Annotated in this window: 57 protein-coding genes (1 of these 57 cut by a window edge); 39 read left to right on the top strand and 18 right to left on the bottom strand. The window is 64.0% G+C overall.

Features of this window, described 5'->3' with window-relative positions; translation table 11 throughout:
• A protein-coding gene (locus SKA58_RS13060) for a hydantoinase B/oxoprolinase family protein (protein ID WP_009822920.1) crosses the window boundary here: on the top strand, window positions 1-1137 show its end. The gene continues 2442 nt to the left of window position 1, outside the view; only the last 1137 of its 3579 coding nucleotides appear in the window; the start codon falls outside the window, past its left edge; its stop codon occupies window positions 1135-1137.
• Between the two features lie 14 nt (window positions 1138-1151).
• Here SKA58_RS13060 and SKA58_RS13055 read toward each other — a convergent pair whose 3' ends face one another.
• Window positions 1152-1910 (bottom strand): class II aldolase/adducin family protein, encoded by a 759-nt coding sequence (locus SKA58_RS13055; RefSeq protein ID WP_009822919.1) that lies wholly within the window; start codon window positions 1908-1910, stop codon window positions 1152-1154.
• A gap of 225 nt (window positions 1911-2135) precedes the next feature.
• Here SKA58_RS13055 and rpsU point away from each other — a divergent pair, with 225 nt between their 5' ends.
• Window positions 2136-2342, top strand: a complete 207-nt coding sequence (gene rpsU, locus SKA58_RS13050; RefSeq protein ID WP_009822918.1) for a 30S ribosomal protein S21 — start codon at window positions 2136-2138, stop codon at window positions 2340-2342.
• A 79-nt stretch (window positions 2343-2421) separates the two neighbouring features.
• Complete coding sequence (locus tag SKA58_RS13045) at window positions 2422-2982, top strand: FKBP-type peptidyl-prolyl cis-trans isomerase (RefSeq protein ID WP_009822917.1); 561 nt, start codon at window positions 2422-2424, stop codon at window positions 2980-2982.
• A gap of 62 nt (window positions 2983-3044) precedes the next feature.
• On the opposite strand, the gene SKA58_RS13040 is transcribed toward SKA58_RS13045, so the two are convergent.
• The 6 genes from SKA58_RS13040 to pyrE form a co-directional block, all read right to left on the bottom strand.
• Window positions 3045-3374, bottom strand: a complete 330-nt coding sequence (locus tag SKA58_RS13040; RefSeq protein WP_009822916.1) for a hypothetical protein — start codon at window positions 3372-3374, stop codon at window positions 3045-3047.
• An 85-nt stretch (window positions 3375-3459) separates the two neighbouring features.
• A complete protein-coding gene (locus SKA58_RS13035) occupies window positions 3460-4542 on the bottom strand; it encodes an AI-2E family transporter (protein ID WP_009822915.1) in 1083 nt (360 codons plus the stop codon).
• 21 nt (window positions 4543-4563) lie between these two features.
• On the bottom strand, window positions 4564-5436 hold the full coding sequence (lepB, locus tag SKA58_RS13030) for a signal peptidase I (RefSeq protein ID WP_009822914.1): 873 nt from the start codon (window positions 5434-5436) through the stop codon (window positions 4564-4566).
• 35 nt (window positions 5437-5471) lie between these two features.
• The gene (acpS, locus tag SKA58_RS13025; protein WP_009822913.1) at window positions 5472-5873 is read right to left on the bottom strand and encodes a holo-ACP synthase; all 402 of its coding nucleotides are present in this window, start codon (window positions 5871-5873) and stop codon (window positions 5472-5474) included.
• Window positions 5874-5982: 109 nt separating this feature from the next.
• Window positions 5983-6711 (bottom strand): pyridoxine 5'-phosphate synthase, encoded by a 729-nt coding sequence (locus SKA58_RS13020; protein WP_009822912.1) that lies wholly within the window; start codon window positions 6709-6711, stop codon window positions 5983-5985.
• A gap of 4 nt (window positions 6712-6715) precedes the next feature.
• The gene (gene pyrE / locus SKA58_RS13015; RefSeq protein ID WP_009822911.1) at window positions 6716-7297 is read right to left on the bottom strand and encodes an orotate phosphoribosyltransferase; all 582 of its coding nucleotides are present in this window, start codon (window positions 7295-7297) and stop codon (window positions 6716-6718) included.
• 283 nt (window positions 7298-7580) lie between these two features.
• Here pyrE and coxB point away from each other — a divergent pair, with 283 nt between their 5' ends.
• The 11 genes from coxB (at window position 7581) to SKA58_RS12965 (ending at window position 18003) form a co-directional block, all read left to right on the top strand.
• Window positions 7581-8648: a cytochrome c oxidase subunit II gene (coxB, locus tag SKA58_RS13010; RefSeq protein ID WP_009822910.1), complete on the top strand. Its 1068-nt coding sequence runs from the start codon at window positions 7581-7583 to the stop codon at window positions 8646-8648.
• Between the two features lie 13 nt (window positions 8649-8661).
• On the top strand, window positions 8662-10332 hold the full coding sequence (ctaD, locus tag SKA58_RS13005; RefSeq protein ID WP_009822909.1) for a cytochrome c oxidase subunit I: 1671 nt from the start codon (window positions 8662-8664) through the stop codon (window positions 10330-10332).
• A gap of 99 nt (window positions 10333-10431) precedes the next feature.
• Complete coding sequence (locus SKA58_RS13000; RefSeq protein ID WP_009822908.1) at window positions 10432-11352, top strand: heme o synthase; 921 nt, start codon at window positions 10432-10434, stop codon at window positions 11350-11352.
• Window positions 11349-11486 (top strand): hypothetical protein, encoded by a 138-nt coding sequence (locus SKA58_RS20085; RefSeq protein ID WP_009822907.1) that lies wholly within the window; start codon window positions 11349-11351, stop codon window positions 11484-11486. The genes SKA58_RS13000 and SKA58_RS20085 overlap by 4 nt, the downstream gene beginning before the upstream one ends.
• Window positions 11486-12061 carry a cytochrome c oxidase assembly protein gene (locus tag SKA58_RS12995; RefSeq protein ID WP_009822906.1) on the top strand — a complete coding sequence of 192 codons (576 nt, stop codon included), beginning with the start codon at window positions 11486-11488 and terminating at the stop codon, window positions 12059-12061. Before SKA58_RS20085 ends, SKA58_RS12995 begins: the two co-directional genes overlap by 1 nt.
• Window positions 12062-12096: 35 nt before the next feature.
• A complete protein-coding gene (locus SKA58_RS12990; protein ID WP_009822905.1) occupies window positions 12097-12927 on the top strand; it encodes a cytochrome c oxidase subunit 3 in 831 nt (276 codons plus the stop codon).
• A gap of 94 nt (window positions 12928-13021) precedes the next feature.
• Window positions 13022-13675 (top strand): SURF1 family protein, encoded by a 654-nt coding sequence (locus SKA58_RS12985; RefSeq protein ID WP_009822904.1) that lies wholly within the window; start codon window positions 13022-13024, stop codon window positions 13673-13675.
• Window positions 13676-13719: 44 nt separating this feature from the next.
• Window positions 13720-15135: a threonine synthase gene (gene thrC, locus SKA58_RS12980; protein WP_009822903.1), complete on the top strand. Its 1416-nt coding sequence runs from the start codon at window positions 13720-13722 to the stop codon at window positions 15133-15135.
• Window positions 15132-16001, top strand: coding sequence for a class I SAM-dependent methyltransferase (locus tag SKA58_RS12975; RefSeq protein WP_009822902.1), 870 nt, complete (start codon window positions 15132-15134; stop codon window positions 15999-16001). The genes thrC and SKA58_RS12975 overlap by 4 nt, the downstream gene beginning before the upstream one ends.
• A gap of 47 nt (window positions 16002-16048) precedes the next feature.
• A complete protein-coding gene (locus tag SKA58_RS12970) occupies window positions 16049-16654 on the top strand; it encodes a hypothetical protein (protein WP_232209423.1) in 606 nt (201 codons plus the stop codon).
• 509 nt (window positions 16655-17163) lie between these two features.
• On the top strand, window positions 17164-18003 hold the full coding sequence (locus SKA58_RS12965) for a hypothetical protein (RefSeq protein ID WP_009822900.1): 840 nt from the start codon (window positions 17164-17166) through the stop codon (window positions 18001-18003).
• Between the two features lie 40 nt (window positions 18004-18043).
• Here SKA58_RS12965 and SKA58_RS12960 read toward each other — a convergent pair whose 3' ends face one another.
• From SKA58_RS12960 to SKA58_RS12950, 3 genes are all read right to left on the bottom strand, one after another.
• Window positions 18044-18310: a 3TM-type holin gene (locus SKA58_RS12960; RefSeq protein WP_037543571.1), complete on the bottom strand. Its 267-nt coding sequence runs from the start codon at window positions 18308-18310 to the stop codon at window positions 18044-18046.
• Window positions 18307-18861, bottom strand: a complete 555-nt coding sequence (locus SKA58_RS12955; RefSeq protein ID WP_037543568.1) for a glycoside hydrolase family 108 protein — start codon at window positions 18859-18861, stop codon at window positions 18307-18309. Before SKA58_RS12955 ends, SKA58_RS12960 begins: the two co-directional genes overlap by 4 nt.
• Before the next feature lie 98 nt (window positions 18862-18959).
• The gene (locus SKA58_RS12950) at window positions 18960-19460 is read right to left on the bottom strand and encodes a MarR family winged helix-turn-helix transcriptional regulator (protein WP_156784201.1); all 501 of its coding nucleotides are present in this window, start codon (window positions 19458-19460) and stop codon (window positions 18960-18962) included.
• Between the two features lie 272 nt (window positions 19461-19732).
• Between SKA58_RS12950 and ectA the strand changes: the two genes are divergently transcribed.
• The 11 genes from ectA to SKA58_RS12895 all read left to right on the top strand — a co-directional run bounded on the left by ectA (window position 19733) and on the right by SKA58_RS12895 (window position 31885).
• Complete coding sequence (gene ectA / locus SKA58_RS12945) at window positions 19733-20236, top strand: diaminobutyrate acetyltransferase (RefSeq protein ID WP_009822896.1); 504 nt, start codon at window positions 19733-19735, stop codon at window positions 20234-20236.
• Window positions 20237-20239: 3 nt separating this feature from the next.
• Entirely contained in the window at window positions 20240-21550 is a 1311-nt protein-coding gene (gene ectB, locus SKA58_RS12940; protein ID WP_009822895.1) for a diaminobutyrate--2-oxoglutarate transaminase, read from the top strand.
• A gap of 14 nt (window positions 21551-21564) precedes the next feature.
• Entirely contained in the window at window positions 21565-21978 is a 414-nt protein-coding gene (locus tag SKA58_RS12935) for an ectoine synthase (protein ID WP_009822894.1), read from the top strand.
• Window positions 21979-22069: 91 nt separating this feature from the next.
• The gene (gene thpD / locus SKA58_RS12930; RefSeq protein WP_009822893.1) at window positions 22070-22990 is read left to right on the top strand and encodes an ectoine hydroxylase; all 921 of its coding nucleotides are present in this window, start codon (window positions 22070-22072) and stop codon (window positions 22988-22990) included.
• On the top strand, window positions 22987-24435 hold the full coding sequence (locus SKA58_RS12925; RefSeq protein WP_009822892.1) for an aspartate kinase: 1449 nt from the start codon (window positions 22987-22989) through the stop codon (window positions 24433-24435). The genes thpD and SKA58_RS12925 overlap by 4 nt, the downstream gene beginning before the upstream one ends.
• A 26-nt stretch (window positions 24436-24461) precedes the next feature.
• A complete protein-coding gene (locus SKA58_RS12920; RefSeq protein ID WP_009822891.1) occupies window positions 24462-25709 on the top strand; it encodes an MFS transporter in 1248 nt (415 codons plus the stop codon).
• On the top strand, window positions 25706-27037 hold the full coding sequence (locus SKA58_RS12915; protein ID WP_009822890.1) for an MFS transporter: 1332 nt from the start codon (window positions 25706-25708) through the stop codon (window positions 27035-27037). Before SKA58_RS12920 ends, SKA58_RS12915 begins: the two co-directional genes overlap by 4 nt.
• Before the next feature lie 68 nt (window positions 27038-27105).
• Window positions 27106-29277, top strand: a complete 2172-nt coding sequence (locus tag SKA58_RS12910; RefSeq protein ID WP_009822889.1) for a penicillin acylase family protein — start codon at window positions 27106-27108, stop codon at window positions 29275-29277.
• 9 nt (window positions 29278-29286) lie between these two features.
• A complete protein-coding gene (locus SKA58_RS12905) occupies window positions 29287-29964 on the top strand; it encodes a DUF969 domain-containing protein (protein WP_009822888.1) in 678 nt (225 codons plus the stop codon).
• Entirely contained in the window at window positions 29961-30899 is a 939-nt protein-coding gene (locus SKA58_RS12900; protein ID WP_009822887.1) for a DUF979 domain-containing protein, read from the top strand. Before SKA58_RS12905 ends, SKA58_RS12900 begins: the two co-directional genes overlap by 4 nt.
• Entirely contained in the window at window positions 30896-31885 is a 990-nt protein-coding gene (locus SKA58_RS12895) for a DUF2891 domain-containing protein (RefSeq protein ID WP_009822886.1), read from the top strand. Before SKA58_RS12900 ends, SKA58_RS12895 begins: the two co-directional genes overlap by 4 nt.
• A 41-nt stretch (window positions 31886-31926) precedes the next feature.
• Here the strand turns inward: SKA58_RS12895 and dapD are convergent, their stop codons facing one another.
• From dapD to SKA58_RS12875, 4 genes are all read right to left on the bottom strand, one after another.
• Window positions 31927-32766 carry a 2,3,4,5-tetrahydropyridine-2,6-dicarboxylate N-succinyltransferase gene (dapD, locus tag SKA58_RS12890; RefSeq protein WP_037543161.1) on the bottom strand — a complete coding sequence of 280 codons (840 nt, stop codon included), beginning with the start codon at window positions 32764-32766 and terminating at the stop codon, window positions 31927-31929.
• Window positions 32767-32768: 2 nt separating this feature from the next.
• Window positions 32769-33434 carry a pyrimidine 5'-nucleotidase gene (locus SKA58_RS12885; protein WP_009822884.1) on the bottom strand — a complete coding sequence of 222 codons (666 nt, stop codon included), beginning with the start codon at window positions 33432-33434 and terminating at the stop codon, window positions 32769-32771.
• Window positions 33435-33600: 166 nt separating this feature from the next.
• On the bottom strand, window positions 33601-34476 hold the full coding sequence (locus SKA58_RS12880) for a TIGR00730 family Rossman fold protein (protein WP_037543158.1): 876 nt from the start codon (window positions 34474-34476) through the stop codon (window positions 33601-33603).
• Between the two features lie 90 nt (window positions 34477-34566).
• Window positions 34567-35268 (bottom strand): extensin-like domain-containing protein, encoded by a 702-nt coding sequence (locus SKA58_RS12875; protein ID WP_009822882.1) that lies wholly within the window; start codon window positions 35266-35268, stop codon window positions 34567-34569.
• Window positions 35269-35429: 161 nt separating this feature from the next.
• Here SKA58_RS12875 and SKA58_RS12870 point away from each other — a divergent pair, with 161 nt between their 5' ends.
• The 3 genes from SKA58_RS12870 to SKA58_RS12860 all read left to right on the top strand — a co-directional run bounded on the left by SKA58_RS12870 (window position 35430) and on the right by SKA58_RS12860 (window position 39576).
• On the top strand, window positions 35430-36620 hold the full coding sequence (locus tag SKA58_RS12870) for a phosphoserine transaminase (protein ID WP_009822881.1): 1191 nt from the start codon (window positions 35430-35432) through the stop codon (window positions 36618-36620).
• A 112-nt stretch (window positions 36621-36732) separates the two neighbouring features.
• The gene (serA, locus tag SKA58_RS12865) at window positions 36733-38313 is read left to right on the top strand and encodes a phosphoglycerate dehydrogenase (protein WP_037543156.1); all 1581 of its coding nucleotides are present in this window, start codon (window positions 36733-36735) and stop codon (window positions 38311-38313) included.
• A gap of 132 nt (window positions 38314-38445) precedes the next feature.
• On the top strand, window positions 38446-39576 hold the full coding sequence (locus SKA58_RS12860) for an ATP phosphoribosyltransferase regulatory subunit (RefSeq protein ID WP_009822879.1): 1131 nt from the start codon (window positions 38446-38448) through the stop codon (window positions 39574-39576).
• A 731-nt stretch (window positions 39577-40307) separates the two neighbouring features.
• Here the strand turns inward: SKA58_RS12860 and SKA58_RS12850 are convergent.
• Complete coding sequence (locus SKA58_RS12850) at window positions 40308-40781, bottom strand: hypothetical protein (RefSeq protein WP_009822877.1); 474 nt, start codon at window positions 40779-40781, stop codon at window positions 40308-40310.
• Window positions 40782-41478: 697 nt separating this feature from the next.
• On the opposite strand from SKA58_RS12850, the gene SKA58_RS12845 reads away from it, so the two are divergent.
• The 3 genes from SKA58_RS12845 to SKA58_RS12835 all read left to right on the top strand — a co-directional run bounded on the left by SKA58_RS12845 (window position 41479) and on the right by SKA58_RS12835 (window position 43933).
• Window positions 41479-42768, top strand: a complete 1290-nt coding sequence (locus SKA58_RS12845; protein WP_009822876.1) for an adenylosuccinate synthase — start codon at window positions 41479-41481, stop codon at window positions 42766-42768.
• A gap of 5 nt (window positions 42769-42773) precedes the next feature.
• The gene (locus SKA58_RS12840; RefSeq protein ID WP_037543566.1) at window positions 42774-42956 is read left to right on the top strand and encodes a hypothetical protein; all 183 of its coding nucleotides are present in this window, start codon (window positions 42774-42776) and stop codon (window positions 42954-42956) included.
• Window positions 42957-43048: 92 nt separating this feature from the next.
• The gene (locus tag SKA58_RS12835) at window positions 43049-43933 is read left to right on the top strand and encodes a bestrophin family protein (RefSeq protein WP_009822874.1); all 885 of its coding nucleotides are present in this window, start codon (window positions 43049-43051) and stop codon (window positions 43931-43933) included.
• 21 nt (window positions 43934-43954) lie between these two features.
• On the opposite strand, the gene SKA58_RS12830 is transcribed toward SKA58_RS12835, so the two are convergent.
• Together SKA58_RS12830 and pdxH are read right to left on the bottom strand one after the other, a co-directional pair.
• A complete protein-coding gene (locus SKA58_RS12830) occupies window positions 43955-45286 on the bottom strand; it encodes a dicarboxylate/amino acid:cation symporter (protein WP_009822873.1) in 1332 nt (443 codons plus the stop codon).
• Between the two features lie 182 nt (window positions 45287-45468).
• Entirely contained in the window at window positions 45469-46044 is a 576-nt protein-coding gene (gene pdxH, locus SKA58_RS12825; protein WP_009822872.1) for a pyridoxamine 5'-phosphate oxidase, read from the bottom strand.
• A gap of 139 nt (window positions 46045-46183) precedes the next feature.
• Between pdxH and SKA58_RS12820 the strand changes: the two genes are divergently transcribed.
• The 6 genes from SKA58_RS12820 (at window position 46184) to SKA58_RS12795 (ending at window position 52944) form a co-directional block, all read left to right on the top strand.
• Window positions 46184-47122 carry a DnaJ C-terminal domain-containing protein gene (locus SKA58_RS12820; protein ID WP_009822871.1) on the top strand — a complete coding sequence of 313 codons (939 nt, stop codon included), beginning with the start codon at window positions 46184-46186 and terminating at the stop codon, window positions 47120-47122.
• 17 nt (window positions 47123-47139) lie between these two features.
• Window positions 47140-48105, top strand: a complete 966-nt coding sequence (locus tag SKA58_RS12815; protein ID WP_009822870.1) for a YihY/virulence factor BrkB family protein — start codon at window positions 47140-47142, stop codon at window positions 48103-48105.
• Entirely contained in the window at window positions 48102-48908 is an 807-nt protein-coding gene (gene fabI / locus SKA58_RS12810; RefSeq protein WP_037543152.1) for an enoyl-ACP reductase FabI, read from the top strand. Before SKA58_RS12815 ends, fabI begins: the two co-directional genes overlap by 4 nt.
• 12 nt (window positions 48909-48920) lie before the next feature.
• Window positions 48921-50000 (top strand): chorismate synthase, encoded by a 1080-nt coding sequence (gene aroC, locus SKA58_RS12805; RefSeq protein WP_009822868.1) that lies wholly within the window; start codon window positions 48921-48923, stop codon window positions 49998-50000.
• Between the two features lie 298 nt (window positions 50001-50298).
• Window positions 50299-52080 (top strand): SLC13 family permease, encoded by a 1782-nt coding sequence (locus SKA58_RS12800; protein WP_009822867.1) that lies wholly within the window; start codon window positions 50299-50301, stop codon window positions 52078-52080.
• Window positions 52081-52158: 78 nt separating this feature from the next.
• Window positions 52159-52944 carry a PhzF family phenazine biosynthesis protein gene (locus tag SKA58_RS12795; protein ID WP_009822866.1) on the top strand — a complete coding sequence of 262 codons (786 nt, stop codon included), beginning with the start codon at window positions 52159-52161 and terminating at the stop codon, window positions 52942-52944.
• Here the strand turns inward: SKA58_RS12795 and SKA58_RS12790 are convergent.
• The gene (locus tag SKA58_RS12790; protein WP_009822865.1) at window positions 52941-54065 is read right to left on the bottom strand and encodes a serine hydrolase domain-containing protein; all 1125 of its coding nucleotides are present in this window, start codon (window positions 54063-54065) and stop codon (window positions 52941-52943) included. The genes SKA58_RS12795 and SKA58_RS12790 overlap by 4 nt on opposite strands.
• A 37-nt stretch (window positions 54066-54102) precedes the next feature.
• On the opposite strand from SKA58_RS12790, the gene SKA58_RS12785 reads away from it, so the two are divergent.
• Both SKA58_RS12785 and SKA58_RS12780 read left to right on the top strand, forming a co-directional pair.
• Window positions 54103-54423 carry a hypothetical protein gene (locus tag SKA58_RS12785; protein ID WP_009822864.1) on the top strand — a complete coding sequence of 107 codons (321 nt, stop codon included), beginning with the start codon at window positions 54103-54105 and terminating at the stop codon, window positions 54421-54423.
• Window positions 54424-54586: 163 nt separating this feature from the next.
• Entirely contained in the window at window positions 54587-55438 is an 852-nt protein-coding gene (locus tag SKA58_RS12780) for a D-amino-acid transaminase (RefSeq protein ID WP_037543149.1), read from the top strand.
• Window positions 55439-55561: the final 123 nt, after the last annotated feature.

Below are 55561 nucleotides of genomic sequence, written 5' to 3'. Positions count from 1 at the left end.
CCCGGGTCGATGCCGCCGGGCAGTCAGTCGGTGGAGGAAGAAGGCGTCATCCTCGACAATCTGCTGGTCGTCGATCGCGGCGATTTTCGCGAAGTGGCGATTCGCGACCTGCTTGGCTCAGGGCCTTATCCCGCCCGCAATATCGACCAGAATATCGCCGACCTGTCCGCCCAGATCGCCGCCTGCGCCAAGGGTGCATCTGAATTGATACGGATAAGTAACGAATATGGGGTCGAGACCGTTGCAGCCTATATGGCCCATGTTCAGGATCAAGCCGAATCGGCCGTCCGCCGGCTGATCGGGCGCCTTGCCGACGGCTGCTTCACCTATGCCATGGACAATGGCGCATATGTCAAAGTCGCCGTCGCCATTGATGCCGACGCGCGCGCCGCCACCATCGACTTTACCGGATCGTCGGACCAGCTGCCCGGCAATTTCAACGCGCCCCTGTCGGTCGTGCGCGCTGCCGTGCTTTATGTCGTGCGCACGCTGATTGACGAGGCTGTGCCGATGAATGACGGCTGCCTTAAACCCATCACCATTATCGTGCCCGAAGGGTCGATGCTGCGGCCGCGTCACCCCGCTGCCGTGGTCGCGGGCAATGTCGAAACCAGCCAGGTCGTCACGGACGCGATCTTCGGCGCGCTGGGCGTCATGGCCGGGGCGCAGGGCACGATGAACAATTTCACCTTCGGCAATGACCGGCACCAATATTATGAGACGATCGCTGGCGGATCGGGCGCGGGACCGGATTTCGACGGCGCTTCGGTGGTCCAGACACATATGACCAACAGCCGGCTGACCGATCCCGAAATATTGGAAACCCGATTCCCGGTATTGCTGGAGGAATTTTCCATCCGGTCCGGTTCCGGCGGGGCAGGGCGGCATCGGGGCGGCGATGGCGCGGTGCGCCGCATTCGCTTCCTAGAGGATATGACGGCCGGCATCCTGGCCAACCGACGGACGGTGCCGCCCTTCGGCCTGAACGGCGGCGCGGACGGCGCGCCGGGGCGCAACTGGGTGGAGCGCGCCAACGGCACCGTCGAACCGCTTGGCAGCACCGCCACGGTCGATCTTTGCGCCGGCGACGCCTTCATCATCGAAACGCCCGGTGGCGGCGGGTTCGGCAAGGCCTGACCCGCGGCCCCGGCTTACTGCCTCCAGCTTGAATCGATCCGGTCGATTACCCGCACCATCGCCTGGAAATCGGAAACGCCCGGCCCGACCGGCAATTGCACGCCGGCCAGGTCTCGCTGATGCACGGCGATCACGTCGGCCGGGATGTCGACCGGCGTGCCCGCCGCGCTGGCCGCAACCTGGATCTCGCAGGCGCGCTGCAAGGACCAGTGTTTCAAAAAGGCTTCCGGCAGGCTCGCCGCCATGACCAGCGTGCCATGATTGCGCAGCATCATCACCCGCTTGCTGCCCAGATTGGCGATCAGCCTGTCGCCTTCCTCGGGCCGGATCGTGACGCCTTCAAAATCATGATAGGCGATCTGCCCTGCAAAGGCGGCGGCGTAGAAGCTGATCGGCCGCAATCCTTCAGCGCAGGCGCTCACCGCCATCCCTGCGGTCGTGTGGGTGTGGACGATGCAATGAGCGTCGGGCAGGTGGCGGTGAAAGACGCTATGCTGGGTAAACCCTGCGCGGTTCACTGGATAGGGGCTGCCGTCCAGCACCTGGCCGTCAATGTCGATCTTGACCAGATTGGATGCCGTCACCTCCTGATAGCCAAGGCCGAACGGGTTGATCAGGAAGGCGCTCTCCTCGCCCGGCACGCGCAGCGTGATATGGTTGTAGATCAGTTCCGACCATCCCATATGGTCGAATATGCGGTAGCAGGCGGCGAGTTGCTGGCGCGCCTCCCATTCCTGCGGCGTCATGTCGGCTTTGTATGCGGCGCTGGCCATTGGCGATCCTCCTGTCTATTATCGGGCCACTATCCGCCCGCCCGGCGCAAAAGTCGAGATCATGGCCTTTAGGCTTGAGTTTGCGCGACTCTGCTGGTAGGGCGCCGCCCACATGGCGCAGGGCGACCTGCGACGACTCACTGGCTTTGCTATTCGGTCGAGCCGTCGGGAAGGACAGAAACGTCCCGGCGACCCGCCCGTTTTTGATTGGAGATTGACGGACTTATGCAGATCATCGTTCGCGACAATAATGTCGACCAGGCTCTTCGCGCGCTCAAGAAGAAGCTGCAGCGCGAGGGCGTGTATCGCGAAATGAAGCTGCGCCGTCACTATGAGAAGCCGTCGGAAAAGCGCGCTCGTGAAAAGGCGGCCGCGGTTCGTCGCACGCGCAAGATGGAACGCAAGCGCGCCGAGCGCGACGGCGTTCGTTAAGACGCCCGATCCCGGACGAGGGCGGCGCCGCCCCCGTCCGCTGACGACTTTCCTGCCCTGATTTTAGCGAGCATCGCCCATGTCCACGACGGCTGTTCCCCTTCGTCCCATCGCTAAGGGGTCGCTGACCCGGCTCTGGATCGGCGTTGCCATCGTCGCGCTGGCAGCGGGCGGCCTCGCCTGGGCGGGGCAGCAGGGCGTCGCGCCGTCGCCGGCTGCCTTCCTGGCTCAGAATGCCCATGAAACGGGCGTGGTTACGACCGAATCGGGCCTCCAGTACAAGGTGCTGGAAGAGGGCAGCGGCCCCAGCCCGACGAGCAGCGATGTCGCGCTTGTCGGCTATAAGGGGGCGCTGCTGGACGGCACGGTGTTCGATGAAAATCCGCAGGCGCCGATGCCCGTCGATGGCGTCGTGCCCGGCTTTTCCGAAGGCCTGCAAAAGATGAAGAAGGGCGGCAAGTACCGGCTCTGGATTCCGTCGGAACTGGGTTACGGTGCTGAAGACAATGGCCCGATCCCCGGTGGCTCGGTGCTGGTCTTCGATGTGACCCTGCATGACTTCAAGTCCAAGGCGGAATTGATGCAGTTGCAGCAGCAGATGATGCAGCAGCAGAGCGCGGCGCCGCAGCCGGGGCAATAAGTAAGCCGTGCAGCCAGTCGAGTGAGAGGAAGGGGCCGCCTGTCGGCCCCTTTTCTTTTGCCTTACTGGTTGTCACTGCAGATGGTTTCCGGCGTCTCGCCAAAGGCAAGTGCCCCTGCATCGCCGACCTTGGCCTGTCCGGCAAACAGCTTGTCGAGCCGCTCGCGCACATCGCGGCGATATTCGGGGCAGGCGACTGACCGGGGCGCGGACACCTCGATATCGCAGGCGATCGCATTCTTGATCCTGTCGATCGCCGGTTCGTCCAGAATACCCGAATCGCGCAGTTCAAGGCACAGCTGAAGCAATCCAGCCGCCGTCGCCTGCGCGCGCAATCCCACATTCGTGAGATCGAAATGCAATTTCTTCTGCTTGTCGAGGTCCATCATCATGATCCGCTCCTTTCAGTTTTTTCTATCTTACGCTGAAAGCAAGCGACGGAAAGCCCGTATGTTCCCTATGATATTTGACCCTGGATCAACCGTCGGCGGGCTGTAGCAGCGCCTTGTCCCTGTCGGACCTGGATGCTTTCGACCGTTCCTCCAGATAGACTTTGATCATCGCGACGATCGGGTCAGCCAGGAACAGGCCGATGATGCCGAACAGTGCGCCAAACAGGATCTGCGCCGCCAGCACCAGCGCAGGGGCCAAATCGACCGCGCGCTTGGCCACCATCGGCACGATCAGATAGCCGTCGACGATCTGCACGACCAGATAAACCCCCACGGCGTAGAGACCCGTGTCCATGCCCCCGGAAAAGCCCACCAGGACAATGAGCACGCCCGATATGATCGCCCCGATATTGGGCAGAAAGGCGAGGAGGCCGGTGAGGATGCCCAGCAACCCGGCCATCGGCACGCCGAACACCCACAGCAGCAGCCAGGTGCCCACGCCTTCGACCGACATGCCGATGATTCTCCCGAACATCAGCCGGCGGAGCGTCCAGCCCATCTTGTCGGCAATGGTGTAGAATTGCGCGCGCTTGTCCATCGGCAGCATCCAGGCGACCCCGCGCTCGTAGAGTTTGGGTTCGGTCGCCAGGAAGATGGCCAGTACCAGCATCATCGCGCCGCCGGTGATCGCACCCATTGCCGTGCCGAGCGCCGCCGTCACGCGCCCCATGGAACTCATTGCCTGCTGGGCCAGGCCTTTCAAATCGCTGGGCGTGGCCGTGATGCCGAGTTGCTGCATCCAGCCGCCAATCCGCGTGACCTGCGCCTCGACGATGGTGCGCATCGCCTGCGCCTGCGCAGCCAGGCTCGATCCAGTAAGGTAGAATGTCCACACCAGAAAAGCGACCGCGCTCAACAGGACAATCGTCAGCCGCCAGCCCCTGCCGATCGGCAGGATACGCCCCAGCAACCGCGATCCGCCGTCCATCATCGTGGCTAGCACCATCGCCCCTAGGATCAGCATCAGCGGCTGCGCCAGCAGCGCCGTCAGCGCGATGGCGATCGCCAGCCCGAACCAGACGCCGGCGCGCTTCAGTTCCTGCTGGACCAGGGGGCTGCGCACTTCGCTGGGGCCGGGTTCCTCGACATGCTTGTGTGTCTCGCTCAAAACCCCGTGCCCCTCTGATCGTCAATCAGGGGCAGCAACGCTCCGTGGACGCAGGCTGTTCCCGGCTCGACCGCTGCGGAAGGCGTGGATCCAGCTGAGCGGATTCCAGCTGGCGTCGCCGTCCAGGCTGAAGGTGATGAATTCGGCCCGGCCGCCGATCGCCTCCCACGGCACCGGCCCGCCAAGGCCGTTTTCCGCCAGCGGCGCGCGGCTGTCGGCGCTGTTGTCGCGATTGTCCCCCATCAGGAAGACATGGTCGGCCGGCACGCGCACCGGGCCGTACCAGTCTAGCGCGCTTGGTCCCATGTCGATGGTGAGGTAGGTCTTGCCATTGGGCAGGATTTCCTGCCGCACCGGCAGTTCGCAATAGTCGCGACCGTCCGCGCCGTGCACGCGCGCGCCGGGAAACTGATCGGGCGAGCAGGGGGCGTTGCCATCGACCGGCAGGCGCAGCGGCTTCATCGCCTTCTGCTTGACCGCGGTGCCATTGAGGATCACCTGGCCGCCCCGCACTTCGATGATGTCGCCGGGCAGGCCGATCACCCGCTTGATATAATCCTCCCGCCGGTTGTGGGGGGACACGATGACGATGTCCCCGCGCTGGGGCAGGCGCCCGAGCACGCGCCCTTTGAGGAAGGGCAGGGGGTGGAAGCTGGGCGAGACATAGGACCAGCCATAGGGGAATTTGCTCACCACCAGCCGGTCGCCGGTCAGCAGCACCGGCATCATCGATTCGGACGGAATGTAGAAAGGCTTGGCGACGAAGCTGTGGAACGCCAGCACCGCCAGGATCAGCAGCGTGATGCTGCGCAGTTCATGCCACCAGTTGACGCCGTCCTTTTCCTGCTCCCCGGCTTGCGCGGCGCTGTCCTGGGGCGTGTCGATGGCCGGCATGGGCGAAGTCTCTTGGCGTTCGGCGGGGGGCAGGGTCACGAAGGCAGCGCCTCGATGATGACGAAGGCTTGCGCCCATGGATGATCGTCCGTGAGCGTCAGGTGAATGACCGGCCTATAACCCACCGGCACCATCGACTCCAGCCGCGTCAGCGCGCCGCCGGTCAACGCGAGCGTCGGTGCGCCGGACGGCGCATTGACGACGCCGATATCCTTCATGAACACGCCTGCCCTGAACCCCGTGCCCACCGCCTTGGAAAAAGCCTCCTTGGCGGCGAAGCGCTTGGCCAGCGTGCCCGCGCGGGTCAGCGGACGTCGCGCCGCCTTGGCCTGCTCGACCGGCGTGAAGACCCGCTGGATGAAGCGGTCGCCGAAGCGATCGAGCGAATTCTGGATACGCTCGATATTGCAGAGGTCGGATCCAAGTCCGATGATCATGACGGCCGTCCAAGGCCGTCACCCCAGCGAAGGCGGGGGTCTTGGGCCTCCAGATTGAACCCTTGACGCCTGCGATCCAAGCCTCTGCCGGGATACCTGCTTGGGAGCATCACCGCGCCAGATCCATCTGCCGCCGCATCTCGCGAATGCTGCCTTCCAGCCCGCCGAAAATCGCCTCGCCAATCAGGAAATGGCCGATATTGAGTTCGGCGATCTGCGGGATGGCGGCGACCGGTCCGACATTGTCGAAGGTCAGGCCATGGCCGGCATGCGGCTCGATCCCGTTCTTGGCTGCCAGCGCGGCGGCATCGGCGATTCGGCGCAGTTCGCCCGCGCGCGCCGCTCCGTCGAGATGGGCATAGGCGCCGGTGTGAAATTCGACCACGGGCGCGCCGAGCCGGATGGCTGCGTCGATCTGCGCGGCGTCCGCCTCGATGAACAGGCTCACGCGGATGCCGGCCTCGTCCAGCTTCTCGACGATCGGTGCCAGCGCCTCATACTGCCCCGCTGCGTCCAGCCCGCCTTCTGTCGTGCGCTCCTCGCGCTTTTCGGGCACGATGCAGGCGGCGTGCGGTTTGTGGCGCAGCGCGATCTCCAGCATTTCCTGCGTCGCCGCCATCTCCAGATTGAGCGGCACGTCCAGCGCTGCCATCAGCATCGCGATATCCTCGTCGCGGATATGGCGGCGATCCTCGCGCAGATGGGCGGTGATGCCGTCCGCGCCCGCCTTAACGGCCAGCAACGCGGCCTTCACCGGATCGGGATGCGCGCCGCCCCGCGCGTTGCGGATGGTCGCGACATGGTCGATATTGACCCCGAGGCGCAGCGGCGTGGGCATGGGGCTATTGCTTCCGGCTGCCGGGCTTGGTCGCGGGAATGGCCTCCAGTTCCGGTGGCAGCGCGTCCGCGTCATAGACCGGGAAATTGATCGACACGAGCGGATAGAAGGGCACGCCCAGATCGACCTCGCCCGCCGACCGGTCGACCAGCGCCACTTCCCCGATCACGATGCCGCCCTCGGCCTCCACCGCCTCGATCGCCTGGCGTGACGACAGGCCGGTGGTCACGACATCCTCGACCATCAGTATCTTTTGTCCCGGCGTGATGGCAAAGCCCCGGCGCAATTCGAACGTCCCTTCCGGCCGCTCCAGAAAAATCGCGTCCCGGTCCAGCGCGCGGCCGACTTCATGCCCGATGATGAGGCCACCCATCGCCGGCGACACCACCAGATCAATGTCCTGGCGCACTTCGCGGGGCAGTTTCTGCACCATCGCGCGCGCCAGCTTGCCGGCGCGCTCGGCATTCATCAGCACCCGTGCGCATTGCAGATAATTGCCGCTGCGACGACCCGACGACAGAATGAAATGCCCCTCCAGCAGCGCGCCCGCCGCTCGGAATTCCGCCAATACGTCCTCGTCAGTCATGTCGCATTCACATCCCGTCGCGCGGCCGGCACCCTGTCGGTGGCCGGGCCGCCTTCACCCCATGGCCGCGCGCAGACACGCCGCCATGCCGCGCCCCTGTGCGCGAAGCAGCGAGATAGGCGGGCCGGGGATGCGTTGCAACAGCGAAGAAAATCTGCTCCATCTGTGCTTGAGGCAGCGGGAAAGCATCCCTATAAGCCGCCGCAGACCGAACGGGCGAGGACGGCAAAATGGATGCGTTTTCGTTGCAGCGGCGCCAAGGGGTTAGGGGTACGAAGACGCTATGATGAAGGTGAAATCGTTCATTCTCGCTGGTCTGCTGGCTTTTGCGCCGGCGATGGCGATGAATGGCCAGGCGCTTGCGCAGAATGAAGCGGCCGCACCCGTTGCCGCCACGCCGGTCGATGCCGATCCCAAATCCTCCGATCCTGGTGCGCCTGCCGATTCGGCCGATGCCAATGTCGCGAATGTCAGTGAAGCGGCACCTGCGGCCAAGGTTGCGCCGCCGCCGCGCATGAAGCCGACCGAAGGCATCGGCATGCCGCGTCCGGGCGAAATCACGTTGCAGGAACAGTTTACCGAAACCGGCAGGACCGCCCGCTGGCTGCACGATGTCATGCTGGTGCCGATCATCACCATCATCTCGATCTTCGTCCTGGTTTTGATGCTCTATGTGATGTGGCGCTATCGCCGCGCCGCCAACCCGGTGCCGTCCAAAACCTCGCACAATACCGTGATCGAAGTCGTCTGGACGGTGGTTCCGGTGCTGATTCTGCTGGCGATCGCGGTGCCTTCGATCGGACTGCTCGCCGACCAGTATCGCCCCGCGCCCAAGGATGCGCTGACCGTCAAGGTCACGGGCTATCAATGGTATTGGGGCTATGAATATCCCGACGCCGGCATTCCTGAATTTGTGTCGAACATGCTGACGGAGGATCAGGCGAAGGCCAATGGCGAGCCCTATCTGCTGGCACCCGACAATCGTCTGGTGCTGCCGGTCGGTCGCCCGATCAAGTTGATCATCACCGGCGCCGACGTGATCCACAGCTTTGCCGTGCCCTCGCTCTGGGTGAAGATGGACGCCGTCCCCGGCCGCCTCAATGAAAAGAGCTTCACCATCGACAAGCCCGGCGTCTATTACGGGCAATGTTCCGAACTGTGTGGCGCGCGCCACGGCTTCATGCCGATCGCGATCGAGGCGCTGCCGCCGGCTCAGTTCGACCAGTGGGTCCTTTCGCAGGGCGGCACGTTGAAGGGCGGCACCGCCGCCCCGGCCGGCCAGATGGGACCGCAACAGGGCAGCGCACTGCCCGGACCGCCGGCCAGCGACGCCGGTTCGACGACGCTTTGAGAGGGGCAAGGCCATGACCACCATTACCGCAGATCATCATGGCGATCACGCCCATGGGCATGATCATGACGCCGATCACAAGCCAGCCTTCTTCCAGCGCTGGTTCATGTCCACCAACCACAAGGACATCGGCACCCTCTATCTGATCTTCGCGATCATCGCCGGCATCATCGGCGGCGCGATTTCGGGCTTGATGCGCGCCGAACTGGCGGAACCGGGCATCCAGTATCTCCAGACCTGGGCACGCTTCAGCGACGGCCCTTCGGCGACTCTGGATCAGGCCTATCACCTCTGGAACGTGCTCATCACCGCGCATGGTCTCATCATGGTCTTCTTCATGGTGATGCCTGCGATGATCGGCGGTTTTGGCAACTGGTTCGTGCCAATCATGATCGGCGCGCCGGACATGGCCTTCCCGCGCATGAACAATATCAGCTTCTGGCTACTCATCCCTGCCTTCGCGCTGCTTCTGGGTTCGACCTTCGTCCCCGGCGGCACCGGCAATGGCGCGGGGACCGGCTGGACCGTCTATGCGCCGCTTTCGACCAGCGGGTCGGCCGGACCTGCCGTCGACATGGCGATCCTGTCGCTGCACATCGCCGGCGCGTCCTCGATCCTGGGCGCGATCAACTTCATCACCACCATCCTCAACATGCGCGCGCCGGGCATGACCCTGCACAAGATGCCGCTGTTCGTCTGGTCGGTGCTGGTCACGGCGTTCCTGCTGCTGCTCGCCCTGCCGGTGCTGGCCGCCGCGATCACCATGCTGCTGACCGATCGCAATTTCGGCACGACCTTCTACGATGCGGCAGGCGGCGGCGATCCCGAACTCTACCAGCATCTCTTCTGGTTCTTCGGCCACCCCGAAGTCTACATCATGATCCTGCCGGGCTTCGGCATCATCAGCCAGATCGTCTCGACCTTTAGCCGCAAACCCGTCTTTGGCTATCTCGGCATGGCCTATGCCATGGTCGCGATCGGCGTGGTCGGCTTCGTCGTCTGGGCGCACCATATGTTCACCACCGGCATGTCGGTGAACGTGAAGATGTATTTCACCGCTGCGACCATGGTCATCGCGGTGCCGACCGGCATCAAGATCTTCTCGTGGATCGCGACGATCTGGGGCGGCTCGATCAGCTTCAAGACGCCGATGGTCTGGGCGCTGGGCTTCATCTTCCTCTTCACCGTGGGTGGCGTCACCGGTGTGGTGCTTGCCAATGGCGGCGTCGACGATGTGCTGCACGACACTTATTATGTCGTGGCGCACTTCCACTATGTGCTCTCGCTGGGCGCGGTGTTCGGCCTGTTCGCCGGCTTCTACTACTGGTTCCCGAAAATGTCGGGCAAAATGTATAACGAGTTCCTCGGCCAGCTCCATTTCTGGGTCTTCTTCGCCGGCGTGAACCTGTTGTTCTTCCCCATGCACTTCCTGGGCCTGTCGGGCATGCCGCGTCGCTACCCCGATTATCCCGAAGCCTTTGCCTATTGGAACGGCATTGCCAGCCATGGCTATGAAATCATGGCAGCGGGCATGCTGATTTTCTTCGTCAACCTGATCTGGTCGCTGGCGGCCGGCAAGAAGGCGGAAGGCAATCCGTGGGGCGAAGGCGCGACGACGCTGGAATGGACGCTGACCAGCCCGCCGCCCTTCCACCAGTTTGAAACGCTGCCCGTCGTCGACTGACAAACGGGGACGCACATGGGCGGACGGCTTGGACCTTCCGCCCATTTGCGCGACATCGGTGCGCGGGTGTAGGATGCGCGCTGATCGCATGAGGAGATTATGGCCAGTTCGCCCTTCCTGACCGGGGTTCACACGCCCGTCCTGCCGGCCCATTGGCGCGACTTCGTCGCGCTGACGAAGCCGCGCGTGATGACGCTGGTCGTGTTCACCGGCCTGTGCGGCCTCCTCGCCGCGCCCGGCCATATCCACCCGGTCCTCGCCTTCACCGCCATTCTCTGCATTGCGCTTGGCGCGGGCGCCGCCGCCTCGCTCAACCAATGGTGGGAAGCGGATATCGATGCAAAGATGAAGCGCACCGCCTCCCGCCCGCTGCCGGCCGGCCGCATGGACCGGCAAGCCGCGCTGCACTTTGGCGTCGGCCTCTCCTTCTTCTCGGTCATCCTGATGGGCATGGCGACCAACTGGCTGGCGAGCGCCGTGCTCGCCGTCTCGATCCTCTTCTATGTCTTCGTCTACACCATCTGGCTCAAGCCCCGCACGGCGCAGAATATCGTCATCGGCGGCGCAGCCGGCGCTTTCCCGCCAGTGATCGGCTGGGCGGCCGTGACCGGCGATGTCAGCGCGCTGCCCATTGCCCTTTTCATGCTGATCTTCTTCTGGACGCCGCCCCATTTCTGGGCGCTCGCCCTGTTCGTGAAGACCGATTATGCCGCCGCCGGCATCCCCATGCTACCCGTCGTGTCGGGCGAGGTCGCGACCCGGCGGCAAATCTGGTTCTACACCGCCATCATGGCGGTCGCGGCGCTCGCGCCCGTTCTGCTGAATCTCACCGGTGTCATCTACGGCACGACTGCGCTGCTGGGTACGGCGCTGTTCGCGCTGTTCGCCTTTCAGGTCTATCGCCGGCGCGAAAGCGATCCTGCGCGCATGAAGCCGGAAAAGCGCCTGTTCAAATATTCGATCCTCTACCTCTTCCTCTTGTTTGGGGCGGTGGTCGTTGACCGCTGGCTGCTGGCATGACGCCCGAAGAACAGGATCTGGTGCGCGCCCGGCAAAAGTCGCGGTCCATCGTGACCGGCCTGCTGCTCGGCTTTCTCGTCATATTATTCTTTGCCATCACGCTGGCGAAGATCGGCGCGAGCGACGCGATCTGATGGCCACGCTTCCGCCCTCGCCCTTTGATCGCGCGCGGCGCAACCGGCGCACCTTCCTCGCCATGATCGGCGTCGGCCTCGCCATGCTGGGGCTCGGCTTCGCCTCGGTGCCACTCTATCGTATCTTCTGCCAGCAAACAGGCTTTAACGGCACGACGCAGCGCGCCGATGCTGGCGTGGATGTGCAGCAGGCGACCGGGCACATGCTGTCGATCCGGTTCGATTCGAATGTTCAGCCCGGCATGCCCTGGCAATTCCATCCCGAACGCCCGACGCAGACCGTGACCGTGGGCGCCAAGTCGATGGCCATTTTCGTCGCCAAAAATATGTCGGATCGGCCCGTCACCGGCACCGCCAGCTTCAACGTCACTCCGACTCAGGCCGGCGCTTATTTCACCAAGATCGAATGTTTCTGCTTCACCCAGCAGACGTTGCAGCCGGGGCAGGAAGTGCGGATGCCGGTGCTCTATTATGTCGATCCCAAGATATTGGCCGATCCCGACAATAAGGATACGCAAGAGATTACGCTGAGCTACACTTTCTACCCTGTTGAGCAGGGGCAGAAGGCGGGCTAAGGTCCGGCACAGAACAGGAAACGGGGAAGATACGCATGGCAGGCGCCAAGAATCACGATTACCATATTCTTCCGCCCAGCATCTGGCCGTTTTTCGGCTCGATGTCGGCGCTGGTGATGGCGCTGGGCGCGATCATGTGGATGCATCCCGACGCCATGGGGCCGGGCGGCGGCTGGGTCTTCCTGATTGGGCTGGCCGGCGTGCTGTTCACCATGTTCAGCTGGTGGGGCAATGTCATCAGCGAAGCGCATGCGGGCGATCATACGCCGGTGGTGCAACTCCATCTGCGCTATGGCATGATCCTGTTCATCGCGTCCGAAGTCATGTTCTTCGTCGGCTGGTTCTGGGCCTTTTTCGACTTTGCGCTCTTCCCCAGCCTGCTGCCGCCGATCGACGGCCTCTTTCCGTCCAAGGATATCGAGGTGATGAATGCGTTTGAGCTGCCTTTGCTCAACACGCTCATCTTGCTGTGTTCGGGCACGACCGTCACCTGGGCGCATCACAGTCTGATCCATGGCGACCGCGACGGCCTGATCAAAGGGTTGTGGTGCACCATCATCCTGGGCGCGTTGTTCAGCAGCATCCAGGCCTATGAATATATGCACGCGCCTTTCGGCTTCGGTGGCAATCCCTACAGCTCGGCCTTTTATATGGCGACCGGCTTCCATGGCTTCCACGTCCTGGTCGGCACGATCTTCCTGATCGTCAATCTGGTCCGCGCCTATCAGGGGCATTTCACCCCGCGCCAGCATTTCGGCTTCGAAGCCGCGGCCTGGTACTGGCATTTCGTCGACGTCGTCTGGCTGTTCCTCTTCGTCGCCATCTATGTCTGGGGCGGCTGGAGCGCGCCGGTCCACGGCGGTTGAGCCGGCGCACGGACGATATTGCAATCAGGATCGACGGCCGGCGCTTCACACGCCGGCCGTTTCTCTATCGGCAGCTATTGGGTAAGCATCCCGCATGACCGGACCGTCTCACCCTTCTACACGCATCCCGACCCTGCCCACGCTGCTGGTCACCCTCGCCGTCCTCACGATGATCGGCCTTGGCATCTGGCAATTGGAGCGCCGCGCCGAAAAACGTGACGCCATCGCCCTGGCTGCGGCAAATCCCCAGCGTCCCCCCGTCGCCTTTCCCATGCTGCCGCCGATTGCGCCCGACCTGCTGTTCCGCCGATCGTCCGTGCATTGCCTGCGCGTGGTCGACTGGCGCGTGGAGGCCGGGCGGGCGGCCGATGGCAGCACCGGCTATCGCCATATCGCGCAGTGCGCCACCGGCGCGGAAGGGCCGGGCGTGCTGGTCGCAGTCGGCGTCGGGCAAAAGCCCGATCAGGTGCCCAGCTGGACCGGCGGCCAGATTGCCGGCTGGATCAGCCAGGAACCCGACCATCGCCCGCTGCTCTCTCGCGTCGGCGGTGCAGCTCCGCCACTCCGACCCATGCTGATCGCCCGATCCGCCCCACCCGGCCTCAAGCCGCTGGCACCACCCAGCGTCGCCGATCTTCCCAACAATCACCTGGCCTATGCCGTCCAATGGTTCCTCTTCGCGGCGGTGGCGGTGGTGATCTACATATTGGCCCTGCGCCGGCGAGGCGGCAGCGGCAAGCCCGCCTAAACGCTTGCTCCCCGCGCTCGCTGCCGCTACCGCGCTTAGCCATCATGCAATATCAGAGCACCAGGGGGAGCGCGCCGGCGCTCGGGTTTGAGGATGTGACGCTGGCGGGGCTGGCGTCGGATGGCGGCCTTTACCTGCCCACGCAATGGCCGGCCTTCACCGCTGACCAGATTCGCGCGATGGCCGGCCTCTCCTATGTCGAAACCGCCGTTCGGGTCATGACTCCGTTCGTTGCCGGATCGCTCAGTGAAGACGAATTGCGCGACTTGTGCGCGGCCGCCTATTCCCGGTTCAGCCATCAGGCCGTGACGCCGCTGGTCCAGCTGGACCATCAGCAGTGGATGCTCGAACTCTTCCATGGCCCCACGCTCGCCTTCAAGGACGTGGCGCTGCAACTGCTCGGCCATTTGTTTGAACGCTTCCTGTCGCGCCGGGACGATCATCTGACCATTGTCGGCGCTACGTCGGGCGATACCGGATCGGCGGCGATCGATGCGGTGGCGGGACGTGCGAAGATCGACATCTTCATGCTGCACCCCGAAGGCCGCGTGTCCGACGTCCAGCGTCGTCAGATGACCACGGTGCGCGCGCCCAACATCCATAATATCGCCATCTCCGGCAGCTTCGACGATGCGCAGGCGCTGGTGAAGGCCATGTTCAACGATGCGGATTTCAAGAGCCGCTTCAACCTGTCCGCCGTCAACAGCATCAACTGGGCGCGCCTGATGGCGCAGATCGTCTATTATTTCTACGCTGCCGTGCGCCTGGGCGCGCCGGAACGGGCCGTGGCCTTTTCCGTCCCGACCGGCAATTTCGGCGACGTCTTTGCCGGCTATGTCGCCGCACGGATGGGCCTGCCGGTGGCAAAGCTGATCGTCGCGACCAATGTGAACGATATTCTCCACCGCGCGCTGGGGGAGGGCGATTATAGCCAGGGGCAGGTCGTGCCTACCGCCACGCCTAGCATGGACATTCAAGTCAGCTCCAATTTCGAGCGGCTGTTGTTCGACGCGGGCGGCCGCGATGGCGCGGCGCTTGCCGACCAGATGCGGGGTTTCGAATCGAGCCGTGCGATGCGCCTCACCAATGCGCAGCGCGACGGCGCGGCGGGCCTGCTGTCATCGGCGCGCATCGACGCCGATGCCATGACCATGGCGATGCGCTGGGCCTATGACGCAGCGGGGCACGTGATCGATCCGCACAGTGCCATCGGCCTTGCCGCCGCACGCGCCGCTGACGTTGGCGCCGACGTGCCCGTTGTCACGCTGGCGACCGCCCATGCCGCCAAATTTCCCGATGCGGTGGAGCGGGCGACCGGCCTGCGTCCGCCGCTGCCGGCGCGGGTGGGCGACCTGTTCGCGCGCGAAGAGCATTATGACCGTCTGCCCGCCACGTTCGAGGCAATCACCACCTATGTCGCTGAGCGCGCGACGCCGCGGCACGGAGCCGGTCCGGCTTGAACCTCACGACCCTCATCGGCGAACCCTGGTCGGACTATGGCCTGATCGATTCGGGCAACGGGCGCAAGCTGGAACGCTATGGCCGTTTCCGCTTCATCCGCCCCGAACCGCAGGCGATGTGGCAGCCCGCGAGTGACGATTGGCGCGCGGACGGCGAATTCATTCCCGGATCGGACGAGGATGGCGGCGGCCGCTGGTATTATGAGCAGCCGGTGCCGGTCGAGGGCTGGCCGCTCCATTGGAAAGAGGTGACGTTCCAGTCGAGCTGCACGCCCTTTCGCCATCTGGGCTTCTTTCCCGACATGGCGCCGGTGTGGGACGATTTGCGCGGTTCCATCGCCGACAAGCCCGATGCGGAGGTAATGAACCTGTTCGGCTATACGGGCGTCGGCACACTGGCCCTGTCGGCCGGCGGCGCGCGGATGGTCCATGTCGATGCGTCGAAGAAATCGGTGGCGCAGGCGCGCGCCAATGCGGCGCTGTCGGGTATGGAGGACCGGCCGGTCCGCTGGATCGTCGAGGATGCCGCCAAATTCGTTGCCCGCGAAGTTCGGCGCGGGCGCCGCTATGACGGCATCCTGCTCGATCCGCCGAAATATGGCCGTGGCCCTGATGGCGAGGTGTGGCGGTTGGAGGAGGATTTGCCGGGCCTGATCGCCAATTGCCGCGCCTTGCTCGACGCCGACAGCCATTTTCTGTTCCTGACCGTTTACGCCGTGCGCATGTCGGCGCTGGCGATCGGGGAATTGCTGCGTCAGGCGTTCGCCGACCTGCCCGGCACGGTGGAAGCAGGCGAACTGGCGGTGCGGGAGGAACGGCGCGGGCTGCTGCTGCCGACCGCCATTTGGGCGCGCTGGCGGCGCTGATCGCACCATCGGTCCTTTTCGGGTTGAGCCGTTCGGCGCGGTCCGGCATGACGGGGACCATGCGCTTTTCCTCGACCTTTGCTACCGCTTCGTCCCTCCTGGTGCTGTTGGCCTCGTGCGTCGGCCCTCCCGGCAATGCGCCAGCGCCCACGCGGCCGGCCCGTGCCCGCCCGGCGCCCGCGCCCCGGCCTGCGCCGGCCCCTTCGCCTGCGCCTGCGCCTGCACCTGCTCCGGCCCCCGCGCCCGCAACCCCGGTCGCTTCCTCAGTCGCCTGGGCCGATCGCCCGTTGACGCCAGGTAATTGGAGCTACAGCGCCGAACAGCGGGGCAGCATTGCTCGGTTCGGCCCGCCGGCGCAGCCGCTGCTGACGCTGCGCTGCGACCTGGCGAGCCGCCGCGTCATCCTGACGCGCTATGGCGCAGGGCAGGGCGCGATCGTGATCCGCACCAGCTATGGCGCGGTCAGCTGGCCCGCCACCGCCCAGGGTGGCGCGCAGCCGGCCCTGGTCGCCGCGCGGGCGGCGAGCGACGGCGTGCTGGACCAGATGGCCTATAGCCGTGGCAAGATCGGCGTCGATGCATCCGGCATCGCGCCTCTGGTCGTGCCGGTCTGGGCGGAAATCGCGCGGGTGGTGGAGGATTGTCGCGCCTGATCGGGAACGCGATGCCGGCGCGACGCAGACGTACAAGTATGATTCCAAAAAAGAATAAAACAAGGCTTGAAGATCGCCTTCGTCTGATTCACATTTCGCTCTGTGGACGGATGCGGATTTGCTCTCGCGGCGGCCACACGGGCTCAACATAGCGAAAGGAGGTGATCCGATGTCTCATGGTTCAGCAATGGGGTCGGTCAAGTCCATTCGGGGAATGCGCCGCTGATCGACGCGCAAGCGTCGAGAATGTCAGGGTGATTCCGGAGCCTTGCGAAGGCCGACATACAGGCCCGCTCCTCCCCTGATAGAGCGCGATTCACCATTTCCCACTGGGCGGCGCTTCTGGCCGCTGACCATGTCAATGATGGGCCGTCGGGGGTATTTCCGCCCGGCGGCCCCTCTCATGTCTTGGCAAACCGGAAAAATCCCGGCGATCTGGCGCAGGCACGCCGCTGGAACTTCGCCTGCAGTTGGGATATATATTGATCCTGAACTGCCGTGAGGCTGTCATGATTGCTTCGCGCTATCTGCTTTTCCTTTTCACCATCGCGGCTATTCCGGCCGCGGCCCAGACCCCGTCTGATGTCGCCGACCTCGTAGGCGCGCGGGGCGCCGGCGGGGAAACCCAGCTTCAGGCGCGGGGCTACCGCTTCGTGCGTACCGAAACCGGGGATGACCGAAAGTGGAGCTATTGGTGGCATCCCGAGCGGCATCTTTGCCTCAGCGTGGTCACCATGGATGGTCGTTATCAGGCCATTACGGACAGCCCTGCGCCCGATTGTGGTCAGGATCACGCTGCCGGCCGGACTGACGAAGCATATCGCCGGCACGATCGCACGGATGCGCCGCCTGCGGCATATGCGCCGGCGCGACGCGAATCGCCCAGCTATGCCGCATCGGAAGAAAGGCCGATGATCGACGGGCAGTCGGTGGAGATCGGCCTCGTCTGCTTCGGGGATGGTCAGCGCCCCGGCCTTGAGAACCGCTATGGCTGGACCTGGGATCATGATCGCAAACGCTATATCTATGGTAACCGCGTCGACATGACGGCGCAGCAGTTCGACGCATCCGTCATGCTGCAATTCTGGGCGGGTGGCGGCCGGATCAAGCTGCCTGCCAAGTTGATCCCGCCAATCCATTCTCGCGGGACGAACGATGGCTGGTGGGACGTCTACGCCGTTTCCATCCAGCCCGATCATGTCAGTGGAGAATATCGGCTTAACGGCCTCAACAAGCCGCGCATTCAGATCAATCGGATGAGCGGTCAGATCAGTATCAAGGGCACGGGCGATTACGCCTTTCGCGGCACCTGTGACACCGTGGATGCTGCCGCGCATCGGCGATTTTGATTAGGGTGTAGGCGGTGCATCCAGCACCGCCCCCTTTGCATCATCGCTCTCTGCCCTTCGCCTTCCCCCACACGCGCGCGGCGGTATAGCCCAGATACCCCGTGCCAAAGAGCGCGTAGAGCGGCTCGGGCAGCGCGTTGAGATAGGCGTGCATGCCCGCCGTGATGGCGGCGGCCATGTCTGGGTCGATACCGGCGATCAGCCCCATCGGGATGGACCAGAGCAGCAGCGCATAGATGACATAGAGAAAGGCCGGGCGCGCGCGCCGCGTCCAGATGTCCGGCTCGGTCTCTCCCGCATCGCTCATGACCGCGCGCCCGAACCGATCCGGTTGGCCAGCCATCCATAAAGGAAGGCCTCGTTGGCGGGGCGGCTTTCGGCCAGCGCGATATAGCGCTCGCCTTGCAGCGCCTCCATCGCCTTCAAAAGCACTATGTCCCCCGACGGGCCGCGCAGCGCGCGAAACGCGCGCAGCGCTCCGAGCGTGCGCCCGCCCAGAAGGCGATCGACCTTGATGTCGGGATAGTCCTTCTGATTGCGATTAAGCGCGTTGAGCGCGCGCTGCAAAAATCCCGTCGCGGTCGGCGGGCCCATGTTGACCGCGGTGTCGAACAATTCCGCCGCCAGTGACCAGGACAGTTCCGCTACAAAGGCATAGCCGGGCTGCTCCCAGTAAAGGCGGCGATAGAGCGATTCCGCCGTGGCGCGCGGCAGCGCCTGCATCGCGCCGAAATAGCCATTGGCGCGCGCGACCGCATGCGTGATGCCCATATTGGTGGCGCCACCCCGGTCCGCAGGATGATCGCTATAGCCGCCTTCGCGCGCGATCACCTCGTCAATCAAATCCTGCACGTCCATGGCTGCCTCCTGCTTCGATATGAGGCAGAGCATTTATCCCATATGGTTATCTGTAGGACAGCGGAAGTTGCGAGGGTGTATCGCGTTACTGATCGCGCTTAGTCGACCTGCCATACCGGTTCTGACCGGTCGATCAGTCCGCTGTCCAGCAGCGGCGCGGCGTCGATATCCTGCGCGCCCATCAGGGATGACAGGCGCTCGACCGACGCCAGGATCATCGCCTGTTCCCAGGGCTCCAGTTTGCCGAACCCGTCGGTGAACTTCGTCTGCAAGGGATCGGGCGCATCCGCCAACGCGGCCACGCCGTCCGGCAGGATTCGCAGATGCGACTGGCGCTTGTCGCGTTCGCTGCGCTGACGCTGGACATAGTTGAGCGCGACCAGCCGATCGACGATCGTGGTAATCGTTGCCTGGCTGAAATGCAGCGCATGGGCGATGGCCCCGGGCGTTGCTGCATCGCGCGAATCGATCTCGCGCAGCACCAGCAATTGCGAAGGCGTCAGGCCGGTGGCCGCCGCCAGCTGGCGGCTGCCAATCTCGGTGGCGCGCATGATCCGGCGGAGCGCGCGCAGGGTCTGGGTGGCGATATTAGCATGCATATTTGGCTCCATAGCGGAACCAAAGCATGGCCACCAACATTGTCTTCGCTCCTTTTTCCGCCAGCCAAAATACTTCGCACTGCAAAATAAAATTTCAAGGCTGGGGTTGAAAAATTCGTCAAAAATGGCATATTCCAGCCCGTATCGAGAAGGCATTGAGTCCTTCGCCTAGAAAATAATTCGGGAGATGAACAATCTTCGACACTCAAGCTACAGCGGCTGTGCCGCCACGGGCTTCTGCGCGTCCTGATCCGGATACGGAGCAGGACATCATGTTTCGCAAGCCTGTCGGCACTGACGGGCCGGCCATTACGGCGTTGATCGCGGCATGCCCGCCGCTCGATCCCAATTCGGCCTATTGTAACCTGCTGCAATGCACCGATTTCGCCGACAGCTGCATCGTTGCGACCCGCGACGGCGCGGTGGTCGGATGGGTATCGGGCTATCGTTCGCCCGTCGCTCGGGAAAATTTCTTCGTCTGGCAGGTCGCGGTGTCATCCGCGGCGCGTGGCCAGCGCCTCGCGAGCCGCATGATCGATGCCTTGCTTGGCCGGCCGGAACAGGATGGCGTCACGCATCTGACGACGACCATCACTGATGACAATGACGCGTCCTGGGCGCTGTTTCAGGGGCTGGCCCGCAATTGGGGCGCGCCGCTGGAAAAGACCGCCCGTTTCGAACGCGAAGCCCATTTCGCCGGTGCCCATGCCACAGAATGGCAGGCGCGCATCGGTCCGCTGACCCCAAAGGGGCGGCACCAACAGGAGGACATTTGAGCCATGACCACGACCCTTCTTCCCAAACCGACCTCGTCCATTCCCGACCGCGCTATTTACGAACGCCGTGAATCGGGCGTACGCAGCTATGCCCGCTCGATGCCGCGCCAGTTCAACAAGGCGCAGGATGTGTGGATGCACGATACGCAGGGCGGTCGCTATCTCGACTTCCTGTCGGGCTGCTCGACGCTGAACTATGGCCATAATCATCCGGTGCTCAAGACCGCGCTGATGGATTATATCGCCAATGACGGCGTGACTCACGGCCTTGACCTTCACACCGACGCCAAGGAAGATTTCCTGACGACGTTGGAAGACGTCATTCTCACGCCGCGTGGCCTGGATTATCGCGCCATGTTCACCGGACCGACCGGCACCAACGCGGTCGAGGCGGCGATCAAGCTGGCGCGCAAGATCACTGGGCGCGAACTGGTGATCGCCTTCACCAACGGTTTCCACGGCATGACGCTGGGGGCGCTCGCCTGCACCGGCAACGCCGCCAAGCGCGGTGGCGCGGGCGTGCCGCTCAACCATGTCAGTCATGAACCTTATGACGGCTATCATGGCCCCGACGTGGATACGGCCGAGCTGCTGGAGCGCCGCCTGTCCGATCCATCGAGCGGCCTGGATGCCCCCGCTGCCATTCTGGTCGAAACCGTGCAGGGCGAAGGCGGTCTCAATGCCGCGTCGCCCGAATGGCTGCGTAAGATCGCCGAAATCGCCAAGCGCCATGGCGCGCTGATGATCGTCGATGACATTCAGGCAGGCGTTGGTCGCACCGGCAATTTCTTCAGCTTCGAAGGCATGGGCTTCACCCCCGACATCGTCACGCTGGCGAAGTCGCTGTCGGGCATGGGCCTGCCCTTTGCCCTCACCCTGTTCCGCCCGGAACTCGACCAGTGGTCGCCGGGCGAACATAACGGCACCTTCCGTGGCAACAACCACGCCTTCGTTACCGCCACGGCTGCGCTGCGCCATTTCTGGAGCAACGACGCCTTTCAGCAGGACGTCGCCCGTCGCGGCGCGCTGCTGGAGCGGCGGCTCGACGCGATGGCCGCCGAACATGGCCTCTCGACTCGCGGTCGCGGCATGATGCGCGGCATTGACGTGGGGTCGGGCGAGGTCGCCGGAACCATCACCGCCGCCTGCTTTGCGCAGGGGCTCATCATCGAAACCAGCGGCGCGCATGACGAAATCGTCAAGGTGCTGGCGCCCCTCGTGATCGACGACGCCGTCCTTTCGGCGGGTCTCGACATTCTTGAGGAAGCCGTCCGTTCCGCGCTGACCGTCACCTATGGCGTCGCCGCAGAATAAAGGAGAAGACAGACATGTTCATCCGCAAGCTTCAGGACATCCGCAAGTCCGACCGCAACATCAAGTCCAAGGGCTGGGAAAGCGCCCGCCTTCAGCTGAAGGACGACAATATGGGCTTTTCCTTCCACGTCACGACCATGTACGCGGGCGAGGAATTGCACATGCACTATCAGAACCATCTGGAATCGGTTCTGGTGCTCAAGGGCACCGGCACGATCGAGGATCTGGGCGAGGGCGTGACGCATCAGTTGGCGCCGGGCGTCATGTATGCGCTCGACAAGCATGACAAGCATATCGTCCGGCCCGAAACCGACATATTGTGCGCTTGCGTATTCAATCCACCTGTCACCGGCAAGGAAGTGCATGACGAAAGCGGCGCCTATCCCGCCGATTCCGAGCAGGTCAAGGAACCCGCATTCGTCGATTGACCGGCGGTGCGAAGGCTTTCCGTCCGTAGCGAGACCGGACGGAAAGCCTCGCTCGATTTTTAGTCATCACCATCAAAAGGGGGGAAGTCCCATGCAAGACGTCTACCCGTCCCGCCATGCCGATGCGGCGGAATTTCTGCCGCGCCTCGATCCTGTCGTGCATAGCCAATGGCGCGAAGACGCACCCGTCAGCCGCGCCCAGGCCGACCAGTTCGACCGCGACGGCTTTCTTGTCCTGGAAGATATTTTCTCGGACGCCGAAGTCGCATTCCTGCAGCGCGAGGCCGGCAAGCTGCTGGCCGATCCGCAAGCGCTGGAAGACGAAACCGTCATCACCGAACCGGGCGGCAAGGAAGTCCGCTCGATCTTCAAGATTCACGCGCAGAGCGATGTGATCGGTCGCCTGGCCGCCGACAGGCGTCTGGCCGGCGTCGCGCAGTTCCTGCTGGGTGATCGCGTCTACATTCACCAGTCGCGCCTCAACTATAAGCCCGGCTTCACCGGCAAGGAATTTTTCTGGCACAGCGATTTTGAAACCTGGCATGTGGAAGACGGCATGCCGCGCATGCGCGCGCTGTCCATGTCGGTGCTGCTGGCGGACAATACGCCCAATAACGGCCCGCTGATGCTGATTCCCGGCAGCCACAAGGCATTCCTCACCTGCATCGGGGAAACGCCCGACGATCATTATCGCCAGTCCTTGAAGAAACAGGAATATGGCGTACCGGACGAAGACAGCCTGGCCGAACTGGCGCACAAGCATGGCATCGTCGCGCCGACCGGAAAGCCCGGGTCGGTCGTCATTTTCGACTGCAACACCATGCACGGGTCGAACGGCAACATCACGCCCTTCCCCCGCGCCAACGCCTTCATGGTCTATAATGCGGTCAGCAACCGCCTGACTGCGCCCTTCGGCGTTGACAAACCGCGCCCCGAATTCATCGCCGCGCGCGGAGAGCCGGAGGCCATTACGCCGGTCACGGGACTTTTGATGGAGGAGGCGCTGGCATGAGCGGCCAACATAGTGTGGAAAAAATCGGCGGCACGTCGATGGCGGCCACCGCCGTGCTGTTCGACAATGTTCTGATCGCGGGGCGCAAGGGCGCGGACCTTTATAATCGCGTCTTCGTCGTGTCCGCCTATGCCGGCATGACCGACCTGCTGCTGGAACATAAGAAATCGGGCAAGCCCGGCGTCTATGCCCGTTTCGTCGCCGACGACGGCGCCGATGGCTGGCGCGACGCGATCGAAACGGTGCGCGGCGCTATGCATGCGCGCAACGCCGATATGTTCGCGCGCGCCGAGAGCCTGGCCGAAGCCAATGCCTTTGTCGATGCGCGCATCGACGCGGTTGCCGCCTGCCTCGACGATCTGGCCCGCCTGCGCAGCCATGGCCGGTTCTGCGTCAAGGAACAGCTGATCACGGTGCGCGAATTGCTTGCCGGGCTCGGCGAAGCGCACAGCGCCCATTCGACCGCGCTGCTGCTGCGCGATCGCGGGGTCAACGCCTGCTTTGTCGATCTGACGCTCTGGGATCAGCAGGATATGCGCGGCCTTGATGAACGCATCGAACAGGCGTTCGCCCCCATCGATCTTGCCACCACCCTGCCGATCGTCACCGGCTATGCCGGGTGCAGCGAGGGCATGGTCCGCCGCTATGCGCGTGGCTATTCCGAAATGACCTTTTCGCGCATCGCCGTGCTGACGCAGGCACGTGAGGCGATCATCCATAAGGAATTTCACCTGTCGAGCGCGGACCCGAAGCTGGTCGGCACTGACAAGGCGCGCAAGATCGGCCGCACCAATTATGATGTGGCGGACCAGCTCGCCAATCTTGGCATGGAGGCCATCCATCCCGGCGCCGGGCGCGGCCTGCGGCAGACCGACATCCCGCTGCGTGTCCGCAACACGTTCGACCGGGAAGATGGCGGCACGCTCATCTGCGGCGACTATGTGTCGGACACGCCTCGCGTCGAAATCGTCACCGGCATCCGCACCGCGCAGGCGCTTCAATTCTTCGAACAGGACATGGTCGGGGTGAAGGGCTATGACGCCGCCATATTGGAGGTGCTGACCCGCCATGGCATATGGATCGTCAGCAAGGCGTCCAACGCCAACACCATCACCCATTATCTGTCAGCCGACGCGGTCAAGGTGAAGCAGGTCATCGGCGACTTGCAGGACCGGTATCCCGACGCGTCCATTTCCGCCCACCCCGTGGCGATCGTCTCCGTGATCGGCAGCGACATTTCACGCCCCGGCCTGATGCCCGACGCGCTCAAAGCCTTGGCGCAGGCCGATATCGATGTGATCGCTATGCAGCATCAGATCCGCAATGTGGATGTCCAGTTCGTTGTCGATGTCCGCCAATATGACGCTGCCGTCGCCGCGCTGCACCGCGCGCTGGTGGAGGATAATGACGAACCCGCAGCAGCGGAGGGCCGGCGCGCGGCCTGAGCGCCGCGCGCCGCCGGGCGCGCCAGATGATCGCTGCGATTCGTCCCGTTCAGAGCCTGCTGCTCGCCATCTTCATGCTGATGGCGGGCAGTGGCTTTTTATCGACCCTCATCAGTCTGCGGCTGGAGCGGGCGGGTGCCGGCACCATGGCGATCGGCGCGGTCGCCACCGCCTATTTCGGCGGGCTTGTGATAGGTGCTCTGCGCGCGGGGGGCATCGTGCGGCAGGTCGGGCATATCCGCGCCTTCGCCGCCTTCGTCGCGCTGCTGTCGGCCAGCACGCTCTCCTATGTATTGCTCGACCACCCCTTACTCTGGACGGCACTGCGGCTGATCGACGGCGTCTGCGTGGCCGGCGTTTTCATCTGCCTTGAAAGCTGGCTCAACGACCGGGCCGATGTGGAAACCCGCGGCAGCATCCTTGCCGCCTATATGGTCGCGCTCTATTCCGGCCAGGCGGTCGGCCAGTTGCTCCTGGGCGCGAGCGGGACGCTGCCCGCCATTCCGTTCCAGATCGCCTCCATCCTCATCTCGCTGGCCATCATTCCGCTTTGTCTCACCCGGTCGAGCGCGCCTGCGCCGCAGGAGGCGACGGCCTTTTCGCTGCGCTCGCTCTTTGCCGCATCGCCGCTGGGCGTGATCGGTGCGGTGACGACCGGGCTGATGCTGGGCGCCTTTTACGGATTGGCCGCCGTGCATGTCCGTCGCCTTGGTCTTAATCTGGGCGCGACCGCTAGTTTCATGATGATCGTCATTCTGGGCGGCGTCGCGATGCAATGGCCGCTCGGCCGCCTGTCGGACCGCTATGACCGGCGCGCCGTGATCGTCTGGAGCTTCGCCGCGACCCTGGCGGTCAGCATTGCATTGTCGATGCTCAGCCGGGGCGGCCTGCCGCTGCTGGTGCTGGGCGCGGCCTTTGGCGGGCTGAGCTTCGCCCTCTATCCGCTGTGCGTCGCGCACAGCAATGACCGGCTGCTCGCGTCCGAACGGGTCGCGGCGAGCGGCCGGCTGGTGCTGCTCTATTCGGTCGGTGCGGCGCTGGGGCCGATGGGCGCGGCGGCGATGATGACGCTGGCGGGCGCAAGCGGCCTCTTCCTGTTCATCGCCCTGTGCGCTGGCGCGACACTGGGTTTTGGCCTGTGGCGTCAATTGTCCTCCGATCCGGTGCCCGCGCCCGAGCAGCAGGATTTCCAGATCGTGCCGCGCACGACCCCGATGGCGTCGCTGCTTGACCCCAATACCGCAGATCATCTGCCCGATGGAGACATGACATGACCGCCACCACCATCGCCGCGCCCCCCGGAGCGGCCGGGTCTGTCGATCAAGCGACGCTGCGGCGGGCCATTGCGGCCTCGGCACTCGGCAACGCCACCGAATGGTTCGACTATGGCATCTATGCCTATGGCGTGACCTATATCTCCGCGGCGCTGTTTCCGGGAGAAGTGGATGACGCGGTGTTGTTCGCGCTCGCGACCTTTGCCATCTCCTTCCTCGTCCGTCCGCTGGGCGGCCTCTTCTGGGGACCGCTGGGCGATCGCATGGGGCGCAAATCCGTGCTCGCGCTCACCATATTGATGATGTCGGGCGCGACGCTAGCGGTCGGGCTGATCCCTTCCTATGCCAGCATCGGCTTCTGGGCGCCGGCGCTGCTCATCCTGCTGCGCATGGTGCAGGGATTCTCCACGGGCGGCGAATATGGCGGTGCGGCGACTTTCATGGCCGAATATGCGCCCGATGACCGGCGCGGCTTTTACGGCAGCTTCCTGGAATTCGGCACGCTGGCGGGCTTTTCCTTCGGCGCGCTGCTGATGCTGGGCTTCTCGCTGCTGCTGGGTGACGCCGCCATGCACGCATGGGGCTGGCGCATCCCCTTTCTGGTGGCCGCGCCCATGGGTCTTATCGGCATGTATCTGCGCGCCCGCATGGAGGATACGCCGATCTTCCGCGAGGATGGGCAGGCCAGCGGCAAGGCGGAAAGCCCCAGCCTTGGCCAACTGCTGGAGCGCCACTGGCGGCCGATGCTGGTCGTGGGCGGGCTGGTCGTGGCGCTCAATGTCGTTAATTATACGCTGCTTAGCTACATGCCCACTTATCTTCAGCGGCGCATCGGTCTCACTACGGACGAAGCGCTGGTGGTGCCGATCATCGGCATGGTCTTTATGATGGTCTTCCTGCCCTTTGCTGGGCATTTGTCCGACCGGGTCGGGCGACGGGCGATGTGGCGCGTCTCGCTGCTCAGCCTGCTCGTCGGCGTCGTGCCGCTCTATCTGCTGATGGCGACCGGCCTTGTCGGCGCGATTGTCGGCTTCGTGCTGCTTGGCCTCTGCTATGTGCCGCAGCTCGCGACCATCTCCGCAACATTTCCCGCGCTATTCCCGACCTCGGTGCGCTTTGCCGGTTTCGCCATCGCCTATAACGTCTCGACCTCGCTGTTCGGCGGCACCGCACCTGCGATTGGTAGCGGCCTCATCTCCTGGACCGGCAACGAACTCATGCCCGCCTTCCTGATGATGGCGGCCTGCCTCGTCGGCCTTGTCGCGCTGCGCTACATGCCCGAAACGGCGGGCAAGTCCCTGCGCGAAGATCCGTTCGCGCGGACCTGATGCGAAACAGACCATGGAGATGACAGGGGGGGATGACAGGGGGCCGCGAAGCGAGTTAGCTGGCAGCCATGAAAATCATGCTGTCGCTCGCCTGCATCCTGCCCGTCCTTCTTACCGCCCATCCCGTCGCCGCAAAGACCGATAGGGCGCGCTGGCAGGAACAGGCGGCGCGGGTCACCATTCAGCGCGACGACTGGGGCATCGCCCATGTCCACGGCCGCAGCGACGCCGACGCCGTGTTCGGCATGATCTACGCCCAGGCCGAAGACGACTTCAACCGGATCGAGGCCAACTATCTGACCGCGCTCGGCCGCACGGCGGAGGCGGATGGCGAAGACGCGATCTGGCAGGATTTGCGTGCGCGCCTTTATATGGACCCGCAAAAGCTGCGCGCCGACTATGCCGCCAGTCCCGCCTGGTTGCGCGCCTTGATGGACGCCTGGGCCGATGGGCTGAACCACTATCTTGCCACACACCCGCAGGTAAAGCCGCGCGTCATCACCCGTTTTGAACCCTGGATGGCGCTCAGCTTCACCGAAGGCAGCATCGGCGGCGACATCGAACGCATCCCGCTCGATCGGCTCAAGGCCTTTTACGGCGCGCCCGGCGGCCGCCCGCTCGCCATGGCCGATCCCGACCCCGAACCGCGCGGCTCCAACGGCTTCGCCATCGCGCCGGGCAAGAGCGCCAGCGGCCATGCCCTGCTGTGGATCAACCCGCATACCAGCTTCTTCTTCCGCTCCGAACTGCAGATGACCAGCGATGAAGGGCTCAACGCCTATGGTGCGGCAACCTGGGGGCAATTCTTCATCTATCAGGGGTTCAACCCCACCGCCGGGTGGATGCACACCTCCAGCACCGTCGATGCCGTCGACGAATTTCTCGAAACCGTGACGCGCCGGCCGGACGGCGCACTGACCTATCTTTATGGCCGACAGCAGCGTCCGGTCCGCGCCTCCACCGTCACCATCGCCTATCGCGCGTCAGACGGCGGCCGCGCCGACCGCCGCTTCACCGTCTATCGCACCCATCATGGCCCGATCATCGGGGATCAGGACGGCAAATGGGTCGCCTTCGCCATGATGGACAAGCCCATCCCCGCGCTGGAGCAATCCTTTTTACGGACGAAGGCGCGCGATTACGCCGCCTTTGTGAAAGTGGCGACACGTCAGGCCAATTCGTCCAACAACACCATCTTTGCCGACGCCAAAGGCACCATCGCCTATCTGCACCCACAATTCGTGCCCCTTCGCGATGACCGTTTCGACTATAGTCGACCAGTGGACGGCAGCGATCCCGCCACCGACTGGAAGGGGCTGACCCCGCTTTACGCATTGCCGTCCCTGCGCAACCCGGCGGGCGGCTGGATCCAGAACACCAATAACGGTCCTTGGTCGGCGGCGGGCAGGGACAGCCAGAAGGCGGCCGACTTCCCGCGTTACATGGACATGATGGGCGAAAATCCGCGCGGCGACCATGCCGTCATGCTGCTGTCGGCGGGACAGGATTTCACGCTCGACACGCTGACGGCGGCCGCGTTCGACAGCTACCAGCCCGCCTTTGCGCGCTTCCTGCCGCTGCTCGTGAAGGCGTGGGACACTCTGCCCCACACGGATGCGCGCAAGGCGCTGCTGGCGCAACCGATCGCCATGCTGCGCGACTGGGATTATCGCTGGGGTTTGACGTCCGTGCCCAACAGCCTTGCGGCGCACTGGGCGGAGGATTTGCGCCAATGGACGCTGGACCATAGCGAGGGGGCTCCGCGCACCCTCTATGATCGCATGGCCGCCGCGTCCCCTGACGTGCAATTGACCCTGCTGGCGAGCGTCGTGAAGCGGCTGGATCGCGATTTCGGCACCTGGCGCACGCCCTGGGGCGACATTAACCGGTTGCAGAGGCTGACCGGCGCCATCACCCAGGATTTCAGCGATGCCGCGCCCAGCATCGCTGTGCCCTTCAGCTCGGCGCGCTGGGGCTCGCTCGCCTCCTTCGGCGCGCGGGCCTATCCCGGCACGCGAAAATGGTATGGCACCAGCGGCAACAGCTTCATCGCCGCCGTCGAATTCGGCGATCGCGTCCACGCCAAAGCGGTCAGCGTCGGCGGCGAAAGCGGCGATCCCGCCTCGCCCCATTTCAACGACCAGTCGGCGCTCTATGCAGCCGGCACCTTGCGGCCCGTCTATTTCTATCCCGATGAACTCGCCGGCCATGTCGAACGCCGCTATCGGCCAGGGCAGTAGGACGCGGCCATGTGGGTCCTGCTCGGCATCGCCATCATCGTCGCGGGCTTCCTGCTGCGCTTTCATCCGCTGCTGGTGATCCTCGCCTCGGCGATCGTCACCGGCATCGCGGCGGGCCTTGACCTGCTCACCATCCTCGCCGCTTTCGGCAAGGCGTTCAACGAAGCGCGCTATGTCAGCATCATCTGGATCGTGCTGCCGGTCGTTGGCCTGCTCGAAGCCTATGGCTTGCAGGAGCGCGCGCGCGGCCTCATCGCCAAGATGCGCGGCGCGACCGTAGGGCAGTTCCTCGCCGGCTATATGCTGCTGCGCCAGGGGCTGGCGGCGGTAGGCCTCACATCGGTCGCGGGTCACGCTCAGACGGTGCGCCCGCTCGTCGCGCCGATCGCCGAAGCGGCGGCAGAGGCGCAGGCCGGAGATCTCGACGATGACCGGCGCGAGGAAGTGAAGGCCTGGGCCGCCGCGACCGACAATATCGGCCTGTTCTTCGGCGAGGACATCTTCCTCGCCATCGGGTCGATCCTGCTGATCAAGGGGCTGCTGGAGCAATATGGCATCAGCCTGGAGCCGCTGCATCTGTCGGTCTGGGCGATCCCGACCGCCATCGCCGCCTTCCTGATCCATGGCTTTCGCCTCTGGCGCCTGGACCGTCGGCTGAAGCGCAGCGCACCGGAGGACCCGGCATGATTACCCTGCACTGGGTCTATGCCGTCGCTGGCGCGATGTTCGCCGCTTTCGCCCTGCTGAGCCTTGGCGACCGCACCAATCCGCGCCGCTGGACCACCTCCGCCTTCTGGGCCTTGTTGGCGCTCAGCATGTGGGGTGGCGACTGGCTGGGCGATCTTGGCAATGGCGTCCTGCTGCTGGGCCTTGTCGCGCTGGCTGGGCTGGGCGGCATGGGGCGGGGGCAGTCCGCGCTGCCCGACGCCGTGCGCCGCGACCGGGCCGATCGCATGGGCAATCGCCTGTTCGTCATCGCGCTTATCATTCCGGCGACCGCGCTCATCGGCACCTTCGCCTTCAAACAAGCCCCCGACTGGTTCGATGGCAAGCAGGCGACATTGATTGCCCTGGCGCTGGGCGTGCTGATCGCCTCGGTAGTGGGCTGCCTCTGGCTGCGCGCGTCTCCGCTCGAACCGCTCCAGCAGGGGCGGCGGCTGATGGATTCGGTCGGCTGGGCCGCCATCCTGCCGCAAATGCTCGCCAGCCTCGGCGCGGTGTTCGCGCTGGCAGGGGTGGGGGATGTCGTCGGCCAGATCGTCAGCATGGCGATCCCGCAGGGCAGCCTCCTGGGCGCGGTCATCGCCTATGGCCTTGGCATGGCGCTCTTCACCATGGTCATGGGCAACGCCTTTGCCGCCTTCCCGGTGATGACCGCCGCCATCGGCCTGCCGCTGCTCATCCGGACCTATGGCGGCGACCCGGCGATCGTCTGCGCCATCGGCATGTTGGCGGGTTTCTGCGGCACGCTGATGACGCCGATGGCCGCGAACTTCAACCTCGTGCCCGCCGCCCTGCTCGACCTCAAGGACAAGCATGGCGTCATCAAGCGGCAGGTCGGCACCGCCGTCCCGCTGCTTGTCGTCAACATCCTCCTCATTTACTGGCTCGCCTTTCCATGACCCTGCTCACCCCCGACATCGCCAACCGTTTCGCCGGCCTCACCCTGTCGCATCTCGGCCGCGAATATCCCTTCAAGATGGACCTGGTGCTGACCGGACCTCAGGATGCCCGGCCGCCGCGGGAGCATCATCCCATCTTCCATGGCAGCTTCGACTGGCACAGCTGCGTCCATGGCTGGTGGCAGGTGATGCGGCTGATGCGGCTATATCCCGCCATGGCGCAGGCGCCCGCCATCCGCGCGCGCGCCGACGCGATGTTGACGCCCGCCAATGTCGCAGGCGAGCGCGCCTATCTCGCTCGCCCGATGAGCGCCGGGTTCGAACGCCCCTATGGCTGGGCCTGGGCGCTGGCGCTGCACGCGGAACTGGCGCGCCATGATGCGCCCTGGGCGGCGGCGCTAGAACCGCTGGCGCACGATTTCGCCGCCCGCTTCCATGCGTTCCTGCCCAGGCTCACCTATCCTCTGCGCGTCGGCACCCATTTCAACATCGCCTTCGCCCTCATCCTCGCGCGCGACTGGGCGCAGGGGCGCGACGACGCGCTTGCCGCGCTGATCCATGACCGCGCGCTGCATTGGTTCGCACAGGATCGCGCCTGTCAGGCGTGGGAACCGGGCGGCGACGAATTTCTGTCCCCGGCGCTCTGCGAAGCCTTGCTGATGAGCCGCCTCATCGACCGCACGGATTTTGCCGCATGGTTTCACGCCTTCCTGCCGGACCTTGGGAGCGGCGAGCCGGCGACGCTCTTCACGCCCGCCACCGTGTCGGATCGCAGCGATGGCAAGATCGCGCATCTCGACGGCCTCAATCTCAGCCGCGCCTGGTGCTGGCGCGGGATCGCTGCGGCGCTGGGCGAAAGCGACCCGGTCCATACCCTGGCGCACCATGCCGCGCGCGTGCATCTTGACGCCAGCCTGCCCCATGTCGCGGGCGATTATATGGGCGAACATTGGCTCGCCACCTTCGCGCTGCTGGCGCTGGAATGAAGAAAGGGGGAGGGGCCGCGCCCTCCCCGAAACCCGCCTCGTCAGTCGCGCAGCAATTCGTTGATTCCGGTCTTGGACCGCGTCTGCGCATCGACGCGCTTGACGATCACCGCGCAATAAAGGCTGGGGCCGGGCGTGCCGTCGGGCAGCGGCTTGCCGGGCAGGCTGCCGGGCACGACCACCGAATAGGGCGGCACTTGCCCCATGAAGATTTCGCCGGTGGTGCGGTCGACGATCTTGGTCGACTGGCCGATGAAGACGCCCATCGACAGCACCGATCCCTTGCCGATCCGCACGCCCTCGACCACTTCGGACCGCGCGCCGATGAAACAGTCATCTTCGATGATGACCGGATCGGCCTGCAACGGCTCCAGCACGCCGCCGATACCCACGCCGCCTGACAGGTGGACATTCTTGCCGATCTGCGCGCAGCTGCCCACCGTCACCCAGGTGTCGACCATCGTGCCTTCATCGACGAACGCGCCGATATTGACGAAGCTCGGCATCAGGATGACATTCTTGGCGATATGCGATCCGGCGCGGGCGAAACTCCCCGGCACGGCGCGGAAACCGGCGGCGCGGAACGCGGCCTCGTCCCAGCCCGCAAATTTGCTCGGCACCTTGTCCCACCAATGGCCGGCGCCCGGGCCGTTTTCGATCAGGGCATTGTCGTTCAGGCGGAAGGACAGCAGCACCGCCTTCTTCGCCCATTGATTGACCTGCCAGCCCGCCTCTGTCGGCTCGGCGACGCGCAACTCGCCCTTGTCCAGCATCCCAAGCGCCCGGTCGACCGCCTGACGCACGTCGCCCTGCGTTTGCAGGGTCACATTGGCCCGGTCTTCCCAGGCCGCGTCGATGATGGCGATAAGGTCTTGGCTCATGGTCATTCCCCCAGAATGCGCGCCAGAAACGGCGTCAGATGGTCGGTTTCGAAATCGATGAAGTCGGGATGATGGTCATGATTGCCCGCTTCCGACCCGTTATTGACCCAGATGGTCGTCATCCCGATCGTCTTGGCGGGCCGCAGGTTGCGCGCCATGTCCTCGAAGAAGGCCGCGCGCGTCGGGTCGACATCATGAACCTTGCACAGCGCGTCATAACCGGCCGGATCAGGCTTGGGCACATATTGGCAGGCGTGGATATCGTGGATCAGCTCGAATGCGCCGCCAAGGCCCAGCCGCTCCAGCACGCGCCCGGCATAGTCCGCATCGCCATTGGTGAAGATCAGGCGGCGTCCCGGCAGCGCGGCGATATGGCGGTTGAGCGCCTCGTCCACCGCCAGCCGGTCCATCGAAATATCATGCACATAGGTCAGATAGTCGCCCGGCTCGATGCCATGATGGTGCATCAGGCCTGCCAGCGTCGTGCCATGCTCCATGAAGTATCGCTTCTGCGTTTCCCGCGCGATCACCGGGTCGCAGCCGAGCAGGCCCTGGATATACTCGCCCATCTTCACGTCCATCAACGCGAACAGGTCCGCCTTCGCCGGATAGAGCGTATTGTCCAGATCGAAGATCCAGGTATCGACATGGGAAAGCGCCGGCAACATGGCCGCGCCCTAAAGCGGCCAACGAAAGAGGGCAAGGGGAAGAGGGCAGAAGATCGGCCATACGAACCCGTTCGGTTCGAGCCGGCGTCGAGCTTGTCGAGATGCGTCGGTCGAGAATGGTTCTCGCCTTCGACAAGCCAAGGCCGCTCGAACGGAACGGCCTGGTCTAGCACCCCGGCGCGTCGCTATCCTCGTAGAAACGCTGCACCGCGTCCCATCCTTCCTGCGCGTTTTCCACCCAGGTCAGCAGGTCCAGATCCTTGTGGGAGATCACCCCTTCGTCGGCCAGTGCCTCGAAATCGACCACCCGGTTCCAGAAGTCCCGACCGTAAAGCAGGATCGGAATGGGCTTCATCTTGCCGGTCTGGATCAGCGTCAGCAGCTCGAACATCTCGTCGAACGTGCCGAAGCCGCCGGGAAACACCGCCAGCGCCCGCGCGCGCAGCAGGAAATGCATCTTGCGCAGCGCGAAATAGTGGAACTGGAAACTCAGCTCCGGCGTCACGAAACGATTGGGCGCCTGCTCGTGCGGCAGGACGATGTTCATGCCGATGGTGGTCTGGCCGACATCCTGCGCGCCGCGATTGGCCGCTTCCATGATCGACGGGCCGCCGCCTGAACAGACGACGAAATGGCGGCATCCCGCCGCATTCACAGGATATTGGGCGGCGATGCGCGCCAGCTTGCGCGCTTCTTCGTAATAATGCGCCTTCTTCCCCAGATTTTCCGCCAGCCGTTTCAGCTCCGGCGTCGGCGCAGCGTCGATCCGCGCCTGTACCTGATCGGGTTCGGGAATCCGCGCGGAACCGTAGAAGACGAAGGTCGATTCGATCTTCGCCTCATCCATCAGCAACTGGGGCTTGAGCAATTCCAATTGGAAGCGCACGGGCCGCAGGTCTTCGCGCAGCAGGAACTCGTCGTCCTGGAAGGCCAGCCTGTAGGCCGCGCTCTGCGTCTGGGGAGTGCCGGTCTGCTTGGCGGCGTCGCCTGCCTCTTCGCGGGCAGGGCGGAACTTGCGTTCCTCAATCTCTTTTCTTGTCATCCATGGCCAATTAGGCGTCAGCGATGACATTGCCAAGACGCCCGGTCACAGAATCGCCTTCTGGCTCAGCGGCAAAACCCCCCCGCTGCTTTAGCGGCAAAACCCTCCACGCCCGCCCATGTCAAAATGGAAATGGTCGTGATGCGCGGCATTATAGTCCGGGCTGAGCACCGTGTTGAAGCGCTTGCAGGCGCTGGCGTGGATCAGGCTCAGGAACTGGCGCGTCCGCCGGTCGCCATGCCAGCCCTGCTGCACCGTGATCCGCCGCCCGTCCGACAGGACAAAGGCCGACACGTCGATGGCGTTGCTGTGCGCATGTTCGCTCAGCTTGCTCAGTCCGGCGATCGGCCGGCAATTATAGGTGCCGAACGTCTCGATTTTCTCGATTTCCGCGCCAAAGACGACCCGTGCGGCGGGCTGCACGCCATAGCGCGCCCACGCCGCGAAATTGGCGGCCAGGTTGCATGTCATCGCGCCCAGCCCTGTCGTGGGCACCCCGATGTCCAGCAGCTTGACGCTGTTGATCGCATTGCACCCACCGCCGAAATTGCGGTCGGGCAGGGGGGTGAAAGACACCGCCTGGGATTGCAGCTTGGCGAAACATTGCCGTGTTTCCAGCGCGGGTTGCGATGGCGGGCGTGTTGCATGCGCGGGCGCACGCACCGGTTTCGACGCGCGCGCCACCTTGCCGCGCGGCACCAGGTCACCGCCGCACCCCGCCAGTGTCATCATGCTTGCCAAGAACGCAGCCGTGGCCGCGCCGCGCAGATTGCTCATCGCCCGCTTTTCCATGAATCAGATGTTTACCAAGCCAATCCTTTACGAAAGTTAACCGCCCGCTCGGCTCGTCGCATTCCGACAATCACCTTGACTCTTTCGTCGCGATCTTTAGGGCGGCCGACGGGCCACGCGGTCCCAACGCCGCGCGCGCTCTCTGCAAGGAGAAGCATGACATGACTGATCTGACTGCCGCCGACGCCACCATTGCGCCTGCCGCAAAGCCCGCCACCACGCCGGCGCGCCCCTTTTTCTCTTCCGGTCCCTGCGCCAAGCCGCCTGTATGGAGCGCCGACAAGCTGAGCACGGACTCGCTCGGCCGCTCGCACCGCGCCAAGATCGGCAAGAGCCGCCTCGCTTATTGCATCGACCTGATGCGCGAGATTTTGCAGCTGCCCGACACGCATCGCATCGGCATCGTCCCCGGCTCCGACACCGGCGCCTTTGAAATGGCGATGTGGACGATGCTGGGCGCGCGCCCGGTCACCACGCTCGCCTGGGAAAGCTTTGGCGAAGGCTGGGTGACGGACGCCGCCAAGCAGCTCAAGCTCGACCCCACCATCATCCGCGCCGATTATGGCCAGCTGCCCGACCTTGCCCAGGTCGATTTCAGCCATGACGTGCTCTTCACCTGGAACGGCACCACCTCTGGCGTGCGCGTGCCCAATGCCGACTGGATTCCCTCGACACGCGAGGGGCTGACCTTCGCCGACGCGACCAGCGCGGTCTTTGCCTATGATATCGACTGGACGAAGATCGACGTCGCCACCTTCTCCTGGCAGAAGGTGCTGGGCGGGGAGGGCGGCCATGGCGTCCTGATCCTTGGCCCCCGCGCGGTCGAACGGCTCGAAACCCACACCCCCGCCTGGCCGCTGCCCAAGGTCTTCCGCCTGATGGCCAAGGGCAAGCTTGCCGAAGGCATCTTCAAGGGCGAAACGATCAACACGCCCTCCATGCTGGCGGTCGAGGATGCGATCTTCGCGCTGGAATGGGGCAAGTCGCTGGGCGGCCTTGATGGCCTGATCGCCCGTTCCGACGCCAACGCGGCCGCTCTGGACAAGATCGTCGCCGACCGTGACTGGCTACATCATTTAGCTGCTGAGCCAGAATATCGTTCAAAGACCAGCGTGTGTCTGTATGTGGCTTTGTTCGATCAGGACATGATTAAGCGGTTTGCATCGCTTCTCGAGAAGGAAGGTGCAGCATATGACATCGCGGGTTATCGTGATGCGCCTGCGGGTTTGCGCATTTGGTGTGGTGCGACTGTCGATACGGCAGACATTGACGCCTTAGGGCCGTGGCTAGACTGGGCCTATGCTACAGTGAAGGCTGAAGAGCAGGCCAAGCACGAGGCTCCGCACTCTTAATTCGTCATTCCCGCGAAAGCGGGAACCCGTCTCCTGCCCCATCCTGCTGTGCCAACGTCGGGAGATGGATCCCCGCCTTCGCAGGGATGACGGGCAAACAAGGAACTGAAACATGCCCAAAGTCCTTATTTCCGACAAAATGGACCCCCGCGCCGCCGCCATCTTTCAGGAACGCGGCGTCGATGTCGACGTCATCACCGGCAAGACCCCCGAAGAATTGAAGGCCATTATCGGCGACTATGACGGCCTCGCCATCCGTTCGTCGACCAAGGTGACGAAGGAGATCCTCGACGCCGCGACCAACCTTAAGGTCATCGGCCGCGCCGGCATCGGCGTCGATAATGTCGATATTCCTTATGCTTCGGCCAAGGGCGTGATCGTCATGAACACCCCCTTCGGCAACTCCATCACCACCGCCGAACACGCCATCGCCCTCATGTTCGCGCTCGCCCGCCAGCTGCCCGAAGCGAACGCGCAAACGCAAGCGGGCCTGTGGCCAAAGAACGGCTTCATGGGCGTCGAAGTCACCGGCAAGACTTTGGGCCTCATCGGCGCGGGCAATATCGGGTCGATCGTGGCGACCCGCGCGCTTGGCCTCAAGATGAAGGTCGTCGCCTTCGATCCGTTCCTGACGCCCGAACGCGCCGTCGAAATGGGCGTGGAAAAGGCCGATCTCGACACGCTGCTGGCCAGGGCCGACTTCATCACGCTGCACACGCCGCTCACCGACCAGACGCGCAACATCCTCAGCCGCGAGAACCTCGCCAAGACCAAGAAGGGCGTGCGCATCATCAACTGCGCCCGGGGCGGCCTGATCGACGAGGCCGCGCTCAAGGACGCGCTCGATAGCGGCCAGGTCGCGGGCGCGGCGCTCGACGTGTTCCAGACCGAGCCGGCCAAGGAATCGCCGCTGTTCGGCACCCCGAACTTCATCTGCACCCCGCATCTGGGCGCATCGACCGACGAGGCGCAGGTCAATGTCGCATTGCAGGTCGCTGAACAGCTCAGCGACTATCTGCTCGACGGCGGCATCACCAATGCGCTTAACGTGCCGAGCCTCAGCGCCGAGGAAGCGCCTAAGCTCAAGCCCTATATGGCGCTCGCCGAGAAACTTGGCAGCCTGATCGGCCAGTTGGAAGGCGATGCCATCACCGGCGTCGCGGTCGAGGTCGAGGGCCAGGCCGCACAGCTCAACCCCAAGCCGATCACCGCCGCCGTCCTCGCCGGGCTGATGCGCGTCTATTCCGACACGGTGAACATGGTGAACGCGCCCTTCCTGGCCAAGGAGCGCGGCCTTGACGTGCGCGAAGTGCGCCATGACCGCGAAGGCGATTATCAGACGCTGGTGCGCGTCACCGTGACCACCGCCAACGGCGATCGTTCGGTCGCCGGCACGCTGTTCGGCCACGCCCAGCCGCGCCTTGTCGAACTGTTCGGCATCAAGGTGGAGGCCGATCTGGGCGGCACGATGCTCTACATCGTCAACCAGGACGCGCCCGGCTTCATCGGCCGCCTAGGCTCGACGCTCGGCGAAGCGAACGTCAATATCGGCACCTTCCACCTTGGTCGCCGCGACCAGGGCGGCGAAGCGGTGCTGCTGCTCTCGGTCGATGGCACTGTCACCGAACCGCTGCGCTGGGAAATCTGCAACCTCACTGGCGTCAACCAGGTCAAGCTGCTCCGCTTCGCGTGAAACGGCCTCACCGTTCGGTTCGAGCAGCTTCGAGCGAAGTCGAGAAGCATCGTCGAGAACAGTTCTCGACACGCTCGAACCGAACGGAGCCGGGGGATGGCCTCACCTGCAATTTCCGCTAAAGGGCCGTTCATGACTACCATCCCCCCCGGCCTCCTGCCCGAAGGGCTGTCCGACCGCCTGCCGCCCCAGGCCGAAGCGTCCGCGCGGCTGGTGCGGCGCGTGCTCGATACCGTCGCGACCCATGGCTATGAACGGGTCATGCCCCCGCTCGCGGAGTTTGAGGATACGCTGACCCAGCGGCTCACCTCCATGCGCGCGCAGGATCTGGTGCGCGTCGTCGATCCCGTGTCGCAGCGGACCCTGGCCTTCCGCCCGGACATGACCGCGCAGGTCGGCCGCATCGCCGCCACCCGCCTTGCCGCCGCGCCGCGTCCGCTGCGCCTGTCCTATGCCGGCCCTGTTATCCGGCAGAAGGCGACCCAGCTGCGCCCGGAACGCGAAAAGATGCAACTGGGCGCCGAACTGATCGGCAGCGACAGCGTCCCCGCCGCCGTCGAAATCGTCAACATCGCGATAGAGGCGTTGCAGGCCGCCGGCGTCACCGGCATCACCATCGACTTCACGCTGCCCGACCTTGTCGACATGCTCGCCGCCGGCCCGCTGCCGCTTGGCGATGCCCAGGTCGAGGCGGTGCGCGCCGAGCTGGACGCCAAGGATGCCGGCGCGCTCGCCGCCCATGGCCCGGCCGCCGCCGCCTATCTGCCGCTCATCGAAGCGACCGGCCCGTTCCATGCCGCGATGGAGCGGCTGGAGGCGTTCAGCGCCCGTGTCGGCGGCGCGATCGACAGCCGCATCGCGGGCCTGCGCGCCATCGCCAAACCGATCGGCTGGGACATCACCCTGACGCTCGATCCCACCGAACGCCATGGCTTTGAATTCCAGAACTGGTTCGGCTTCTCGATCTTCGCCGAAGGTTTCGTCGGCGAAATCGGCCGCGGCGGCAGCTACGCCATTGCCAGCGCCGACGGCGCGGATGAACCGGCGATGGGCTTTTCCCTCTATCCCGACCCGCTGATCGACGCGGGTTTCGGCGGCGACAGCCCGAAACGCCTGTTCCTGCCGCTCGGCCACGACCCCGCGCGGGCGGCGGAACTGCGGGCGCAGGGCTGGCACACCATCGCCGCGCTCCACGAGGGCGAAGACGGCGCCGCCCACCGCTGCTCCCACTGGCTCGACGGCCCGGACCCGCGCGCTTATTGACGCATAGGCGAAGCATCCCCGCTCTTTGCCGGGCGCCTTGGACGAACGACGGGGATGGGTGGTAAGCGGACTAAAAGCTTCGATCGATCAAAACAATATAGCAGCCATACGTCATCGTAATTACGGTGAAGCATGTTCTGCATTTTCGCGAGATTCGCTATGCTCTTTTCCCGCTGTGCTGCACTGGAAAATACAAAGGCAATGATGGCGGGCGGTGTTTTCCTGCTGTGCGCGTGCGCGTCTGACGTGACTGACGCATATGAGGATGGAGCCAACAGAGGGCAGATTTATGGCCCTGATCTTGCGATAGTGGGAACCTACGCATGGACCTTCGAGTCAAGTGAACTGTATATTTGTGACGATATGCCACAAATATGCACGAACAAGCGGAAGTATAGACAGGGTTGCTGGTTAAAATTTGAACCGGACGCGCTCCAGTATCTTACGCAGTGGGAAAAAGAAAACTCTACGCTTTCTCCGATCGCTGGAAAGGCATCGCTAAGCGGGCGAGGCAGAGTTTTGTCTGGGAAATTTATGGGAAATTATGCGTGTCAGATTAACATTACGAGCATTTCTCGCTTCGATGTAATCCAACAAGTGACGGATCGATAAATGGTGAGGGGACGAGTGGCTGCTCGGGCCTCGTGGCGTAAATCGACCTGGCCAATAGCGATCAGGGGTGGCAAGGAGACTGTCTGCTTTCTCGACGATCCGAACGGATAGACGCCGCTCTACTGCCAGTTCAGCGGCACCGCCCTCTCGACATATCCGGGACAATCGCAGCCCTCGACAGTGCAAAGCATTTCCGCCTCCGTGCCAGCATGATGATAACCGATTGCATGTCCGCAGTGGTCGCAATCGCCTGTAGCTCCGCTCCTGAACGTTTTGATGGTATCTCGTTCGGATCTACGTAAAAGCACGTCCAGCAGGCCACGCTTGCGAATGATCTCGCCGGTCCACCAAGTCGGCATTTGATGGTCATGGTCGAGGAAACCTTGGACCTTGATAAATATGGGGCCTCCAACCCGACCTTTCCAATCCGCATCCCATGTGACCGCCATGTATGGGCCATCGCTCGCGGGCCTTGTGTAGGTTTTCCCTAAGGGGATACGCTCCGCCAAATCAGCCCAAGCAAAATTCGCGACTTCGTATGCGACGTCGCTGACGCGGAGTTCAAGTTCGTCACGATCGGCATCGGTGGGCATTCGCGAAGAGTGGACCAACGGCTGCTTTCGGGCAAGCACATCTACCTTATGAACGTCCGAGAACGGTCGCTTCCTGCCATTCCTACAGTCGTCATGCCGGGCTTGACCCGGCATCCCGCTTTTCTTCGCTCACATGAAGAAGCGGGATCCCGGCTCAAGGCCGGGATGACGGTGAATGATGGTCGTTTCCACATAGCCCCCGTTCGCCCTGAGCCTGTCGAAGGGCCGCCCAGCTTCTCCGACCCGTGGCCGGGCCGCCGGGCGACCGCTAGATCCCTCCATCCCCCTTCCAATGTAGGATTTTCTCTGATCTACCCTTGGGGATGACGCCTGCGTCCCTCCCACATGGCCCCGCCGCCACCCCCGGCCCGCAACGCGCCGCTTCCCCGCGCCGCGCGCTCATCGTCGGGCCGTCGACGCCATCTTTGCCAGGTGTCGCTTCGTGGTCGCCTTATGGTCGCGTCGCGGTCGCTTCATGGGCGCATAGGCCCTGCCACACTATGAACTTCGGCCGAAGGCGACACGTTCTTGCGCCCCACTATCCCGACGCTCCGGCGCGCCCAGCCTTGACGCGGCGGCCCCACGCGGCTAACCCGCGCCCCGCATTCGGACGCCCCCGCGTCCCTCATCCCACCGGCATGTCGAGTCCCGTCGAAGGGCATGGCCGGTCACCGCGGCGGGCGGAAGGATTGTATCCATGGCAAATGTGACCGTGATCGGCGCCCAATGGGGTGACGAGGGCAAGGGCAAGATCGTCGACTGGCTGTCCGAACGCGCCGATGTCGTCGCCCGCTTCCAGGGCGGTCATAATGCCGGCCACACTCTGGTCGTGGGGGACAAGGTCTACAAGCTTTCGCTGCTGCCCTCGGGCATCGTGCGCGGCACGCTGTCGGTCATCGGCAACGGCGTGGTGCTCGACCCCTGGCATTTCCGGGATGAGGTCGCCAAATTGAAGGGGCAGGGGGTGGAGATCACGCCCGACAATCTCCAGATCGCTGAAACCTGCCCGCTGATCCTGCCCTTCCACCGCGACCTTGATGGTCTGCGTGAGGATGCCAGCGGCGCGGGCAAGATCGGCACCACCCGGCGCGGCATTGGCCCCGCCTATGAGGACAAGGTCGGCCGCCGCGCCATCCGCGTGTGCGATCTTGCCCATCTCGATGACCTCGGCCCGCAGATCGACCGGCTGACCGCGCATCATGACGCGCTGCGGGCGGGCTTCAATGAAGCGCCGATCGACCGCGCCGCGCTGATCGCCGAGCTCACGGAAATCGCGTCCTTCATCCTCCCCTTCGTCAAGCCCGTCTGGCTAACGCTCAACAAGGCCAAGAGCGAGGGCAAGCGCATCCTGTTCGAAGGGGCGCAGGGCACCTTGCTCGACATCGACCATGGCACCTATCCCTTCGTCACCTCGTCGAACACGGTGGCGGGCACGGCGGCGAGCGGCACCGGCCTTGGCCCCAGCGGCGCGGGCTTCGTGCTCGGGATCACCAAAGCCTATACCACCCGCGTCGGCTCCGGCCCTTTCCCCAGCGAACAGGATAATGACATTGGCCAGCGCTTGGGCGAGCGTGGCCATGAATTCGGCACCGTCACGGGCCGCAAGCGCCGCTGCGGCTGGTTCGACGCCGTGCTGGTGCGCCAGTCGGTCGCCGTGTCGGGCGTCACCGGCATCGCGCTCACCAAGCTCGATGTGCTCGACGGGTTCGAGGAACTCAGGATTTGCACCGGCTATCGCATCGGCGAGAGGACATTCGACTATCTCCCCGCCCATGCGCAGGACCAGGCGCGCGCGGAGCCGATCTACGAAACGATCGGCGGCTGGAGCGACACCACGGCGGGCGCGCGCAGCTGGGCGGACCTGCCGGCGCAGGCGATCAAATATATCCGCCGGATCGAGGAGCTGATCGGCTGCCCGGTCACGCTCGTGTCCACGTCTCCCGAACGCGACGACACCATCCTCGTCCGCGATCCCTTCGCGGATTGATGGCCATGGCAGGAGAACGCTTCGAGCGGCACAAACAGCCCTGGACGCAGGATGAAATCCAGAAGCTGCACAGCCTGGCGAAAAAGGGGATGGCCTTGAAGGCCATCGCCAGGGCGCTCACGCGCAGCGAGGAATCAGTCAAGGCCCGTGCCAAACAGGACGGGTTGTCGATCGCGAAACTGCGCTGATCGGCGGAACTGTAATTTTTCGTTGCGGCCCTTTTACCGGGGAGCCTCTCCGCTGATGTTGCGTTGCAGCATTTCTGTATTCGGAGAGCCACATGATCGTTGATCCCGTCCCCAGCTTCCGCCGCATAGCGTCCGAAGTCTGGAAGCCGCTGACGGTCCTGTTCATCTGGGATTGCGCGGTCACAGTCACTTATTATCTGCTGCCCTTCAAGGCGCCCGAATTGCCGCTCACCATCTTCGGCTCGGCGCTCGCCCTGTTTCTGGGCTTCCGGTCGAACAGCGCCTATCAACGCTGGTGGGAAGCGCGCACGCTCTGGGGCGCGATGATCAACGCCTCGCGCAACATCGCCCGCGCGACCCGTAACTTCATGCCCGACCCGGACGCCGCCGAACTCAAGCGTGAAATCGTCAAGCGGCAGATCGCCTATGTAAACGCGCTGCGCTGCCAGCTGCGCCGCCAGCCCATCGGCGATGATGTCACGAAATTCCTGACGGAGGAGGACAAGGGCAAGGCGCTCGCCCGCACCAATCCTGCCAACGGGCTGCTCGACAGCACCGGGCGGCGGATCGACATCGGCCGGCGCAACGGCTGGCTGGACACGATCCAGCAGACCCAGATGGAGGCCGTGCTGGTGGATATCGCCAATGCGCAGGGCGGGATGGAGCGGATCAAGAACACGCCGCTGCCCGTGCAATATCGCTATCTGCCTACCATCTTCACCCACATCTTCTGCATCGCCCTGCCCATCGGCCTCGTTGAAACGCTGGGCTTTGCCACGCCGCTGGGTTCGACGGTCGCGGGGCTGATGTTCCTGGCGGTGCTGCGCATCGGCGACGACCTGGTCGATCCCTTCGCCAACACGGTGCACGACAATCCGCTGACGGCCATGTGCCGCACGATCGAGATCGACCTGCTCCAGTCGATCGGCGACCCGGCGCCCGATCCGATCAAGCCGGCGCGCGGCGTGTTATGGTGAGTGGGCCAGCGCGAGGCGGCATCACCCCTTGCGCGGATCCTCCACCATGTCGGACGCCAGCTCCAGCCCGCGCCGGCCATCGGCCGATGTATGCGCCGGCGCCTTGGGATGCGGCACATCCTCGGGCTCCTCGACCTCCAGCATGCCTTCCCATTTGGTGATGACCGACGTCGCGATCGCGTTGCCCAGCACATTGGTCGCGGTGCGGCCCATATCCATGAAGTGATCGACCGCCAGGATGAAGGCGATGCCTTCCACCGGCAGGTCAAACTGGCCCAGCGTCGCGGCGACGACGACCAGGCTGGCGCGCGGCACGGCGGCGATGCCCTTGCTGGTCACCATCAGCACCAGCAATATGGTGATCTGCGTGGTGATCGGCAGGTCGATGCCATAGGCCTGAGCGATGAAGATGGTCGCGAATGTCGCGTACATCATCGACCCGTCTAGGTTGAAGCTATAGCCCAGCGGCAGCACGAAACTGTAGATTCGCCGCGGCACGCCGAACCGATCGAGCTGCTCCAGCATCTTGGGATAGGCCGCCTCGGACGACGCGGTCGAAAAGGCGATCAGGATCGGTTCGCGGACATACCGGACCAGCTTGATCATCCGCTTGCCCAGGAACAGCGATCCGGCAAGGAACAGCAAGCCCCACAGGCAGAATATCGCGATGTAGAATTCGCCGACCAGTTCGCCATAGGTCTGGAGCACGCCCAGCCCCTGCACGGTAATGGACGAGGCCAGCGCGCCGAAAACGGCAAGCGGCGCGACCCGCATGACATAGCCGGTCACTTGCAGCATCAGTTCGACCATCGCCTCGATCACCGTGACGATTGGCTTGCCCTTCTCGCCGATGGCCGTCAGCGCAACACCTACGAACAGCGAAAAGACGACGATCTGCAGGATCGAATTTTCCGCCATCGCCCCGATCATCGACGTGGGGAAGATATGGAGCACGAAGTCCCGGAAGTTGAGGCCCTCGGTACTCACGCCCGAATCGACACCCGACCGGACCAGGTTCAAGCCAGCGCCGGGCTGGAAAAAATTGACGAGGATGAGGCCCAGCGTCAGCGAAATCAGGCTGGCGATGATGAACCAGGCGAGCGCACGCCCGCCGATGCGGCCCAGTGCGGCGCTGTCGCCCATATGGGCGATACCAGCGACCAGCGTGGAAAAGACCAGCGGGGCGATGATCATCTTGATGAGGTGAAGGAAGATGTCGGCGAGCAGGTGGAAATATCCGGCCACATCCTTCGCGGTGGCTTCGTCGCCGCCGACCCAGAGATTGGCTACATATCCGGTCAGCACCCCCGCGACCATGCCGATGAGGATGAACGCCGTCAGTCTGTTTCGCATCAAGTTCCTCTAAGGCCGCCCACAGGCACGCCCCCGCCTTATGTGTACATCTGTCAGGCCAGACACCTAACAGGCGCATGGCCGCCCGGCAATTGCGCGCGTCCAGTCGCATCAGGGAAGACGAAGCAGGACCGCCTTTCCTCGTCTGCCGGTCGCCCTCCTAGTGAGGCTAACGGCATTTGTCAGGGATAGAGCAGCCCCTCGCGCCAGTTTGCGCCTTCCCTTTCGAACAGGCGGCGTTCATGCAGGCGGTGCGCGCGGTCCTGCCAGAATTCGATGCGGTCGGGCGTCACGCGAAAACCGGACCAGTGCGGCGGTCGTGGTACCGCACCGCCTTCGAAGCGCGCGCTTACCTCCTCGAAACGGTCCATGAAGACTTGCCGGTCGGGCAGGGGGCGCGACTGGTCCGATGCCCATGCGCCAAGCTGGCTGTCGCGGCTGCGCGTCGCGAAATAGGCGTCGGCGGTCGCGTCGTCGACAGCATCAACCTGTCCTTCGATACGGATTTGCCGCCGCAGCGACTTCCAATGAAACAGCAAGGCGGCATGGGGGTTTTCGAGCAAATCGCGCGCCTTGCGCCCTTCGAAATTGGTGTAGAAGATGAAGCCGTCCGGCCCGTGCCCCTTTAGCAGCACCATGCGCGATGACGGGCGTCCGCGTGCATCTGCGGTCGCCAGCGCCATGGCGTTGCTGTCATTGACTTCGGTTTTCCGGGCTTCGGCAAACCAGGCATCGAAAAGGATGAAGGGATCGGTCATGTGCGCTTTCTAGGCAGCTCGCGCTACGCTGTCGATATGCGCCATTTGACAGCCTTCTCCGCACATCCCTGACTTGAATGTCGGCGATGCATCGTCCACATAGGCGTCAAGTGATGCTTTTTTGCAACAGGTAGGATGAATGGCTGATCCCTATTCCACTTTGGGCGTAGCCCGTAGCGCCAGCGAGGCGGAGATCAAATCCGCCTATCGCAAGCTGGCCAAGGAACTGCATCCCGACCGGAACAAGGACAATCCTCAGGCTGCGGAAAAATTCTCCGCCGCGACCAACGCCTATGACCTGCTGTCCGACAAGGACAAACGCGCCCGCTTCGACCGGGGGGAGATTGATGTCGACGGCAATCCGACCGCGCCCTTCGGCTTTGGCGGCGGCAATGGCGGCTTTCGCGGCAACCCTGGCGGCCAGTCGGCTCATTTCGAATTTGGCGAAGGCGGGGCGGACTTCGGCGACATTTTCGAAGGACTGTTCGGCGGCGCAGGCCGCAGGGCAGGCGGTGGCGCGGGCTTTGGCGGTGGTTTTGGCCGGCAGGCACCGCCGCAAAAAGGTGCCAATGTCGCCTATCGGCTGGCAGTGCAGTTTACCGATGCCGCGACCCTGGCGCCACAGAGGATCACGTTGCAGGACGGCAAGACGATCGATCTCAAGCTTCCTGCCGGCGTGGACACTGGCACGCAAATGCGTTTGTCTGGCAAAGGGCAGGCGGGGCCGGGCGGCGCGGGGGATGCGATCGTGACGATCGAGGTCAAACCGCATCCCTTTTTCACGCGCGATGGCGACAATGTCCTGCTGGACCTGCCCATCACGCTGGATGAGGCTGTTAAGGGCGGCAAGGTCAAGGTGCCGACCGTCGATGGACCGGTCATGCTGGGCGTTCCGGCAGGCACATCGTCCGGCAAGACGCTGCGGCTGCGCGGCAAGGGGTTCACCGGCAAGGATGGGCGGCGCGGGGATCAGCTCGTGACGCTCCACATCGACCTGCCGGCCGACGATCCCGCGATCCGCGCTTTTGTGGACAACTGGCAGGATGCGCGCCCCGTGCGCGCCCATCTGGGCGTATGAGGCGTTAGGATCGGCTGATGCCGATGCCGTCTCCTCTCTCGCCGGAATCGCGCCGCCGGTCCGGACATGGCGCGCGGGCGCGCCTTCATCGCCAGATCGCCAGGGTGCGGCCGGGGTCGCATGGTTTCGAAGTGGCCAAACGTGTGCTGGTCGGCACCTATAGCGATGGTTTCATCCACGCGGGGAACCTTGCCTATCTCTCTTTGATGACGCTGTTCCCCTTCTTCATCGTCGCAGCGGCGGTAGCCAGCGTGTTTGGGCGCACCCAGGATGGTCTTCAGGCCCTCAACGCCTTTCTTTATACCGTGCCGCGCGGCGTGGCCGATGTCGTCCGCCAGCCGATCAACGATGTTCTGACCGCCCGCTCCGGACCATTATTGTGGCTGGGCGGACTGGTCGGGCTGTGGACGGTCGGAAGCCTCATCGAAACCATCCGCGACATATTGCGCCGCGCCTATGGCACGAAGAGCACGAAGGCCTTCTGGCAATATCGGTTGAGCGCCATCGGCATAACGCTGTTCAGCGTGTTTGCGGTCATGTTCGCCTTTTCGATGCAGGTGGTCATCACCGGGATCGACCAGTTTCTGGTGCGCCTCGTTCCCTGGGCGGACGACGCCATTGCGCTGGTCGCGTCGGCGCGGCTGGTGCCGATGGCGATCGTGTGCGTGGCGCTCTGGTCCTTGTTCGTGGCTCTGACGCCTACGGCATACAAGGATCGGCGTTTTCCCAAATGGCCTGGTGCGGTCGCCACCGCGCTCTGGTGGTATGGCACGACCTTGTTGCTGCCGCCCACATTGTCTCTGCTGGGGGGCTATGGGCGCACCTATGGCAGTCTTGCGGGCGTGATGATCACCCTTATTTTTTTCTTCCTAGTCGGCCTTGGCGTGGTAATTGGCGCGGAATTGAACGCGGCGCTGGCGGAATTTCCCGATGAGGAAACGGACGCGGCCGGGCAGGACAAAGGAAACGGAACGACGATATGACAGGCTTGATGGCAGGAAAGCGCGGCCTCATCATGGGGCTGGCCAACGACAAGTCGCTGGCCTGGGGCATCGCCAAGCAATTGCATGCGCAGGGCGCGGAACTGGCCTTCTCCTACCAGGGCGATGCGCTGGCCAAGCGCGTGCGGCCGCTTGCGGAACAGGTTGGCTCCGACTTCCTCATCGACTGCGACGTCACTGACATGGACAAGCTTGACGCCGCCTTCGCGCAGATCGAGCAGCGCTGGGGCGCGCTCGACTTCGTCGTCCACGCCATCGGTTTTTCCGACAAGAATGAACTGCGCGGCCTTTATGTCGATACGAGCCTGGATAATTTCCTGCTGACGATGAACGTGTCCGCCTACAGCTTTGTCGCCGTCACCAAGCGCGCCCGAGCGCTGATGCCGAACGGCGGCAGCATCCTGACGCTGAGCTATTATGGCGCGGAAAAGGTGATCCCACACTATAATGTCATGGGCGTAGCCAAGGCGGCGCTTGAAACCAGCGTCAAATATCTGGCGATGGACCTGGGGCCGGAAAATATCCGCGTAAACGCCATATCCGCGGGGCCGATCAAAACCCTGGCGGCCAGCGGCATCGGCGACTTCCGCTACATCCTCAAATGGAACGAGTTGAATTCGCCGCTGCGTCGCAACGTCACGATCGAGGATGTCGGCGGCGCGGGCCTGTATCTTCTCTCTGACCTGGCGGCAGGGGTGACCGGCGAAATCCATCATGTCGATGCGGGCTATAACGTCATCGGCATGAAGGCTGAAGATGCACCGGATATTGCTCTGGAAAAATAGGGCGCTGGACACATGAGTTTCAACAGCTTCGGTCGCGTCTTTCGCTTTACTACCTGGGGCGAAAGCCATGGGCCGGCCATTGGCGCGGTGGTCGATGGCTGCCCGCCCGGCCTGCCGCTTACCGAAGCGGACATTCAGCCATGGCTGGACTTGCGCAAGCCCGGCACGTCCAAATTCACGACCCAGCGGCGCGAGGCGGACCTTGTGCGCATCCTGTCGGGTGTTTTCGAGGGACGCACCACCGGCACCCCAATCAGCCTGATGATCGAGAATACCGACCAGCGGTCCAAGGATTATTCCGACGTCGCCAAGGCCTATCGCCCGGGCCATGCCGACTATGCCTATGACGCCAAATATGGGTTTCGCGATTATCGCGGCGGTGGTCGATCGTCAGCGCGGGAGACCGCCAGCCGCGTGGCGGCAGGCGCGGTGGCGCGGCTCGTCATCCCGGACGTCGACATCTTTGCCTATGTGAGCGAGATTGGCGGCGACGCGATCGACTACGCCAATTTCGATCCGGCGCAGATCGGTGAAAACCCCTTCTTCTGCCCGGACCGGCAAGCCGCCCAGCGTTGGGAGGCACTGGTCGACGCCGCGCGCCTTGACGGTTCGTCCCTGGGCGCGGTCGTCGAATGCGTCGCGTCCGGCGTGCCGGCGGGGTGGGGGGCACCGCTCTATGCCAAACTCGACAGCGAACTGGCCGCCGCGATGATGAGCATCAACGCAGTCAAAGGTGTCGAGATCGGCGACGGCTTTGCCGCGGCGCGGTTGCGCGGCGAAGACAATGCCGATCCCATGCGGCCGGGCGCCGATGGCCCCGCGTTCCTCGCCAATCATGCAGGCGGCATCGCCGGTGGCATCTCGACTGGCCAGCCGATCAAAATGCGGGTCGCCTTCAAACCGACCAGTTCCATCCTGATCCCCGTCGATACCGTAACGCGCGATGGCGACGCATCGCAGATCATCACCAAGGGGCGGCATGACCCCTGCGTGGGCATTCGCGGCGTGCCCGTGGTGGAAGCAATGATGGCGCTGGTCCTCGCCGACCAGAAGCTGCTTCACCGCGCCCAGTGCGGCGGTATAGGCGACTGACGCGCCGAACCGCGCCAATCCTGCGCCGGACGTCCGTTCCGTGCGAGACGACTCGCCTCTGTTACGCTAGGATGACACTCAACGCCCGCGGGAGGGCGTGCGGCAGAGCGTAAGCCTGGGGAGCGTCACTGCGCGTCAAAGCGTTTTTTGCGGAAAACGTGGCGATGAAAAAGCGTGGATTGACGGTCAAAACGTCCCCTCAACGCCGCGACACGGGCCAGCCATGCAACCATGGCTGGCCCATTTCGTTGACCGGGGCTAAAACGCGGCTTCACGCGTTCCAGGGGGCCAACGCCAGATGCATTTCATGTCCGCGCTCTTGGGCGTCTACCGCGCGGAAATCGGCCTCGTCATCCTGGCGCTGATGTTCGTGGAATTTGTGCGCGAACGCTATTCGCCGACCGTTGTTTCCGTGCTGGGCGCCTGCGCCTATGCCGCGCTGGGATTGCTGGATGAAAAGGGGCTTTTTTCCGTCTTCTCCAATGGCGCCCCGCTGACGATCGGCGCTATGTTCGTGCTGGCGGGCGCGTTGATCCGGACCGGCACGATCAATCGGGCGGCCGATTTTGTCATGAAACGCGCGGAAAAACATCCGCGCCTGGCGGTCGTGGAGGTCATGCTGGGCGCGACGGTTGCGTCCGCATTCCTCAACAATACGCCCGTCGTCGTCGTGCTTATTCCCATCATCTTCAAATTGTCGCAGGTGACGGGCGTGCCACTCAAGAAATTGATGATGCCGCTGAGCATCGTGGCGGTGCTTGGCGGCTGCATCACGTTGATCGGCACATCGACCAACCTGATCGTCGCGGGCATCGCGGCGGATCAAGGGATGACGCCCTTCGGCATTTTTGACATTGCGCCCTTCGGCATTGCGGGAACCGTCGCGGGGCTGGCGGCGCTCGTTGGACTGTCCTTCCTGCTGCCCAGCGATCCGCCAGCGATTTCGGGCCAGGATGGCGGCAATGCGCAGGATTATCTGACCGAACTGGTGGTCCCGCATGACAGCGATTATATCGGCAAGGACATCGGGTCATTGACGGTGTTCGGGCGCTCGGCGGCGCTGCTGGGCCTCAAGCGGGCTGGCGAGATACGGCGCGGTGACCTGTCGCAGGAGGAACTTCACGCCGGCGACCGCCTGATCGTTCGCGCCGATGGCACCGCGATCATGACGCTGCGCGAATCAGGCCATTTCGAACTGGGCATCGCCGCGGATTCCGAAACATCGGGGCGTGAAGGCACGGTGATCGAGGCGATGGTCGCGCCAAGCCACCCCTCGATCGGCGAACGGCTGATGGATATTCCGTTTTTGCATGCCTTGCGCGTGCGCATCATCGGCATCAACCGCGCCCGGCACCTGCCCGGTCCCAATCTGGCGGAGGCCCGCATCCGCGGCGCTGACCGGCTGTTGATTGCGGGCAGCGACGACGCGATGCGCTCGCTGCGCGACAATCCCAATCTCATGGGCGTCGACATCAGCCGCACCCGCGCCTTCCGCCGCAACAAGGCCTGGATCGCGATCCTCGCCATGGCGATGGTGATTATCCTGTCGGCACTGGGCATCATGGGCATCGGCCTTGCCGCGATCATTGCTGTCGGCGCGATCCTTGCCACGCGCTGCATCGATGCCGAGGAAGCCTGGGCCGCGATTGACGGGGACGTCCTGGTGCTGATCTTCGCCATGCTGGCGGTCGGCGTGGCGCTGGAGCAGGCAGGCAGCGTCGCGATGATGGTGGGATGGATCACGCCGCTGATGCAGGTCGCGCCGCCCTGGGCGCTGATCTTCATCGTCTATTTCACCGCGCTCATCCTGTCTGAACTGCTGAGCAACAATGCGGTGGCGGCACTGATGACGCCAATCGTCATCGCGCTGGCGCACCAATTGCAGGTGGATGCGCGCCCGCTCGTCATCGCGCTGATGATTGGGGCGTCGGCCTGTTTCGCAACGCCGATTGGCTATCAGACCAACGCGCTGGTCTATGCGGCGGGCGACTATCGCTTCGCCGATTTCGTCCGCATCGGCGTGCCTCTCAACATCATCGTCGGCCTGGCGGTCTGCGGCGCGTTGGTGTTGCTGGGATGAGCGGCCAGTTGTACCGGGTCGGCCCTGTCAGGCGGGCAGGCGGACGGGCATAAGGCCGTCAACGAAAGGATATTCCTCATGAGCAGCCTGCCCTTCACCCAGGTCGATGCCTTTGCCGACGCACCCTTTACCGGCAACCCGGCCGCTGTCATGCCGCTCGATGCCTGGCTGGACGACGAGACGCTTCAGGCGATCGCGCAAGAAAACAACCTCTCCGAAACCGCCTTTACCGTATCGACGCCGGATGATCCGGATGCCGATTATGCGCTGCGCTGGTTCACGCCGACGCTGGAAGTAAAGCTGTGCGGTCATGCTACGCTGGCGAGCGGTCATGTGCTGATGGAGGGCGATGCGGTCCGCTTTCGTACGCGGCATGCCGGGATTCTCAGCGTATCGCGGGCCGGACAGGGCTATGCCCTGTCGCTGCCGGCTTGGACCATGACGCCGCGCGATTTGCCCGATCTCTCCGAAGGGCTGGGTGGCGCTCCCATCGAGTCGCATTGGCGCGACGGCGGCTACAGCCTTTTCCTCTTTCCCGATGAAGCCGCCGTGCGCGCGCTGAGCCCGGATTTTGCCGCGCTGCGGTCACAGGGCGACGTCATGCTGATCGCCACCGCGCCCGGCACGGACAGCGACATCGTCAGCCGCGTCTTCGTGCCCGGCGGCGGCGTGGATGAGGACCCGGTGACGGGCTCGGCTCATTGCCTTCTCACGCCCTTCTGGGCGGAGCGGCTCGGCAAAACGCAGATCAGCGCAGAGCAGGCGTCTGCTCGCGGCGGTCGGCTCGGCTGCGCGCTGGAGGGCGACCGCGTGATGCTAACCGGCGCCTGCCGCACCGTGATCGAGGGACGCTTCCTGCTTTAACCCGGAAACAATCCCATCAACCGCGCCAGTCCCGCGCGCACCGCGCGCCGCTCCTCCTTTCGCGGCGACATGCCAATGCGCACCACGGTCAGCCGCTGCGATGGTGATATCAGGATATATTGGCCATTATGCCCGACGCAGCCGAACAGGCTTTCGGGCGCTTGGCCCGGCATCAGCGCGCTTTCATCGCTGTTGCGGTTCAGCCAGATATGCAGCCCGTAGGCCGGATTGCGCCGCGACGGCGTCGTCATCAGATCGATCCATTTTTCCGGCAAAATCTGGTGTCCTGCGGGCGTGCGTCCGCGCCGGCGCAACAATTCGCCAAAGCGCCCATAGTCGCGCGCGGTCATGTGCAGGATGCTCCCGCCGATCATCGTGCCATGGGCGTCATATTCAGGGGTCAGGCTCGGCAGCCTGCCCGGTGCCTTTAGCCGTCCGTCGATGAACATCTGCATCGCGCGCCGGCGCACGTCCGGGTCCTCGCTATTGGTCAGCATCCGGGTCATCAGGTCCGACAGAATCATCGTGCTGCCGGTCGAATAGGCGAAGCTCTCGCCCGGCGCATGGGCCAGCGGCTTGGCTTCGGCATAGGCGGCCATGTCCTGCGCGCCGTCCTGGAACAGCATGCGCACCGTATCGCCCGCCGTGACCGGATCGCCATCCTCGACATGGTCGATGCCCGAACTCATGGTCAGCAATTGCCGCAGGGTGATCTTTCCGCGCGGATCACCCGGCTGGCTCCAGGCGGGCACCGGCACGGGAGCGTCGAGCGCCAGCCTGCCGTCCGCGACCATCAGTCCGGCCAGCACGCCGGTCACGGTCTTCGCCATCGACCAAGCAAGCAGTTTGGTATCGGGACCAAAGCCCGGCGCATAGCGTTCCGCAACAATATTGCCGTCGCGCATCACCAGCAATGCGCGGGTCTGACCCATGGCTTCATCGTCGAACAGCGGGTCGATCGCGGCGCGTAGCGCGTTTTCGCCTGCCACGACATCGGGGGCGACCATATAGACCGGCTCGGGGGTCGGGGCGACGCGCCCCGCCAGCGATCCTGCGATTACCAACGCGGCAACGCCTGCGCCCAGGCCAAGACGCTTTACGATTCGGCTGTCGATCTGCATAAGCCGGCGCCTTTACAGGCGAGCGCGGGAAAGAGCCATGGCGGTTCGACGGAAATGGTGGATCGGGGCGATGCTAATCGTTCTAATATGTCTTGGCCTGCTTGCCTGGAACGGGCCGGCGATCCATGCCCGTGCGCAACTCGGTGCTGCTTATGGCGCGCGCATCGGCTGTTCCTGCCGCTATGTCGAAGGTCGGCCAATGGGCAATTGCACCGACGACAAGGAGCCCGGCATGGGCTTGGTGAAGCTGACCGACGCGCCGGAACAGCGCGCCGTCCGTGCCAGCGTTCCGCTGCTCGCGACGCGCACGGCCCGCTACAGGCCCGGTTGGGGCTGCATACTTGATCCTGCGAAATAAGCGGAGGGCGCCGACGCTGGGTCAGACCCATAGGGCCAGCCTTTGCGCTTGTTCCCGACCACGACCGGATTTTACGACGGCCATAACCTGCGGAGTGGCTTGACCCTTTGTGTGGAAGACGGAAAAGCGCCCCATTGTCCGTTGCCAAGGAAATCCGAACATCATGTCCGTCGCCTATCTGAACGGAGCCTATCTCCCGCTGGACGAAGCACGCATTTCGCCGCTTGATCGCGGTTTCCTGTTTGCCGACGGCGTTTACGAGGTGGCCGCGGTCATCGACGGCAAGCTGGTCGACAGCGCTTCGCATCTTGCACGTCTGGAGCGTTCGACCGGCGCCATCGGCATCGACCTTCCGCTCAGCCTTGAAGAGATTGAGGCGGTGCAGAAACAGTTGGTCATCCGAAACGCTTTGACCGAAGGGCTGGTCTATCTGCAGGTGACGCGCGGGGCGGACAGGACGCGGGATTTCATTCCACCGGCAGGGCTGAAACCCACGCTGTTCCTGTTCGTGCAGGCCAAGCCGTTTCTGGACGTTCCGGCGGCGCATGACGGCATCGCCGTCGCCACCGCCCCCGACCTTCGATGGGCGCGCCGCGATATCAAAAGCGTGGGGCTGCTGGCGCAGGCCATGGCCAAACAGGCCGCGCGGGACGCGGGCGCGCAGGAAGCCTGGATGGTGGAGGATGGCTTCGTGACGGAAGGCGCATCGTCCACCGCCTTCATCCTGACCGAAGAAGGCATCGTCACCCGCTCCTACAGCCAGTCCGTTCTGGCTGGCTGCACCGGTGCGGCTATCGCGACGCTGGCGCAGGAAAACGGCCTTTCGCTCATCCGCCGCTCCTTCACCGTCGCGGAGGCCAAACAGGCGAAGGAGGCGTTCATCACCAGCGCATCGACCTTGTGCCAATCGGTCGTGCGGATCGATGGGGAGACAATCGGGGACGGCAGGCCAGGCCCCGTTGCGATGCGTCTGCGTGCGCTTTACATTGCGTTTGCACGCGCCACGGGCGTTTAATTGCTATGAAAATAAGTCGAAAATGGAGGAAGCTGGTCCGATAGCGACCGATCGCGCCGCCCGCCGCCAACCGCGCCAGCACATTGTTTTGAAGGATCGAAACCGGATACGATGAACCCCGGT

Origin of the sequence: Sphingomonas sp. SKA58 (assembly GCF_000153545.1) — a bacterium.
Classification (GTDB): Bacteria; Pseudomonadota; Alphaproteobacteria; order Sphingomonadales; family Sphingomonadaceae; genus Sphingobium; species Sphingobium soli.
This window is presented reverse-complemented; position numbering and strand designations above follow the sequence as displayed.

What these genes read in the sequence shown, in the direction of transcription:
- SKA58_RS13055 (WP_009822919.1), bottom strand. Translation starts at nt 1,910, where the DNA reads ATGGCCAGCGCCGCATACAAAGCCGACATGACGCCGCAGGAATGGGAG.
- rpsU (WP_009822918.1), top strand. Translation starts at nt 2,136, where the DNA reads ATGCAGATCATCGTTCGCGACAATAATGTCGACCAGGCTCTTCGCGCG.
- SKA58_RS13045 (WP_009822917.1), top strand. Translation starts at nt 2,422, where the DNA reads ATGTCCACGACGGCTGTTCCCCTTCGTCCCATCGCTAAGGGGTCGCTG.
- SKA58_RS13040 (WP_009822916.1), bottom strand. Translation starts at nt 3,374, where the DNA reads ATGATGATGGACCTCGACAAGCAGAAGAAATTGCATTTCGATCTCACG.
- lepB (WP_009822914.1), bottom strand. Translation starts at nt 5,436, where the DNA reads ATGCCGGCCATCGACACGCCCCAGGACAGCGCCGCGCAAGCCGGGGAG.
- acpS (WP_009822913.1), bottom strand. Translation starts at nt 5,873, where the DNA reads ATGATCATCGGACTTGGATCCGACCTCTGCAATATCGAGCGTATCCAG.
- SKA58_RS13020 (WP_009822912.1), bottom strand. Translation starts at nt 6,711, where the DNA reads ATGCCCACGCCGCTGCGCCTCGGGGTCAATATCGACCATGTCGCGACC.
- pyrE (WP_009822911.1), bottom strand. Translation starts at nt 7,297, where the DNA reads ATGACTGACGAGGACGTATTGGCGGAATTCCGAGCGGCGGGCGCGCTG.
- coxB (WP_009822910.1), top strand. Translation starts at nt 7,581, where the DNA reads ATGATGAAGGTGAAATCGTTCATTCTCGCTGGTCTGCTGGCTTTTGCG.
- ctaD (WP_009822909.1), top strand. Translation starts at nt 8,662, where the DNA reads ATGACCACCATTACCGCAGATCATCATGGCGATCACGCCCATGGGCAT.
- SKA58_RS13000 (WP_009822908.1), top strand. Translation starts at nt 10,432, where the DNA reads ATGGCCAGTTCGCCCTTCCTGACCGGGGTTCACACGCCCGTCCTGCCG.
- SKA58_RS20085 (WP_009822907.1), top strand. Translation starts at nt 11,349, where the DNA reads ATGACGCCCGAAGAACAGGATCTGGTGCGCGCCCGGCAAAAGTCGCGG.
- SKA58_RS12995 (WP_009822906.1), top strand. Translation starts at nt 11,486, where the DNA reads ATGGCCACGCTTCCGCCCTCGCCCTTTGATCGCGCGCGGCGCAACCGG.
- SKA58_RS12990 (WP_009822905.1), top strand. Translation starts at nt 12,097, where the DNA reads ATGGCAGGCGCCAAGAATCACGATTACCATATTCTTCCGCCCAGCATC.
- SKA58_RS12985 (WP_009822904.1), top strand. Translation starts at nt 13,022, where the DNA reads ATGACCGGACCGTCTCACCCTTCTACACGCATCCCGACCCTGCCCACG.
- thrC (WP_009822903.1), top strand. Translation starts at nt 13,720, where the DNA reads ATGCAATATCAGAGCACCAGGGGGAGCGCGCCGGCGCTCGGGTTTGAG.
- SKA58_RS12970 (WP_232209423.1), top strand. Translation starts at nt 16,049, where the DNA reads ATGACGGGGACCATGCGCTTTTCCTCGACCTTTGCTACCGCTTCGTCC.
- SKA58_RS12965 (WP_009822900.1), top strand. Translation starts at nt 17,164, where the DNA reads ATGATTGCTTCGCGCTATCTGCTTTTCCTTTTCACCATCGCGGCTATT.
- SKA58_RS12960 (WP_037543571.1), bottom strand. Translation starts at nt 18,310, where the DNA reads ATGAGCGATGCGGGAGAGACCGAGCCGGACATCTGGACGCGGCGCGCG.
- SKA58_RS12955 (WP_037543568.1), bottom strand. Translation starts at nt 18,861, where the DNA reads ATGGACGTGCAGGATTTGATTGACGAGGTGATCGCGCGCGAAGGCGGC.
- SKA58_RS12950 (WP_156784201.1), bottom strand. Translation starts at nt 19,460, where the DNA reads ATGCATGCTAATATCGCCACCCAGACCCTGCGCGCGCTCCGCCGGATC.
- ectA (WP_009822896.1), top strand. Translation starts at nt 19,733, where the DNA reads ATGTTTCGCAAGCCTGTCGGCACTGACGGGCCGGCCATTACGGCGTTG.
- ectB (WP_009822895.1), top strand. Translation starts at nt 20,240, where the DNA reads ATGACCACGACCCTTCTTCCCAAACCGACCTCGTCCATTCCCGACCGC.
- SKA58_RS12935 (WP_009822894.1), top strand. Translation starts at nt 21,565, where the DNA reads ATGTTCATCCGCAAGCTTCAGGACATCCGCAAGTCCGACCGCAACATC.
- thpD (WP_009822893.1), top strand. Translation starts at nt 22,070, where the DNA reads ATGCAAGACGTCTACCCGTCCCGCCATGCCGATGCGGCGGAATTTCTG.
- SKA58_RS12925 (WP_009822892.1), top strand. Translation starts at nt 22,987, where the DNA reads ATGAGCGGCCAACATAGTGTGGAAAAAATCGGCGGCACGTCGATGGCG.
- SKA58_RS12920 (WP_009822891.1), top strand. Translation starts at nt 24,462, where the DNA reads ATGATCGCTGCGATTCGTCCCGTTCAGAGCCTGCTGCTCGCCATCTTC.
- SKA58_RS12915 (WP_009822890.1), top strand. Translation starts at nt 25,706, where the DNA reads ATGACCGCCACCACCATCGCCGCGCCCCCCGGAGCGGCCGGGTCTGTC.
- SKA58_RS12910 (WP_009822889.1), top strand. Translation starts at nt 27,106, where the DNA reads ATGAAAATCATGCTGTCGCTCGCCTGCATCCTGCCCGTCCTTCTTACC.
- SKA58_RS12905 (WP_009822888.1), top strand. Translation starts at nt 29,287, where the DNA reads ATGTGGGTCCTGCTCGGCATCGCCATCATCGTCGCGGGCTTCCTGCTG.
- SKA58_RS12900 (WP_009822887.1), top strand. Translation starts at nt 29,961, where the DNA reads ATGATTACCCTGCACTGGGTCTATGCCGTCGCTGGCGCGATGTTCGCC.
- SKA58_RS12895 (WP_009822886.1), top strand. Translation starts at nt 30,896, where the DNA reads ATGACCCTGCTCACCCCCGACATCGCCAACCGTTTCGCCGGCCTCACC.
- dapD (WP_037543161.1), bottom strand. Translation starts at nt 32,766, where the DNA reads ATGAGCCAAGACCTTATCGCCATCATCGACGCGGCCTGGGAAGACCGG.
- SKA58_RS12885 (WP_009822884.1), bottom strand. Translation starts at nt 33,434, where the DNA reads ATGTTGCCGGCGCTTTCCCATGTCGATACCTGGATCTTCGATCTGGAC.
- SKA58_RS12880 (WP_037543158.1), bottom strand. Translation starts at nt 34,476, where the DNA reads ATGACAAGAAAAGAGATTGAGGAACGCAAGTTCCGCCCTGCCCGCGAA.
- SKA58_RS12875 (WP_009822882.1), bottom strand. Translation starts at nt 35,268, where the DNA reads ATGGAAAAGCGGGCGATGAGCAATCTGCGCGGCGCGGCCACGGCTGCG.
- SKA58_RS12870 (WP_009822881.1), top strand. Translation starts at nt 35,430, where the DNA reads ATGACTGATCTGACTGCCGCCGACGCCACCATTGCGCCTGCCGCAAAG.
- serA (WP_037543156.1), top strand. Translation starts at nt 36,733, where the DNA reads ATGCCCAAAGTCCTTATTTCCGACAAAATGGACCCCCGCGCCGCCGCC.
- SKA58_RS12860 (WP_009822879.1), top strand. Translation starts at nt 38,446, where the DNA reads ATGACTACCATCCCCCCCGGCCTCCTGCCCGAAGGGCTGTCCGACCGC.
- SKA58_RS12850 (WP_009822877.1), bottom strand. Translation starts at nt 40,781, where the DNA reads ATGCCCACCGATGCCGATCGTGACGAACTTGAACTCCGCGTCAGCGAC.
- SKA58_RS12845 (WP_009822876.1), top strand. Translation starts at nt 41,479, where the DNA reads ATGGCAAATGTGACCGTGATCGGCGCCCAATGGGGTGACGAGGGCAAG.
- SKA58_RS12840 (WP_037543566.1), top strand. Translation starts at nt 42,774, where the DNA reads ATGGCAGGAGAACGCTTCGAGCGGCACAAACAGCCCTGGACGCAGGAT.
- SKA58_RS12835 (WP_009822874.1), top strand. Translation starts at nt 43,049, where the DNA reads ATGATCGTTGATCCCGTCCCCAGCTTCCGCCGCATAGCGTCCGAAGTC.
- SKA58_RS12830 (WP_009822873.1), bottom strand. Translation starts at nt 45,286, where the DNA reads ATGCGAAACAGACTGACGGCGTTCATCCTCATCGGCATGGTCGCGGGG.
- pdxH (WP_009822872.1), bottom strand. Translation starts at nt 46,044, where the DNA reads ATGACCGATCCCTTCATCCTTTTCGATGCCTGGTTTGCCGAAGCCCGG.
- SKA58_RS12820 (WP_009822871.1), top strand. Translation starts at nt 46,184, where the DNA reads ATGGCTGATCCCTATTCCACTTTGGGCGTAGCCCGTAGCGCCAGCGAG.
- SKA58_RS12815 (WP_009822870.1), top strand. Translation starts at nt 47,140, where the DNA reads ATGCCGATGCCGTCTCCTCTCTCGCCGGAATCGCGCCGCCGGTCCGGA.
- fabI (WP_037543152.1), top strand. Translation starts at nt 48,102, where the DNA reads ATGACAGGCTTGATGGCAGGAAAGCGCGGCCTCATCATGGGGCTGGCC.
- aroC (WP_009822868.1), top strand. Translation starts at nt 48,921, where the DNA reads ATGAGTTTCAACAGCTTCGGTCGCGTCTTTCGCTTTACTACCTGGGGC.
- SKA58_RS12800 (WP_009822867.1), top strand. Translation starts at nt 50,299, where the DNA reads ATGCATTTCATGTCCGCGCTCTTGGGCGTCTACCGCGCGGAAATCGGC.
- SKA58_RS12795 (WP_009822866.1), top strand. Translation starts at nt 52,159, where the DNA reads ATGAGCAGCCTGCCCTTCACCCAGGTCGATGCCTTTGCCGACGCACCC.
- SKA58_RS12790 (WP_009822865.1), bottom strand. Translation starts at nt 54,065, where the DNA reads ATGCAGATCGACAGCCGAATCGTAAAGCGTCTTGGCCTGGGCGCAGGC.
- SKA58_RS12785 (WP_009822864.1), top strand. Translation starts at nt 54,103, where the DNA reads ATGGCGGTTCGACGGAAATGGTGGATCGGGGCGATGCTAATCGTTCTA.
- SKA58_RS12780 (WP_037543149.1), top strand. Translation starts at nt 54,587, where the DNA reads ATGTCCGTCGCCTATCTGAACGGAGCCTATCTCCCGCTGGACGAAGCA.